At 65.1% G+C, this 40933-nt stretch carries 40 protein-coding genes; 22 read left to right on the top strand and 18 right to left on the bottom strand.

Translation table 11 applies throughout. From position 1 onward, the window contains the following. The 3 genes from WBA11_RS09595 to groES all read right to left on the bottom strand — a co-directional run. On the bottom strand, positions 1–466 hold a 466-nt coding region (locus WBA11_RS09595), incomplete at its 3' end, for a hypothetical protein (RefSeq protein ID WP_424520479.1). 212 nt (positions 467–678) lie between these two features. After that, the gene (gene groL, locus WBA11_RS09590) at positions 679–2322 is read right to left on the bottom strand and encodes a chaperonin GroEL (RefSeq protein WP_424520478.1); all 1644 of its coding nucleotides are present in this window, start codon (positions 2320–2322) and stop codon (positions 679–681) included. 72 nt (positions 2323–2394) lie between these two features. Continuing rightward, complete coding sequence (gene groES, locus WBA11_RS09585; RefSeq protein ID WP_424520477.1) at positions 2395–2688, bottom strand: co-chaperone GroES; 294 nt, start codon at positions 2686–2688, stop codon at positions 2395–2397. Between the two features lie 174 nt (positions 2689–2862). On the opposite strand from groES, the gene WBA11_RS09580 reads away from it, so the two are divergent. Together WBA11_RS09580 and WBA11_RS09575 are read left to right on the top strand one after the other, a co-directional pair. After that, on the top strand, positions 2863–3366 hold the full coding sequence (locus tag WBA11_RS09580) for a DUF2085 domain-containing protein (protein WP_424520476.1): 504 nt from the start codon (positions 2863–2865) through the stop codon (positions 3364–3366). Continuing rightward, positions 3356–3856, top strand: a complete 501-nt coding sequence (locus WBA11_RS09575) for a hypothetical protein (protein WP_424520475.1) — start codon at positions 3356–3358, stop codon at positions 3854–3856. The genes WBA11_RS09580 and WBA11_RS09575 overlap by 11 nt, the downstream gene beginning before the upstream one ends. Positions 3857–3985: 129 nt before the next feature. Here the strand turns inward: WBA11_RS09575 and WBA11_RS09570 are convergent, their stop codons facing one another. The 3 genes from WBA11_RS09570 to WBA11_RS09560 are packed head-to-tail and all read right to left on the bottom strand — an operon-like array spanning position 3986 to position 6114. Continuing rightward, entirely contained in the window at positions 3986–4567 is a 582-nt protein-coding gene (locus WBA11_RS09570; protein ID WP_424520474.1) for a hypothetical protein, read from the bottom strand. Between the two features lie 36 nt (positions 4568–4603). Then, complete coding sequence (gene mutY / locus WBA11_RS09565; protein WP_424520473.1) at positions 4604–5761, bottom strand: A/G-specific adenine glycosylase; 1158 nt, start codon at positions 5759–5761, stop codon at positions 4604–4606. Between the two features lie 2 nt (positions 5762–5763). Then, a complete protein-coding gene (locus tag WBA11_RS09560) occupies positions 5764–6114 on the bottom strand; it encodes a hypothetical protein (protein ID WP_424520472.1) in 351 nt (116 codons plus the stop codon). Positions 6115–6128: 14 nt separating this feature from the next. On the opposite strand from WBA11_RS09560, the gene WBA11_RS09555 reads away from it, so the two are divergent. The 5 genes from WBA11_RS09555 (at position 6129) to WBA11_RS09535 (ending at position 11803) form a co-directional block, all read left to right on the top strand. Beyond that, on the top strand, positions 6129–7769 hold the full coding sequence (locus WBA11_RS09555) for a BamA/TamA family outer membrane protein (RefSeq protein ID WP_424520471.1): 1641 nt from the start codon (positions 6129–6131) through the stop codon (positions 7767–7769). A gap of 152 nt (positions 7770–7921) precedes the next feature. Next, on the top strand, positions 7922–9229 hold the full coding sequence (gene rsmB / locus WBA11_RS09550) for a 16S rRNA (cytosine(967)-C(5))-methyltransferase RsmB (RefSeq protein ID WP_424520470.1): 1308 nt from the start codon (positions 7922–7924) through the stop codon (positions 9227–9229). Continuing rightward, a complete protein-coding gene (locus WBA11_RS09545; protein WP_424520469.1) occupies positions 9226–9786 on the top strand; it encodes a DinB family protein in 561 nt (186 codons plus the stop codon). The genes rsmB and WBA11_RS09545 overlap by 4 nt, the downstream gene beginning before the upstream one ends. A gap of 149 nt (positions 9787–9935) precedes the next feature. Continuing rightward, entirely contained in the window at positions 9936–11039 is a 1104-nt protein-coding gene (locus tag WBA11_RS09540) for a PorV/PorQ family protein (RefSeq protein WP_424520468.1), read from the top strand. After that, positions 11039–11803, top strand: a complete 765-nt coding sequence (locus WBA11_RS09535) for a hypothetical protein (protein WP_424520467.1) — start codon at positions 11039–11041, stop codon at positions 11801–11803. The genes WBA11_RS09540 and WBA11_RS09535 overlap by 1 nt, the downstream gene beginning before the upstream one ends. On the opposite strand, the gene WBA11_RS09530 is transcribed toward WBA11_RS09535, so the two are convergent. Both WBA11_RS09530 and WBA11_RS09525 read right to left on the bottom strand, forming a co-directional pair. Next, positions 11790–12749 (bottom strand): phosphatidylglycerol lysyltransferase domain-containing protein, encoded by a 960-nt coding sequence (locus WBA11_RS09530; protein ID WP_424520466.1) that lies wholly within the window; start codon positions 12747–12749, stop codon positions 11790–11792. The genes WBA11_RS09535 and WBA11_RS09530 overlap by 14 nt on opposite strands. Then, entirely contained in the window at positions 12750–14402 is a 1653-nt protein-coding gene (locus WBA11_RS09525) for a capsule assembly Wzi family protein (RefSeq protein WP_424520465.1), read from the bottom strand. Positions 14403–14523: 121 nt separating this feature from the next. On the opposite strand from WBA11_RS09525, the gene WBA11_RS09520 reads away from it, so the two are divergent. Beyond that, positions 14524–15987: a sugar transferase gene (locus WBA11_RS09520; RefSeq protein ID WP_424520464.1), complete on the top strand. Its 1464-nt coding sequence runs from the start codon at positions 14524–14526 to the stop codon at positions 15985–15987. A gap of 52 nt (positions 15988–16039) precedes the next feature. Then, the gene (locus WBA11_RS09515) at positions 16040–18052 is read left to right on the top strand and encodes an alpha-ketoacid dehydrogenase subunit alpha/beta (protein WP_424520463.1); all 2013 of its coding nucleotides are present in this window, start codon (positions 16040–16042) and stop codon (positions 18050–18052) included. A 64-nt stretch (positions 18053–18116) separates the two neighbouring features. On the opposite strand, the gene WBA11_RS09510 is transcribed toward WBA11_RS09515, so the two are convergent. Genes WBA11_RS09510 through pyrF form a run of 6 tightly spaced genes read right to left on the bottom strand, consistent with a single transcriptional unit; the run spans position 18117 to position 21929 of the window. After that, complete coding sequence (locus WBA11_RS09510) at positions 18117–18623, bottom strand: hypothetical protein (RefSeq protein WP_424520462.1); 507 nt, start codon at positions 18621–18623, stop codon at positions 18117–18119. 52 nt (positions 18624–18675) lie between these two features. Next, complete coding sequence (locus WBA11_RS09505; RefSeq protein WP_424520461.1) at positions 18676–19296, bottom strand: hypothetical protein; 621 nt, start codon at positions 19294–19296, stop codon at positions 18676–18678. Then, positions 19289–19834, bottom strand: a complete 546-nt coding sequence (locus tag WBA11_RS09500) for a DUF4252 domain-containing protein (protein WP_424520460.1) — start codon at positions 19832–19834, stop codon at positions 19289–19291. The genes WBA11_RS09505 and WBA11_RS09500 overlap by 8 nt, the downstream gene beginning before the upstream one ends. Positions 19835–19836: 2 nt before the next feature. Beyond that, a complete protein-coding gene (locus WBA11_RS09495; RefSeq protein WP_424520459.1) occupies positions 19837–20571 on the bottom strand; it encodes a zf-HC2 domain-containing protein in 735 nt (244 codons plus the stop codon). Beyond that, on the bottom strand, positions 20568–21074 hold the full coding sequence (locus WBA11_RS09490; RefSeq protein ID WP_424520458.1) for an RNA polymerase sigma factor: 507 nt from the start codon (positions 21072–21074) through the stop codon (positions 20568–20570). Before WBA11_RS09490 ends, WBA11_RS09495 begins: the two co-directional genes overlap by 4 nt. A gap of 45 nt (positions 21075–21119) precedes the next feature. Further along, on the bottom strand, positions 21120–21929 hold the full coding sequence (gene pyrF / locus WBA11_RS09485) for an orotidine-5'-phosphate decarboxylase (RefSeq protein ID WP_424520457.1): 810 nt from the start codon (positions 21927–21929) through the stop codon (positions 21120–21122). A 161-nt stretch (positions 21930–22090) separates the two neighbouring features. Here pyrF and WBA11_RS09480 point away from each other — a divergent pair, with 161 nt between their 5' ends. The 13 genes from WBA11_RS09480 (at position 22091) to WBA11_RS09420 (ending at position 36411) form a co-directional block, all read left to right on the top strand. Continuing rightward, positions 22091–24130 (top strand): acyl-CoA dehydrogenase family protein, encoded by a 2040-nt coding sequence (locus WBA11_RS09480; RefSeq protein ID WP_424520456.1) that lies wholly within the window; start codon positions 22091–22093, stop codon positions 24128–24130. Positions 24131–24242: 112 nt separating this feature from the next. After that, entirely contained in the window at positions 24243–25676 is a 1434-nt protein-coding gene (locus WBA11_RS09475) for a hypothetical protein (RefSeq protein WP_424520455.1), read from the top strand. Between the two features lie 55 nt (positions 25677–25731). After that, positions 25732–26979 carry a M16 family metallopeptidase gene (locus WBA11_RS09470; RefSeq protein ID WP_424520454.1) on the top strand — a complete coding sequence of 416 codons (1248 nt, stop codon included), beginning with the start codon at positions 25732–25734 and terminating at the stop codon, positions 26977–26979. An 8-nt stretch (positions 26980–26987) separates the two neighbouring features. Next, a complete protein-coding gene (locus tag WBA11_RS09465) occupies positions 26988–27947 on the top strand; it encodes an NAD-dependent epimerase/dehydratase family protein (protein WP_424520453.1) in 960 nt (319 codons plus the stop codon). 73 nt (positions 27948–28020) lie between these two features. Then, positions 28021–28758, top strand: a complete 738-nt coding sequence (locus tag WBA11_RS09460; RefSeq protein ID WP_424520452.1) for a segregation and condensation protein A — start codon at positions 28021–28023, stop codon at positions 28756–28758. Between the two features lie 3 nt (positions 28759–28761). Next, positions 28762–29412 carry an SMC-Scp complex subunit ScpB gene (gene scpB / locus WBA11_RS09455; RefSeq protein ID WP_424520451.1) on the top strand — a complete coding sequence of 217 codons (651 nt, stop codon included), beginning with the start codon at positions 28762–28764 and terminating at the stop codon, positions 29410–29412. After that, positions 29405–30241, top strand: coding sequence for a pseudouridine synthase (locus tag WBA11_RS09450; protein WP_424520450.1), 837 nt, complete (start codon positions 29405–29407; stop codon positions 30239–30241). Before scpB ends, WBA11_RS09450 begins: the two co-directional genes overlap by 8 nt. 27 nt (positions 30242–30268) lie before the next feature. Continuing rightward, on the top strand, positions 30269–31735 hold the full coding sequence (gene guaB, locus WBA11_RS09445; protein WP_424520449.1) for an IMP dehydrogenase: 1467 nt from the start codon (positions 30269–30271) through the stop codon (positions 31733–31735). Beyond that, on the top strand, positions 31732–32796 hold the full coding sequence (locus tag WBA11_RS09440; protein ID WP_424520448.1) for a M24 family metallopeptidase: 1065 nt from the start codon (positions 31732–31734) through the stop codon (positions 32794–32796). The genes guaB and WBA11_RS09440 overlap by 4 nt, the downstream gene beginning before the upstream one ends. 22 nt (positions 32797–32818) lie before the next feature. Continuing rightward, positions 32819–33862, top strand: a complete 1044-nt coding sequence (locus WBA11_RS09435) for a glycosyltransferase family 4 protein (protein ID WP_424520447.1) — start codon at positions 32819–32821, stop codon at positions 33860–33862. Continuing rightward, a complete protein-coding gene (locus WBA11_RS09430; RefSeq protein ID WP_424520446.1) occupies positions 33808–34755 on the top strand; it encodes a glycosyltransferase in 948 nt (315 codons plus the stop codon). The genes WBA11_RS09435 and WBA11_RS09430 overlap by 55 nt, the downstream gene beginning before the upstream one ends. Then, positions 34706–35086 (top strand): ATP-binding protein, encoded by a 381-nt coding sequence (locus tag WBA11_RS09425; RefSeq protein ID WP_424520445.1) that lies wholly within the window; start codon positions 34706–34708, stop codon positions 35084–35086. The genes WBA11_RS09430 and WBA11_RS09425 overlap by 50 nt, the downstream gene beginning before the upstream one ends. Beyond that, positions 35083–36411: a glycosyltransferase 87 family protein gene (locus WBA11_RS09420; RefSeq protein ID WP_424520444.1), complete on the top strand. Its 1329-nt coding sequence runs from the start codon at positions 35083–35085 to the stop codon at positions 36409–36411. Before WBA11_RS09425 ends, WBA11_RS09420 begins: the two co-directional genes overlap by 4 nt. Here WBA11_RS09420 and miaA read toward each other — a convergent pair. The 4 genes from miaA to WBA11_RS09400 are packed head-to-tail and all read right to left on the bottom strand — an operon-like array spanning position 36324 to position 40774. Beyond that, the gene (miaA, locus tag WBA11_RS09415; protein ID WP_424520443.1) at positions 36324–37262 is read right to left on the bottom strand and encodes a tRNA (adenosine(37)-N6)-dimethylallyltransferase MiaA; all 939 of its coding nucleotides are present in this window, start codon (positions 37260–37262) and stop codon (positions 36324–36326) included. The genes WBA11_RS09420 and miaA overlap by 88 nt on opposite strands. Continuing rightward, positions 37247–38302, bottom strand: a complete 1056-nt coding sequence (gene moeB, locus WBA11_RS09410) for a molybdopterin-synthase adenylyltransferase MoeB (protein ID WP_424520442.1) — start codon at positions 38300–38302, stop codon at positions 37247–37249. Before moeB ends, miaA begins: the two co-directional genes overlap by 16 nt. An 11-nt stretch (positions 38303–38313) precedes the next feature. Continuing rightward, positions 38314–39837: a phytoene desaturase family protein gene (locus tag WBA11_RS09405; RefSeq protein WP_424520441.1), complete on the bottom strand. Its 1524-nt coding sequence runs from the start codon at positions 39835–39837 to the stop codon at positions 38314–38316. A 1-nt stretch (position 39838) separates the two neighbouring features. After that, positions 39839–40774 carry a tyrosine-type recombinase/integrase gene (locus WBA11_RS09400; protein ID WP_424520440.1) on the bottom strand — a complete coding sequence of 312 codons (936 nt, stop codon included), beginning with the start codon at positions 40772–40774 and terminating at the stop codon, positions 39839–39841. Positions 40775–40933: the final 159 nt, after the last annotated feature.

The following is a 40933-nucleotide window of genomic DNA, read 5'->3' as shown; positions in this document are numbered from 1 at the left end:
GGCCGGCCGCAGTCCCCCTCGTCGTTGAACTCGCCGTCAACGTCTCGACGCCGTCCTCGAGGACGCCACACCCGTGCGCCTGGGCGAGAACGTCGGAGTACGGCTCGAGAGAGACGCGGTACGGGCCTAGATCTCCGACCTCGAGGCCGGACACGTAGATCCGCACATCGGGCGACATGGGCGCTTCCAAGGTGAGGCACGCGCCGGCGCCCGTCTCGTCGCTCGCCGAGACGCCCATCGGAGCCTCCGGCGACGTGACGATCACGAACGGAGCGAACGCCGTCGACGTCACCAGCACGACGACTGGCTCTCCGACCTCCAAGCGCGCCGGGATCTCGTCCGACGGCTGGCCCGGGTGGAACGCCGGGTCGTCGGTCGTCAACTCGCCCTCGAGCGTGCTGCCGACCTCGAGGGCAGACCCGCCACAGCCGGCGACGAGAGCGGATAGAAGGATCAAAGCGCGCATGGCGTTAGGGTACGACGGGCTCACGCTCCGAGCCGCTATCCGCGTCCTCGAGGACGTCCGACGTTTCCTGATTCTCGACCTCGAGGACGGTCGCGGTCACTCGACCTCAGGCCAGACGCGAGCTACGAAAAAAGGGCGGCCCTCCGAAGAGAGCCGCCCCGTGGCGTTCCGACCTCGAGGCTGAAGCATCGAGGACGAGGGAGCCGGCTGGATTAGAAGTCCATGCCGCCGCCCATGCCGCCCATGCCACCGCCGCCGCCCATCGGCATGGCGGGCTCCTGCTCCGGCTTGTCGACGATGACCGACTGCGTGGTCAGCAGCAGGCCGGCGACCGATCCGGCGTTCTCGAGAGCGGTACGTGTGACCTTGGTCGGGTCCACGACACCCATCGCGAGCAGGTTGCCGTACTCCTCCGTGCGGGCGTTGAAGCCGTAGTCGTCCTTGCCGTCCTTGACCTTCTGAACCACGACCGAGCCTTCGAGGCCGGCGTTGTTCACGATCATCCGAAGCGGCTCCTCTAGGGCGCGGCGCACGATGCGCACACCGGCGTCCTGGTCCTCGTTCTCGGTGTCGACGTTGTCGAGAGCCGACAAGGCGCGGACGAGAGCGACGCCGCCACCGGCGACGATGCCCTCCTCAACCGCAGCGCGCGTGGCGTGCAGCGCGTCCTCGACGCGGGCCTTCTTCTCCTTCATCTCGGGCTCCGTGGAGGCACCGATCTTCAAGACGGCGACGCCGCCGGACAGCTTGGCGAGGCGCTCCTGGAGCTTCTCACGGTCGTAGTCCGAGGTCGTGTTCTCGATCTGGCTGCGGATCTGGCCGATCCGTGCCTTGATGTCGTCCTCCGATCCCGCACCGTCGACCAAGGTCGTGTTGTCCTTGGTGATGACGACGCGCTGGACCGTGCCGAGCGAATCGAGGGTCGCGTTCTCGAGCTTGTAGCCCATCTCCTCGGAGAGGAGCGTGCCACCCGTCAAGGTCGCGATGTCGCCCAACATGGCCTTGCGGCGATCGCCAAAGCCCGGGGCCTTGACAGCAGCAACGCGAAGCGTGCCACGGAGCTTGTTGACGACCAGCGTGGCCAGAGCCTCGCCGTCGATGTCCTCGGCGACCAACAGAAGCGGCTGACCGCTCTGCGCCACCTTCTCGAGCACGGGAAGGAGATCCTTCATCGCGCTGATCTTCTTGTCGTGGATCAGCACGACCGCGTTCTCCAGGACGACCTCCATGTTGTCCGGGTCCGTCACGAAGTACGGGGAGAGGTATCCGCGGTCGAACTGCATGCCCTCGACGGTGTCGAGCGACGTGTCCGTGCCCTTGGCCTCCTCGACGGTGATCACGCCGTCCTTGCCGACCTTCTCCATCGCCTCAGCGATCAAGTTGCCGATCTCCGAGTCGCTGTTGGCCGAGATGGTGCCGACCTGAGCGATCTCCTCCTGGCCGCCGACGTCGCGGCTCTGCTCACGGAGGTTGGCGACGACGGCCGTGACGGCCTTGTCGATGCCCCGCTTGAGATCCATCGGGTTCGCACCCGAGGTCACGTTGCGAAGACCCTGCGTCATGATCGCCTGGGCGAGCACCGTGGCCGTGGTCGTGCCGTCACCGGCGACGTCCGACGTCTTGGAGGCGACCTCCTTGACCATCTGCGCGCCGACGTTGGCGATCCGGTCCTCGAGCTCGATCTCCTTGGCGACCGTGACACCATCCTTGGTGACGGTCGGAGCGCCGAACTTCTTCTCGATGATGACGTTGCGGCCCTTGGGGCCGAGGGTCACCTTGACCGCATCAGCGAGAGCGTCTACGCCCACCTTGAGCTGGTTGCGAGCTTCCGCGTCGAATGTGATTTGCTTAGCCATGTTTTCTGTTTTTGGTTCTTTAGAATGTTGTCTGCTTGAGAGCCCTCGAGGTCGTCCTCGAGGACGGGTCCGTTAGTCGTTGACGACGCCCAAGATGTCCGACTCGCGCATGATGAGGACATCCTCACCATCGAGCTGGATCTCGGTCCCGGCGTACTTGCCGTAGAGGACCGTGTCGTTCTCCGAGACGGTCATGTCGACCTTAGTTCCGTTCTCGACCTTGCCCGGCCCGACGGCCACGACGGTGCCGCGCTGCGGCTTCTCCTTGGCGGTGTCGGGGATGTAGAGGCCGCCGGCGGTCTGGGTCTCGGCTTCCTGGGGCTTGACGACGACGCGGTCGCCGATCGGCTTGATCGATGCTGCCATGAGTGGGTTGGGTTGGTGTGATGAGAGAGGCGCGAGGCCTTTAAGTCATTTTAGCACTCGCGCCTTGAGAGTGCTAATCCTTCTATCGTCCCGCGACGCGATAGGTCCATCGACACGGTTAAGAGACTGCTAAGCATCACGCATCCTCGTCCCGTCGACGCCGTAGGTTTCGACATGCAGACCTCGAAAACGTCCATCGGCTGGCTGATTGCGACGGGAGCCACGGCGCTCGTGATCGTCGCCGCGGCGCTCCCGCCCGTCCTCGATGACCCGGCCTCGGGATTGTTGCATCACGCGTTCTCGAGCATCTGCCACCAGCTCCCCGAGCGGTCTATCCACGTCGATGGGCGAGCCGTCGCGCTCTGCCACCGCTGCACGGGGATGCTCCTCGGTCTCTGGGCAGGGCTGTTCAGCGCGATCGGTCTCCGACCCATTGGCTCCGCCGGCCGTTCGGCTCTCGAGGACGTCCGCTCGAGCCGTCAAGGATTGTGGCTCGTGGTCTTCCTTGTCCCGACGGCCATCGACTGGGCGCTCGGCGCCGGTGGCGTTTGGGCCAACACGCCGATCAGCCGGATGCTCACCGGTGCCGTTTTCGGTGCCGCCGCCGGTCTAATTTTGGCCGCGAACCTGCTGGCTCCCCGTCCTCGCCCTGATCTCGTCCCGACCCATGCCGTCTAAGATTCCCTCGATCACTCTCGGCGCCGCCGTCTACACCGTCGCGGCGCTGTTCACGGGCTTTGTCACCATCCAGGGTGGGACGTCAGCCCAGTACGTGACGACGCTTCTCTGCTGCGTGTCCGCCTTGTTGGGACCGGCGGTCGCCGTCTGGCACTACACGACGACTCATAAGCTGACGCTCGCCGCTGGCCCAGGTGCCGGGCTCGGTGCCGCCGCCGTGGTCGCCGGCGGTCTCATCAGCTACGTCATCACACTCGGGCTACAAGCGCTCGGATTCTACCCGTCGAACGCCGAGATGATCGACCGCCAACGGGACCAGTTGCTGGCGCAGGGCCTCGAGCCCGATCAGGTCGAGGGCGCGCTCCAGATGGCCGAGATGTTCTCCGGCCCGCTCGGCGTCGTCGTGAACGTGATCGTCGCGGCGGTGATCGGTGCGATCGGAGGCGCAATCGCTGCTGCCATCTTCAAGCGTGGGCCGGTTGACGGCTAGAGCCAAACTCTCAGCCGTTTCGGGCCGTCGCGTCGAAGCGGCCGAAGCCGGAGCGCACGGAACCGAGCCGTAAGCCTCCGGCAGCGACCTCGAGGCCGCATTGCACCGAGACTCCGGGGCAGGGAACGTCTACTTGGACTTGTGCCGGCCCCCGCGCTCGCCGAACACCGTCTTGTACACGAACGCGTCCCGCGCCGCCATCGGGTCACGCATCCGCGAGTGCCAGGACTCGACGGGCTTCGATGAGCGCGTCGGCTTGAGGTCATGTGGGTCGTAGCTCCTCGAGCGCGATCGAGGACGCTGAGAGAACGGCGCGGACTGCTCGAAAACCTCCTCGGAGAGCGGGTTTTGGACGCCGAAGCCATGCGATTCGTGATCGACGGGCTTGAGCGCGTCGAACGAGCCCTGGTGTGCGGAGAACTCTTGGGGCCGAGTCGCGATCGGCCTCGAGGGCGCGGTGACGACCGGCTCCGGCTCGGGAGCAGGTTTGGGCTTTTCGTCCTCGAGATTATTGGCCTCGGCGAGCGACTGCTCGAGCTGTTCGAGGAACGACTGGAACGGCGACGGTGACGTGGCCTCGGGTCGCGCGCCGATCTCCGTCGGGTTCGCGGCTCGCTCACGCTGCTGCTTCTGCTTCGCCTTCCGCCTCCCCGCGAGGAGGTAGTAGGCCGCGATAAACAGTAGGGGGAGGAGTTCGACGAGTGCGTCCATGAGGGACCGTACGGATGAACAGGTGAGAAGGTGCCGCTAGAACAAACGCGGAGCTCGGACCCGGTCGCGAAGCGCGTCGATCACGTGCCGGTTGGCGCGCGGGAAGGCGTAGTCCTCGAGCTCGTCGAGCGTCACCCACCGCCACGGCTGGCCCGTCTCGGTCGTCGGCTCGCCCTCGAGGATGCGGCACCGGAACGCGTGCATGGTGATGCGGAAATGAGAGTACGCGTGCTCGACGCGAGCAACGGGCGGACCGACGGCGACCTCGATGGAGAGCTCTTCCCTGAGTTCGCGGGCGCAGGCGTCCTCGAGGGGTTCGCCGGCCTCCTGCTTGCCGCCCGGAAACTCCCAGAGCCCTCCCAGCATGGCATCTTCGGGCCGGCGCTGGATCAGGACGCGCCCATCATCGTCCTCGATGACGCCGACGGCGATCGTGTAGTGCGGGACGGGCGCGCGCTTGCTCTTGACCGGAAACGCCTCCGGCGTGCCGAGCGCTCGGGCCTGGCAGATCTCGGCGAGCGGGCAGTGTCCGCAGGCGGGCGACTTGGGCGTGCAGATCGTGGCGCCCAACTCCATGACGCTCTCGTTCCACCGTCCCGGTTGCTCGGTGTCGAGCAGGTCGTCGGCCAAACGCTGGAGCGCCTTTTTGGTCGGCCCCAGGCGGACGTCGTCCTCGAGGGCGAAGGCCCGAGACAGGACGCGGATCACGTTTCCATCCAGGACGGCGAGCGGCACGCCGTAGGCGAGGGACAAGACGGCGGCCTCGGTGTACGGCCCGACGCCCGGCAGGGCGCGGAACGCGTCTCGGTCGCTCGGCACGACGCCGTCGTGCTCCGACGTGACCGTCTGGGCGGCGCGGTGGAAGTTGCGCGCGCGGCTGTAGTACCCGAGCCCCTCCCACAGCTTGAGCACGTCGTCGAGCGGCGCCTGCGCGACGTCCTCGATGGTCGGGAACGCGTCGATAAAGCGGAGGAAGTACGGCGTCGCCGTCTCGACGCGCGTCTGCTGGAGCATGACCTCGGAGATCCACACGCGGTACGGGTCGCGCTTGCCCTCGAGGTCGGTTTCCCGCCACGGCATCGGCCGTCGGGCCGCGTCGAACCACTCCGGCAGGCGCGTCTGGAACGCGTCGAAAGCCGTCAGGCCGGCGGAGCCAACGAACGCGGAGACCTCGAGGTCGGCCACCGACGGCATCGCTACGGGGTGATCTCGACGAGGAGAACGACGGGCTCGGACGCCGAGCCTGGGATCAACCGGCGCAAACGGACCGGCAACGTGCCGCGCTCGCGCTCGAGCGTGCGCCACATAAAGGACCGGTCGACGAGCCATGACAGCGCCGGCGCGTTCACCACTTCGTATTGGACCTCAGAGCCGGCGACGCGAGCGGGGAGCGACACGATCAGCGTCTCGCCGGCGCGGACCGTGTAACGCAGGGTGTCCGCGCTAGCTTCAGCGCTCGGGTACGCCTGGACCACCTCGTGCCGTTGCTCATCCGTCTCGGGCGCTTGGGCGATGACGAGGGCGAGTCCCAACAGTGATGCGAACACAGATTCGACGTGAGGTGCGGAGAAAGCTACGATCTGTCGTGGCGGCGCTCGGCGTGGCGGCGTCGCTCGTGGCCCCCAACGCGCAGTCGGTCGTAGTTGTTGGGCCGGACTCGACCTGGACCGAGGCCGCGGCGTCGACCGGCAACGCCCTCGCGCGACTGGTCGACCGCGGTCACTTGTCGGCGCGGCTCGACTCCACCGTCCGCGACACGGCGTACGTCTTGGAGGGACCGGTCGCCCGCGTCCAGAGCATCGAGGTCGTCGGCGGACCCGACGTCGTCCTCGAGTGGGAGACCCTCGAGGGCGAGCCGTTCTCGGCCTCCGCGCTGCGCCGCGACCTCGAGACGTACGCGTCCGCCCTCGCCCGTCTCGGCTACGCGGACGCCGTCGTAACGCCCGTGCTCGAGGTCGACGCGTCGCAAGTCGCGGTCACCGTTCAGGTGGCGACCGGCGCCGCCCTCGAGGTCGTCGGGGCCGAGGTGGCAGGAGGAAGGAGTCCGGCCCGGTCGTACGTGTCGAGGCGGACGGGTTTGTCGGCGCCTCGCGCGGTCGCGGACGTCGACCTCGAGGGCGTGCGTCGATCCTTGGTCGCGACGGGTCTCTACCTCGAGGTCGGGAGCCCGGTCATCGCGCGGGACCGTGACGGGAGCTTGGTCGTGCAGGTGCCCGTCGTCGAGGCGCCACCGGGATTGTTCGACGTCGTGCTGGGGTACCTGCCGCCTGCTGGAACAGCAGGAGGGAGCGTGGTCGGGACCGGCCGCGTGGACCTGCGGAGCCCGTTCGGCGACGGGCGGACGGCGAGCGTCGAGATCGAGCGGACGCCAGGCTTGGCGTCTACGTTCGGCGCCCACGTCGCGGACCCGTTCGTCTTCGGCACCCCGCTCGGGCTGGGCGCGGCGTTCTCCGGCGAGTCCCGCGACTCGACGCTGTCGCGGCAGCGCTTGGCCCTCGAGGCGACGTACTCGATCGAGGTCGGGATTGACGTCGTCGCGACGCTGGCGCGCGAGTCGGTCCGGCCTGGCACGTTCGGCGCGCGCGAGGTGGAAGGTGTCCCCAAGATCCGGCGCTCGGACGACGTGCTGTTCGGAGCGGGTCTCGTCGTGTCGCGCGTCGACGGACTCGTGAGTCCGCGGAGGGGCTTGACGTTGTCGGTCCTGGCCGAGCAGGGGCGCCGAGCCTCTAGCGAGACCTTCGCGGCCTCGAGTGAGCGCCGGCGCCTGTCGTCCCGAGTTCGCACCTACGTGCCGCTCTCCTTGAGACAGACAGCGGTCGTCGGCCTCGATGCGACCGTCACGCAGGCGCCAGCGGGCGCCGATGGCCTGACCGATGAGGGCGACCTGCTCCGTCTCGGGGGCGCGTCGTCGTTCCGGGGCTACGACGAGGACCAGTGGCTTGCCCGGTCGTTCGGCCGCGCCGTCCTCGAGTACCGCTTCCGCTTCGACGAGGTCTCGTACGCGTTCGCGTTCGCCGATGTCGGCGGGTTTGACCGTCCCGCGACGCCCGGCCTCGAGGGCGAGCGCCGGACGCTGGCGGGGTACGGCTCGGGGCTGCAGCTTCGGACCGGCCTTGGGGTCGCGACGCTGACCTACGCGCTGAACCCGGATCTGGGGTTGTCAGAAGGGAAGATCCACGTCGGACTGCGGGTCGGGTTGTGAGGGTGGAGGAGGGCAAGTGGAAAGGGGTACGGGGCCACGTCCGATGAGCGTCCTCGAGGTTGGGCGGGAGACGTGGATGATCCGCCCTCGAGGTCGTTTCCTCCCCGCTCGCTACTTGCCTGATCCCCCTTGCCGCTCTGGTAGCTTGCGGCATGTCCAAACCGAACGCGCGCGTCTTGGCGGTCCACCGCCTGCTGAGAATCGAGACCGACGGCGCGTACGTCGCCCGGCTCACGGAGTCCGACGTGCCCGCCGACGTGTCCCGCCAAGCCGTCAGCCTGGTCGCCGGCGTCACACGACACCGGCGGTGGCTCGACTTCTTGTTGAACGGCCTCGTTCGAGGACGGTTGACCGACCTCGACCCGGAGCTCCACCAGGTTCTTCGGATCGGGGCCTACGACCTGGTGGTCCGGGACAAGGCGTCGCACGCGGCCGTCAACGAGGCCGTTATTGCAACAAAAATACTGCTCCACAAAGGCGCCGGCGGGTTCGCCAACGGCGTCCTCCGATCCCTCGACCGGCTCAAGGGCAAAGGGCTTCCCGAACCCGCCACCGGCGACGTCGCCACGGACCTCGCCACTCGGCACTCGCACCCGACGTGGATGGTCCGACGGTGGCTCGAGACGTGGGGAGCCGACGAGACGCGACAACTCCTCGCTTCCAACAACGCACCGGCCCGGTTCACGCTGCGCGCCGCCGCCCTCGAGGTCGACGCCTTGCTCGAGCGGCTCCAAGAGCTTCACGTCGAGGCCTCGCCCTCTGAGTGGTCCCCGGACTTCGTCGAGGTCGAGCGGTTGCAACCCGTCCTGCGGTCTGGGCTCCTCGAGGACGGCTCGTGCGCCGTGCAAGATGTGGCCGCCGGTTTGGTGGTCGACGTCCTCGACCCGCAGCCGGGCGACCGCGTCCTCGATGCCGCTGCGGCTCCGGGCGGAAAGGCGCTGTACGCGGCCAAGAAGATGAGAGGAGAGGGGACCGTCGTCGCCCTGGATGTGACCGAGGCCAAGACCGCTCTTATTCGACGAGCTGCCCGCGCCCAAGGCGTCGACCTCGAGGTCGTCACCGGCGACCTGACGACGTGGCGAGACGACACCGGGTTCGACCGCGTCCTGCTCGACGCGCCGTGCTCAGGCACCGGCGTTCTGTCCAAGCGGGCCGACCTCCGGTGGCGCCGGACGCCGTCCGACCTCGAGGACCTGGTCGCCTTGCAAGACACGCTCCTCGACGCCGCCGCGGTTCATGTCCGCCCCGGAGGGTTGCTCGTCTACTCGACGTGCTCCATCGAGGCCGAGGAGAACGAGGGCCGCGTCTCAGCATTTCTCGAACGAACTCCCGACTTCGCCCTCGAGCCCGTCGGTGATGCCGTGCCGTCCGACCTCGAGGACGACGGCTTCTACCGAGCCCTGCCGCATCGCCACCACACCGACGGCGCGTTCGCCGCTCGTCTTGGCAGATCCTCATGACCGACCAACTCGCGCAGATCGCCGAGACCTACCGCGACGCCCAGCGCCGTCTCCACGCCCTCGACGCTCGCATCGACGACGAGACGTTCAACGCGAAGCCGTCCGAGAAATCGTGGTCGGTCGGGGAGTGCATCGTCCACCTGAACACGATGGCAAAAGGGTATCTGCCCGTGTTTGACGCCGCCCTCGAGGACGTGGACGCGCCGAAAGCTGATGGTCCGTTCCGATGGGGGTGGTTCTCGAGAAAGTTTATCGACATGATCCGGCCCGGCACACGGCCGATCCCGACGGCGGGCGCCATGAAGCCTCCGTCGACGACCGGTCTGAGGTCCGAGATCGATCGGGAGCGAGCCGTCTCGCGCTTCGACTCCGACATCGCCCGCTATCTCGAGATCATCGAAACGTCCGACGGCCTCGATCTCGCGGCCATACGAGTGGCGTCCCCGTTCCTCAAGCTGATGCGCCTTCCCCTCGGTGCGTTTCTCGAGGCGATGGGCGTTCATGCTCAACGTCACATCGCCCAGGCCGAGCGGGCCGCTGACGCCGCTGCCGGGTAGCCGTCCCCAAGGTCGAGCCGTCGCCGCGGAATCCTCACACGGTGGAGCGGCACGTGCCTTGCAGGCTCCGCGGCAATGACCGAGCTTGTCCACCGTTCCACCACACCCCCGAGCGTCTGCAGACTGGTACGTCGTCAACTTCCGACTCTATGACCGTCCTGCAGCCCCGCGTGTGGTTCGCGCTCCTCCTCGCTTTCGCCACGACGGCGTCGGCCCAAACCGTCGACCTCGATGGGGACGACGGTGGCGGCAAGTATGGCGCCGAGTTCCTGGCGGGAGGCGTCGGTGCTCGGGCGCTTGGGATGGGCGGCGCCTACGTCTCGCACGCGAACGATGTCACGGCCGGGTACTGGAACGTGGCCGGGCTCAACGGGGTCGCTCAGCCCCAGGCGGCCTACATGCACGCCGAGCGGTTCGACGGGGCGGTCTCGTTCGACTACGCCGCGATTGCGTATCCGCTGAACAGCCGCTCGACCGTCGCGATCTCGTTCGTCCGCTCCGCCGTCGACGACATCGCGAACACGTTGCAGGCGTTCGATCCGGTCACGCAACAGCTCAACCCCGACGACGTCACGCTCTTCTCGGCTGCCGACAACGCGCTGTTCGTGTCCTACGCGCGCGGCGTGAGCGACAAGCTCTCGGTCGGAGCCACGGCCAAGGTGGTCCAGAGAGGTATCGGTGACTTTGCCGACGCATGGGGCTATTCCCTCGACATCGGTGCCCAGCTCGATCTCGGGCGCATCCAACTCGGCCTCAACATGCAGGACGCGTTTGGGATGGTCCAATCGTGGTCGGTCAACGACGAGCTGTTCGCGTCTGTCCCCGAGGAGAGCCGCCCGCAAGGACTCACCGAGGTCGTCCAGCCCGTCGCCCGGCTCGGCGCGTCGACGCTTATCCCGCTTTCCGAAGACATCGGCTTCACCGCCGCCGCCGACCTCGACCTCGGCTTCGACGGCCAGGCTGCCAACGTCCTCGACGTGGGCGACGGCGCCGTCTCGTTTCGTCCTCGATTTGGAGGCGAGCTCAACTATCGCGACGTGCTCGCCTTCCGAGCCGGCATCGCCGACGTGACGACGAGCGAGGCCTTCGGGACCCAGGTCACGCCATCGGTGGGAGCCGGCGTCCGACTGGGAGCCTTGCAGGTCGACTACGGATTCGGAGACTTTGGAGGGTTGGCGAGCGAACTCGGTTACGCGCACCGCGTCTCCCTCGCGTATCAGTTTGGAGGACGGGGGCTTACCACAGGGATGTAATGGGACGTGACGACCGCGACGGACTGCTTTTGAGCGTGACGATCCACGTCGTCGTCCTCTTCCTGCTCGCCGTCGCCGTTCGCCTCCCTCCGGACGCCCTCGACGAGGACTACCCGCCTCAGCTGATGGCCATCGAGTTCGGCCCGGCCCCGACGCGCCCGGTCATCACCGGTCCGCCCGAGCGCGCCGAAGCCGGCCAGGCTGCCGACTCGCGCCAACAACTCGAGACCGAGCGCCCGACTCCGCCGGCACCGACGACCGCCCGCATCCCGGACCGTCCTCAAACGCCGCCGCGCACTGCTGATCCGCTCCCTCGGCCCGTTCAGTCGAATGACGCACGGCCGTCCCGTGTCAATCCGCCCTCGAGGGCGACCACTCCCGAGCGCGACCCGACGCCGCCCCAGCAGACCGAGCCACGTGAGGGTGGAGGCTCCTCCCAGGGCGCCGGCAACCGCGACGGAGAAGGCGACGGCCCCGGCTCTGGCTCCGGGGGCGACGCTCCCGTCGAGGTCGGATTTCAGTTCGGAAACCGGACCTTCGACTGCCCGAGCGCTCCCTTCGCAGGCGTCGAGGGCCAGGTCGACCACCGCGTCACGTTCGACCCTCGAGGTCGCTACGTCGCCGACCGCCCCGTGACGCGTAACGGCGTGCTCAACGATGCCGTCCGTCGCGTCATATCCCGGTGCCGTGCCCAGCCGTTGCCGCCCCAGGCGCGACAGGTCAACCAGACGACGGTCGCCTCCTTCCGCTTTACCGCGAACTAGCTCCCAGGCGCCTCGCTTCCTCGAGGACGGCGTCGCCGAGTGCGCGGGCCACGAAGCGTGTCGGGCCCCTCGACGAGGAGAACGCCGCGGCGACGGCATGGAAGGTCAGGACGTTGATCGGCCGCCCGTCTGTCACCAGCCACAGCGGCCTCCAATAGTCGGGGACGAACTTGGCCTTGAAACGCTCCAGGCCTTCGAAGTTGTAAAACCGCGTGGCGTGAGCGCGGACCCAACTCAGCAGCGCCCGGACGAGCGGACCGGGACGTTCGGTCGACAGCGGTGCATAGCTCGACAGCGGAACCATGCCGAGCGTGAACGTCGAGTCGTGGGGCAACGACCGCACGGCAGCATCGAGGAGCATCGCCGCCGTCCCGTTCGGAGCGCGGCGGTGCTGGATGATCCACTCGATCAACGCCTCGTCACCCGGCACCATCGCGAGGTAGCCGACGGGCTCGCCCTCGAGGACGGCGACGTGGAACGTTCGCGGACCAGGCGCCTGGAGGACGTACGGGTTGGCCATGAACGAGAGCGGTGGAAGCCCTCGGCGGCTCAGCCAGTCCTCGAGGATGGTTCGTAGCTCAGCGGAGGCCGAGACTCGAGCAGAATCCCACTGCTCGACCTCGAGGCCCTTGTTGCGAGCCCGTGCGATCTGCGCACGTACCGACCGTTTCGACGACACGATCTCGTCCCACCTCGAGGACGACCAGACCGGCTCGGCCCCAATCACGATTGAGGGGCGACTCCCGTCGATGAACTCAGGAGACTCAACCGCGAACCACAGAACGCGAGCATTTTCCACCGCTGCCGCCCGCTCGAATGCCACCACGTCGTTCGTCCTCGAGGACGAGGGGAGACCCGCAGCGACCCACACCTTCCCGAACGATCGGACGGGCGTGTAGCGGACGACGGCTCCGTCGTCCCCACGCCACTCTTGGAGCGTCGGCACCTACGGACGCACGGCGAGCCCGAACCGGACGAACACGTCGTTGGGCCGGTCGTCCCAGAACTGGGCATCGGCAAACAGCCGGAGCGCCACACCGCGTGCGGGCTCGACCTCGAGGGTGCCCTGGAAGCCCGGTCCCGAGAACACGTCGCCGGCGAGAAAGCGCTTGGTTCCGTCCGCCGGCGCCCGGCCGTCGTTGACGTCGCCACCGATGTTGGTCGCCTCGCCCGTCACGGGGTCGACAGGGTTGCGCCCTTGACGTCGGTACCGCGCCGCCACGCGTCCTCGAGCGCGAAACGGCAGCCACGCCTGGACCCCCGCGAGCCACTGATCCGCGTTCGGTCCGATCGGGTGCCCGAGCCCGAAGTCGTTGTGGACGTACGAGTTGAAAAAGAACCCGTCCTCCTGAAATCGGTGCGTGTACGTGTAGGGCTCGATGCGGGTGTACTCGCCGAAGGCCGTGACGCCTGTCGAGGCGACAGAAAGTTGGACCCCTCCCTGAAGTCCCCACTTGTTACCGTAGTCGCCGTCGCCCAGTGTCGAAGTCGCCAGGTCGTCGACGAGCCAGGTGCCGTAGGCCTCGAGGCCGCGGAGAGGGCGGACCGTGCCCTCCAAGGTGAACAGGGCGTTGTCTCGGTCCCACAACGCGTGCTCGGCGGCCTCGACGGGGTAGAGAGGGTTGAGGTAGGCGATCTCCGGTCCTCGGCGTCCGTACACGACGGCCTCGGTGAACGCGGCGCTGAACCACCCGAACGGCTGGACCTCGAGGCGGTGCATCGCGAGGAACCGGTCCGGGCTCTCGAAAAACAGGTCTCCGTCGTCGGTGATGACCGTCCTCGAGGGCGAGCTGAGCGCCGCGTGGATGGCTTGGACGGTGACGCTGCGTGTCTTCAGGCCCAGCCGGACGAACGGCAGATAGTCGGCGTTGTCGGTGAGCAGCATCGGGGCGTCCGCGCTGGCCCCGAACCGGAGGCGCTGGTTGGCGATCTCGGCCGAGAACGGCCCCTCAACGACGCGCAGTGAAGCCGACGTCTGGTCGAACGGCCCCTGCACGTTGGTCGGGTCTCGGGCGACGAAGTACAGCGGCGCCAAGCGAGGGTCGGCCAGCAGGACCGACGCGTCGCCACTGACTTGGACGCCGTTGATCGTGCTCGTGTACAGCCCGACGGTGTTGCGCCAACTCGCTTCAAACGTCAGCCGTGCGCTGCGAGACAGGCCACCGGCGTCGACCGGGCCTTCGGACGACCGGTTCTCGACGGCGCCCTCGCCCCAGACCGACACTCTCCAGTCGTCGTTGCGTGTGTATAGAAAGGTCCGTTCGGCCTCGAAGTCGAGAATTCCCGCTTGGCCGTCACCGACGTAGCTGTGGACGCGGTCGAGCGGTTCGAAAAACTCGCGCCTGAACTGGTCTAGCCAATACCGGCTCGATGCGCCGAGGTCGCTGCTGCGGGTGGCGAGGCTGTCGAGGTGCTGACGGACGGTCAGCCGGTCGTACGGGAGGGTTTCGTGGCGGTACTCCGGAAGATGCCCGGCGACTCGCTGATCGGCCATCCACTCGTACACGCGATGCTCCGCCGGCACGATCTCGGGTTGACCCTGGAGCGGGGCCGACGCCGCGATCGTCCAGGTGAGAAGCAGGAACAGCGCGCGAGACATGCCGGAAGCTACCGAGCGACCTCGAGGTTGCTTGCGCCAACAGAATGGGGGGTCTAGATTGGCACGGTCACCAGCCCGCATTCGTTCGAGACTTCCGCTACGCGCCCCTTCGCTCGTCTGATTGTCTCGTCGAATTGAGATTTTCGCCCTCACGTGGGGCGACGCCCTCGCCAGCGCGCTCGCGCTCACTCTCGTCGCCCGTGGGGCGTCGGCGTGGAACTGGCTGCCCACTCCGTTCGGGCTCCAACTCGTAGGAGCTGCGGCCGTCGTCATTGGCTGGAGTGTCCTGTTCGCGTTTTCCGGTCTGTACGGAGAGCGGTACGCTCGAGGTCGGCTCGACGAGCTCGTCACGCTCCTGAAGGTGATCTCGTTCGGCGGTCTCGCGCTGTTCTTCGGCCTGATCGTCGACCGCGTCGACACGGCGGACCTGAGGACGGCCTTCGGCGCCTATGCAGCCGCTCAGTTTGTCGCTGTCGGCGGCGTGCGGTTGGTGATCCGTAGCGTTCAAAAGGCGCTCGTGGTGAGGGGGTACGGCCGACACCGCGCCGTGGTCGTCGGGTGGTCCGACCGTGTGGAGACGCTGTATCACGACCTAGCCGAGTACCCGGCCGCCAACATCGAGATCGTCGGGGCGGTCCGCCTGCGCGACCCCGTCCACGTTCCGGTCCTGGCGGGAGGGGAGTCGGAGACGATCTCCGAGCGGTTTCCTGGTGGGGATGCGCTACCTGTCGGTGCCGTCGAGGTGACGCCGTCAGGTGCTCCCGAGGCCGCGGTCGCCGAGCTTCCCGGACTGATCGACCGGCTCGGTGTTCAGGACGTGTTGATCGCGCTCGGCTCGGACGACCACGAGACGCTGGACCAGGTCTTGCGGGTGTGTGACGGCAAGCCCGTCACGCTCAAGCTCGTCCCCGATTTCTACGCGGCCGTAGGTGGGATGGCGCGGACGGAGCACACCTACGGCCTGCCGTTGATCGAGGTGCTCCCGGAGCCCATCCCGGTGTGGGAGCGGCGCACCAAGCGGCTCGCGGACATCGCCGTCAGTGCCCTGGTCCTCGTGGTGGGGATGCCGCTGTGGTTCATGATCGGCCTCGCCGTGCGGGCGTCGTCGCAAGGGCCTGCGATCTATCGGCAGACGCGGGTGGGCCGGGACGGCAAAACGTTCACGATGCTCAAGTACCGGACGATGGTCGACGATGCGGAGCGCGAAACGGGACCCGTGTGGGCGGAGAGGCGAGACTCGCGCGTCACCCGTCTCGGACGGTGGTTACGCAAGCTTCGGATCGACGAGATGCCGCAGTTGGTCAACGTCCTTCTCGGACACATGAGCCTGGTCGGACCTCGACCCGAGCGTCCCTACTTCGTGAAACAGCTCGTCACCGAGATTCCGCTCTACAGTCGTCGCCACAGGGTCCAACCGGGTCTGACCGGCCTGGCGCAGGTCCAGTGGCAGTACGACGACAGCCTCGAGAGCGTCCGCCAGAAGCTGAAGTTCGACCTGTTCTACATCGAGACGATGAGCCTCGGCCTCGATGCGAAGATCCTGTTCCAAACGATTAGGACGGCATTGGCAGGGCGCGGGCACTAGATCGGGAGAAGATCGGCGGAGGGGGTAGACCCATCGCCCTCGAGGACGGACCTTGCGCGGTCCCCTCCCCAGATTCATGGAGTCCCAATCGCTCGCTGCTCCCGTGTCCGACTCTGACGCGCTCGACTTGTACCGCGCACTGCGGTTGCCCCGTGCCGTCGAGGACAAGATGCTGCGGCTGATCCGGCAAAACCGGCTCTCGAAATGGTTCAGCGGGTACGGCCAGGAGGCAATCGCGGTCGGATGCGCGTGGGCTCTCGAGGAGAGAGACTGGCTGTTGCCGATGCACCGGAATCTCGGCGTGTGGACGACGCGCGGATTGCCGCTTCGGCCTTTGTTTTGCCAGTTGATGGGCAAAGAGGGCGGCTTCACAAAGGGTCGTGACCGGACGTTTCACTTTGGTCACCCCGACAAAAAGATCGTCGGGATGATCTCGCACCTCGCGGCCATGTTGCCCGTGGCCGACGGGCTCGGCCTGGCGTCGCAGCTTCGCGGAGAGGACGCCGTCGCACTCGCGTTCACAGGAGAGGGTGCGACTCGGGAAGGAGACTTCCACGAGGCGCTGAACCTGGCCTCGGTCTGGAAGCTGCCCGTCGTGTTCGTCGTCGAGAACAACGGGTACGGGCTGTCGACGCCGACGTCTGAGGCCCTACCGGTCGAGGACATCGCCTCCGCGGCAGCCGGGTACGGCATGCCGGGCGTCGTGGTGGACGGGAATGACATTTATTCCGTTATTGCAAGCGTCAATGCTGCAGCCGCGAGGGCACGGGCAGGGGATGGCCCCACGCTTCTCGAGATGAAGACCTTCCGGGTCCGCGGCCACGAAGAAGCGAGTGGGACCAAGTACGTCCCCGACGACTTGATCGCCCAGTGGCAGGAGCGCGACCCGGTCCAGCGCTACCGCGACCACCTCATCGAGGACGGCGTGGCCCCCGCCGACCTCGACGCGATCGACGCCGCCCTCGAGGCCGAGATCGAGGAGGTGGCCGAGTGGGCGCTGACCCAGCCCGAGGTCACGAGCACGGACGCCGACGAGCACCGAGACGTGTTTGCGCCCTCGACCTCTAGGCCGACGGCGCACCGGGGGCCGGAGACCCCGGACGTCCGCTTTATCGACGCGATCACGGACGGCTTGGGCCGCGCCCTCGAGGCCGACGACACGACCCTTCTGATGGGCCAGGACGTCGCCGAGTACGGGGGCGTGTTCAAGGTCACGGCCGGTTTCCTCGAGCGGTTCGGAGCCGACCGGATCCGCAACACGCCGATCATCGAGAGCGGAGCGCTCGGCTGCGCGCTCGGCCTCGCCCTCGATGGGTTCCGGCCCGTCGTCGAGATGCAGTACGCCGACTTTATCACCTGCGGCTTCAACCAGATCGTCAACAACTTGTCGACGACGCACTACCGGTGGGGGGCCAAGGTGCCGGTCACCGTCCGAGCCCCGTTCGGTGGCGGGATCGGTGCCGGTCCGTTTCACAGCCAGAGCCCGGAGGCCTGGTTCTGCCACGTCCCGGGTCTAAAGGTGGTCGTGCCTGGGACTCCGGCCGATGCGAAAGGGCTACTTGTTTCGGCCATCGAGGACGACAACCCAGTCCTGGTCTTCGAGCACAAAGCGCTCTATCGGTCGATGCGAGGCAGCGTCCCGGACGGCGATTACCGCGTCGAGATCGGCAAAGCTCGCGTCGCGCGCCAGGGAGCGGACTTGACCGTCGTGACGTGGGGTGTCGGCGTTCGGTGGGCACTCGATCTCGCGACGAACCTTCAAGACGCCGGCGACCTCGAGGTCGTGGACTTGCGCACGCTCGTGCCATGGGACCGCGAGGCCGTCCTCGAGTCGGTCAAGAAGACCGGGCGCTTGCTGGTCCTCCACGAAGCGGGAAGGACCGGCGGGTTTGGCGCCGAGGTCGCGGCCGAGGTCGCACAGGAGGCCTTCCACGACCTCGATTCGCCTCCGGTCCGTGTGGGCGGCGCGGACCTGCCGATTCCGTTCTCGAAGGCGATCGAAGCCGAGGTCTACTCCGCGCAGGCCCGCCTCGAGCAGGCCGCGCAATCACTTCTCGATTTCTGACCACACACTCGTCTGCATTCGTCCTGCAGACGAGCTCGACTGCGGGGCACGTCACGAGTCAGGATCATGTCTCGATCGTCGGATCCTCGTCTGGTACGACCTGGGTGCCTTCGGCAGCGTCCTCCGGCTCCTCATCGAGTGCGCCGTAGGCGAGCTCGTAGCTGCCAGATTCTCCGGGCTCGAAGCTTGTGACGATGACGGTCCACTCACCGCCCTCGCTTGCTTCCAGGATGGCCTTGGTCATGGACGTGTTCTCGAGCGCCGAGTCGTCGACGTCGGTCTGGACACCCGTCGGGCTGATGACCATGATGTGCGGGTCGAAGTCACCCGACACGACCTCCGCCTTGATCCATTGTCCCTCGCGGGCGAGGATGTTGTACGAGTCCATGAACTCGCCCGTCTCTAGCGTTACGTCTCCTGCTACCAGGGTCCCGGAGGTCTCATCGAGCTGAGGTACCGGCTCCTCGATCGGAGTGCTGATGTCACCGAGGTCGGCTTCAGTGTCAGCCGAGTCACCGCAAGCGGTCAATGTGAGAGGGAGTGCGAGTAGAAAGAGGGCGCGCAGCTGCATCCTGGATTGAGGTGGGCGTCCCAAAACATACGCGGCACGTCAACTCCCTGGATCACATCGGTGTCTCTCCGCTCGCGTTTCTCCCGGTCGAGCCCTCAGCGACGACCTCGTCGGGTTCGGGCTCTTTGAACAGGACCTCATCGATTAGCGATGACGGCGACCAGGTGTCGGCGGCCTCGAGGACGAGTTCGGTGAGGTCTCCGGACAGCTTGGTCACCACTAGGTCGTCGGTCGAGACCACGACGGCGAGCAGGTCTCGGAGCGCGTCGCCGTCCTCTCGGTACAGCACCCACGCCGTCCCGGACGTGTCTCGAATCGTCGCGAGCCGATACCAGCCGTCCTCCTCTCGGTAGTCGTCCAACGCGCTCGGTGGCGACAGATAGCTCAGGTCGGTGACCCCACGAATCGAGTACAGGGAGACCTGCGCGACGCGTACGTGCCTCGCCAACCGGCGCCCGTCTTCCGTCGACTTCGGCGCGAACATCCGGGCGAAGAATCGACCCGTACCGATCAGGCCACGACCTGCCGACACAGAGAGGCCTCTGACCACGTCGACCGAGGAGTCCCGCTCGAGGTCGCGGGCGATCTCGTGACCGACGCGGCCGGTCTCGAGGGAGACGCACCCGCCGAGAGCGACGAGCAACACCGAGACTGTCAGGAGCGCCCTACTCATCGTCGTCGCTGTCCAAGTCGTCCTCGAGGTCGATGCGGGCGAAGCGCCTGCTGAGGGCTCCGATCTGGGCAGGGTCGATGGTCCCGTCGATGTGGACCATGACGGCCGTGTCGTCGTCGGTGGAGAGGGCCAGAACCGCGAGCCCGTCTAGGACGTCGCCTTCGTCGCGGACGTAGACCCACACGTCGCCGTCGTTGTCGGGGTCGTCGGGGAGAGAGCGAACGCGGACGATGGTGGACCACCCGTCGTCCTCGAAGCGGTCGCCGACGAGGCTGAGGCGCTCGAGGTCGACGAGCCGCTGGTCGACCGGCGAGGAATAGATCCGAACGACGACCGATCGGATCCCATCGAGCATCAGGGCGGCTTCTGGCCCTTCGGCGCGCGTAGCCTCGGCGGCCAGGCGGATGAGCGAGCCACGAAGGTTGACTTCGACACGAGGCTCGGAGTTAAAGAGGTCGTCCAGCTCCTGCGTGGTGATGGGCTGGGCAAAGACGGGGGCCGACAGGCTCAAAGCGGTGGCGAGAAGTAAGGCGCGCATGGTTAAAAGGGGAGTGTTTGGTCGATGGTGGAGGCCACGGTCCCGGCTTCAGATCGAACGGCGTGGCGGGCTCGGTCTTGGACGTCTGCGACGAGGCGGAAAGCCAGGGCGAGGTCGCGCTGCGCCTCAGCGATTTCAGCGTCTGTCGGCATGTCGTCCTCTCGGAGGCTTTCGTCCTCGAGGGGAGCGTCGCGTTCCGTCGGGTCCTGAGATGCCTCCGCGACCTCGAGGGCGGGCGGCTCGGGGAGGGATGGGGCGGGTTGAGAGAGCGGTGCGGGAGCGGCCGGTTGTGGTGCCGGCGCCGGTGCCTCGCCGAGCGCGTCTGGAGACGCGGAGTCCTCGGTCGGGGCGCTCTCGGGAGCGACGGGCGTCTCGTCCTCGAGGACGGCGGGAGCAGCAGACACGACCGCGATGTCCGGCCTCGGTGCGTCCGGTCGAAGGAGCAGAGTGGCGGCGATCGCGCACAGAGCGAGGACAGCGATCCCAGACCCGACGACGCGCCGCGAGTGTCGTGTCGGCCGCGAGGCCGCTCGGTCGGGCGCCCGACGCGTTTGGCGTAGGGCATCCTCGACGACGACGGGGGGGCAGGGGACGTCGCGCAATGACGTGAGCTCTGGGAACGCCAGGGCGTCCTCGCACGACGTGCAGTCGACCGCGTGTGCCTCGAAGGCGTCGGCCTCGGCGGGGGAGAGTCTGTCCTCGAGGTAGGCCTCGAGCGGGGAGCAGTCGGTCGTCATGGGACCAGGTCGGGGGCGGCGGCGGTGAGTGCAGCTCGGGCGCGTCGTCGGGCGCGCATGAGGTACACCTTGAGGGTGTTGAGCGGGAGGCTGAGGGTGTCGGCGATGTCGGCGTAGCTGAACCCCTCGATCTCGCGCAAGACGAGGATGGAGCGGTACGGCTCGTCGAGGGAGTCGACCGCGCGCTCGAGATTGGCACGCAGTTCGGAGACCTCGGCGTGCCGGCTCGGCCCGAGGTCCGCGCTGGCAGGGTCTGAAATGGGCTCCTCCCATCCCGGCGTCGGCCGGACGGAGCGCCGGCGCCGCAGGTCGAGGGCCGCGTTTCTCGCTACCCGAGCCGCCCACGCCGAACGCCGTTCGGCGGGGACGTCCCCGATCTTCTGCCAGACTTTGACCAGCGCGTCTTGGGCGGCGTCGGCGGCGTCGTCGGTCGAGCCGGACACGCGTAACGCGACTCGGTAGACGAGGTCGGCGTGTTGGCGTACGAGGGCGTCTGGGCTCATGGGAAGAGATCGGTCCCCCTCGCCACGGATCGCGCGTGACAAAGGTTACACCGACGCCTTGGCGATGGCAGAAGAGAGCGTTTGGGCCGCGCGGGCGGCAGCTTCTGCAAAGTCGGCGCCCGTAGAGGCGTAGATGATCGATCGGCTCGAGTTGATCAGGATCGGTCCATTCGCATTTGCGACCATGACCTCATCGAGAGACCCCCCCTGGGCTCCAACTCCGGGCACGAGGAACGGCACCGCGGGGTGGCGGGCTCGGAGACTCGACAGCACGTCAGGGCGGGTCGCCCCGACGACAAAACCGATCTCGCCCTGGGCGTGCTCGCCAGATCGTGCCGCAAGGTTTGCCGTGCGGTGATAGAGCGGTTCGCTGTCGACCTCGAGCTGTTGGAGGTCGGCCCCGCCGGGGTTCGAAGTCGCGACCAGAGCGAACGCGCACCGTCCCCGATGCTCGAGGAACGGGAGGAGGCTGTCAGAACCCATGTACGGCGCGACGGTGGCGGCGTCGCCCTCGAGGACGTCGAACTGAGACGCGGCGTACTTGCGGCCCGTGTTGCCGATGTCCCCGCGCTTGCCATCGAGGACGAGGAGCCTCCCGGTGGAGCGGACCGCTGCGCACACGTCCTCGAGGACGTACCAACCGTCGCGGCCTAAGGCCTCGAAGAACGCGAGGTTGGGCTTGAAGGCGGCGGCCAGTGACGCACATGACTCCGTTATTGCAATACAAAACTCAACGACTCCCTTTGCCCCTTTTAAGTGCGAGGGGAGCCGGTCGAGGTCGGGGTCCAGCCCCACGCAAAGGGGGGAGCCGACCTCGAGGACGGCGGCGTCGAGGCGGGAGGCGAAGGAGGTCATGCGCGGCATCACGGGTCAGGAGATCTCTAATGAACCCTCCGGCGTAAGAGGTGTGCCCGCCGTTCGAACTCTCGACTCCTTCGCGTCTGGAGGTGCCGAGATCGACCGAGTGTCGGCTACATTCGACGTCTCTAGAAAAGCGCTTCCAGACCCCAACCTCTATGTCCGTTCTCTCATCCATGAAAGGTGTCTCCGCCCGCGATCAGCAGATGATCAAGGAAGCCGAGACGATGCTAGGACCCGAGCCGGACGAGATGGGCTTCATCAAGAACCTCTTCTGGGGGCGCGTCCGTGAGGAGCTGCTGTTCCCGTACCCCGAGGTCTCGGTTGACCAGAAGGCCAAGACCGACGCGCTCGTCGCTGAACTCGAGGCTTATCTCGACAACGAGCACCCGTCGATCATGATCGACCAGGAGCAGGTGATTCCCGAGTGGGTGATCCAACGCTTGTTCGACATGGGCGTGATGGGCATGACCGTGCCGGAAGAGTTTGGTGGTCTCGGCCTCGGAGTGGCCGCCTACAACCGCGTCCTCGAAGCGATCGGTCGCCGGTGCGGGTCGACCGCCGTTATGGTGTCGGCGCACCAGTCGATCGGGTGCAAGGCCCTGATGCTCTTCGGGACGGAAGAGCAGCAGCGCGAGTACCTCCCGCTCGTCGCCCGCGAGAAGCTGTCGGGGTTCTGCCTGTCGGAGCCCAACGTTGGTTCTGACGCGGCGGGGCAACGGACGTCGTGCGTGTGGGACGAGGACGAGCAGGTCTACATCTTGAACGGCGAGAAAAAGTGGATCACGTCCGGTGCGTTGTCGGGTTTGCTGACCGTGATGGCGAACCAGACCGTGACGGATCCGAAGACGGGGAAGGAGAAGAAGGGCGTGACGGCGCTCATCGTGACGCCTGACATGGACGGCGTCAGCTTCTTCCAGAAGAACCGTTCCAAGACCGGGATCCGCGGCACGTGGCAGGCGCGCATCCGCTTCGAGGACGTCAAGGTGCCTAAGGAGAACCTGTTGCACCGCGAGGGGCAGGGTCTGAAGGTGGCGCTGACGTGTCTGAACTACGGCCGTTGCACACTTTCGGCGGGCGTCTCCGGCGCGGCTAAGCAAGCGATGGAGCAGGCGACGAAGTGGGCCGCAACGCGCTACCAGTTCCAGCGCCCACTCGCCGACTTCGAGCTGGTCCAAAAGCGGATCGCGGAGATGCACGCGCTGACGTTTGCGATGGACGCGATGCTGTACTCCGTCTGCGGCATGCTCGACCGCCACGACCGCGATATCATGGTCGAGACGGCGGCCTGTAAGTACTTCTGCTCCGAGGAGGGGTGGAACGTGATCGACTCGGCCATGCAGATCATGGGCGGCGAGGGCTACGTCACAGAGAACGAGTTTGACCGCCTGTGGCGCGACAACCGGATCCACCGGATCGTCGAGGGCTCGAACGAGGTGATGCAGTCGTTCATCTTCGCCTACGGCGGCAAGCAGCTCGCCGAGTACATGCTGGGCCTGCTCAACACCGTCCAGTGGTCGGACGAGGAGACCGTCGGAGAAAATGCGACCCGCATTTTAAAGGGCGCCTTCCAACCACAGACCATCAAGGCCGGCACGCCGATCGCGACCGAGATCTTCCTGGGCAAGAAGGTCGCGAAGCCCGAGGTCAGCCGCGTCCACCCCTCGCTCCGTTCGTTTGCCGATCGGCTCGCGAGCCACGTCCAAACGCACACGCGTGAGTTCAAGCTCGCCTCGCGTCGTCTCGAAGAGAAGATCGTGACAGCCCAGGTGACCCAGGCCAGACTCGCTGACAACGCGGTCCTGATGTTCGCCTGGTCCGCCGTCCTCTCGAAGCTCGACCAGCAGCTCGCGGAGGGCGCGACCGGTGAGAAGTGGGAGCGCGACAAGCTCGCTGGCTTGCACTTTATGCACATCGCTCACGAGCGGATCGTCGCCAACGTCAAGGCCTTGACGGTCAACTCGGACGACTCGATGCGCCGGGCTGCCCAAGCCGCCCTCGATTGGGTGGAGACGCTTCCGAACGAGGACTTCTACATCCAGGAGGCCTCGCCGATCGCAGCCGACACGGGGCACCCGGTCCAGGAGGCGTACATCAAGCAGTTCCCCGAGCACGGTGAGCCGTACACGCCTCGTCCCGACGACTCGGCCTCGATGGGCGACGGGGCCGTCCTCGACGCGACGGCAGCGTCGGCGTAGTTCACGACGGTCCTCGAGGTCGCGACCTCGGGGCTGAATCCCTCTACGGCCTCGAGGACGAACCGGACCTGCTCCGCTCGCGTCCTCGAGGTCGGTTTCGTTTCTGACCACTATGATCCGCGTCCTCGCACTCGTTTTCCTGGTCACTGCGACCGTCTCTGCCCAGGACCTCGGCGAGACCTCGTTTGAGAATTCCGGCCTCGAGGTCGCGCAAGAGCCGTTTCTCCGCGGGCTTCTTCTGCTGCACTCGTTCGAATACGTGGACGCCCGCGACGCCTTTCAAGAAGCGCGGAGGTTGGATCCCGACTTCGCGATGGCCGCCTGGGGCGAGGCCATGACGCACAACCACCCCATCTGGCAGCGACAGGATCGCGACGCTGCGCGAGCCGCCCTCGAGGACGTGGACTGGAGCGGCGCGAGCGAGCGCGAACAGGCCTACGCAGCGACGCTCGACGTCCTGTTCGGGGAAGGCGACAAAGAGGCCCGCGACGACGCGTATGCCGAGGCGATGGAGGACCTGGCGATGAGGTACCCCGACGACCTCGATGCTCAGTCCTTTTATGCTCTTGCGCTGCTCGGCACAGCTCACGAAGGGCGCGATTTCACCGTCTACATGAAAGCCGCGGCCGTCGCCGAGGAGGTGTTCGATGTCAACCCGCGACATCCCGGAGCGGCGCACTACCTCATCCACGCCTACGACGATCCCGTCCACGCGCCACTCGGACTTCGGCCCGCACGCGTGTACGCGGACGTCGCCCTGGCCGCGAGCCACGCGCTCCACATGCCGAGCCACATCTATCTCGCACTCGGGATGTGGGAGGACGTCGCCGAGATGAACGAGCGCAGCTACAGAGCGGCCAAAGCGGGATCGGACCGACGCGGAGAGGCGCTGAACGGTCATGGGTGGCACGCGCTCTGGTGGTGGCACTACGCCACGACGCAGCTCGACCAGCAAGGGGAGTCGGCCAGGCTTCTCGAGATCGCGAAGCAGCACGTCCGCGACGATGAGGACGGGTCTACGGCCATCGCCCACGTCGCCCGGATGGCGTCCGCCCACGCGTCTGCCTATGGAGACGTGACCGCCCTCGATGATCCTGCTCTCGCACCAAGCGCCCTCGAGAGTGTTGGCCTGACGACGCGAGCGATCCGGTGGCTGCCAACGGTCGTCGACTGGATCGAGGCCGAGCGCCTCGAAGACGCGAGTGCATGGGTCGAGCAGTTCGCCCTCGAGGTCGACGCGTCGGAAGACCCGTCGTGGACGGTCCGCTCGGCGCTGGCCCAACTCCAGGGCCGTCTCCTGATCGCCCAGGGCGCCCTCGAGGACGGCCTCGCTCGTCTCCAGCACGCCGCCGCCCTCGAGGCCGAGGCGCCGCTCACGTTCGGTCCCCCGGCTCCCGTCGTCCCGTCGAACGAGGCGTACGGGCACGCGCTCCTCGAGGCCGGTCGCGACCTCGAGGCCGAGAGCGCGTTCCGCGCCGTCCTCGACCGGGCGCCGAATCGCCGACAGGCGGTGGCAGGAGTCGACGCAGCGCGCAGCGGCCGATAGCGCGAAGTCGCCGTGGGTGTGGAACACCCGCTCGCGTTCGGGATAGGCCGCGCCTATGGCTACTCAACTCATTCCTGAGACCGGCCGGACGGTGCTGCCGAGCGGGGTCCGCGTCCTGACGGAGACCATCCCGTCGGTTCGGTCTGTCGCTGTCGGGGCCTTTGTGGACGCCGGGAGCCGCGACGAGCGCGAGGACCAGGCCGGGATCACGCACTTTATCGAGCACATGGTGTTCAAGGGGACGCGTCGACGGCGCGGGTACTTGATCAACCAGCGGATGGAGTCCGTCGGTGGGTACCTGAACGCGTTCACATCGAAGGAGCAGACGTGCTTTTACGCCCGCGGATTGACGGAGCATCTCGGACGCGCGCTCGAAACCGTCCTCGACCTCGTGACTCAGCCCACGTTGCCCGCGCGAGAGCTCGAGAAGGAGAAAGACGTCGTGATCGAAGAGATCAAGATGTACGAGGACGCGCCCGAGGACCACGTGTTCGACTTCTACGAGCAGGCGCTCTACCCCGAGCACCCGCTCGGCAAGCCTGTGATCGGGACGCAAGACAGCGTCAGGTCGTTTACGCGTGAGGCGCTCGTCGAGTACATCGGACGACATTACGTGCCGGACCGGCTGGTCGTGTCCGTTGCCGGCAACGTCCGCCACGAGGACGTCGTCCGTCACGTCGAGCGGCTGTTGGAAGGGTTCGACAGAGGTCCGAACCCGTCCGTCCGTGACGCGCCGTCTGGATACGATCAGGCCGAGGTCCGTGTCGAGCGGCCTATCCAGCAGGCGCACTTGGTGGTCGGCACAAGGGCGTTCGGGGCTCATGACCCGCGTCGAACGTCTCTGTCGGTCCTCAACACGATCCTGGGGGGAGGCATGTCGAGCCGACTCAACCAGAACATTCGTGAGAAGTACGGCTGGTGCTACTCCGTGTACTCGTTCGTCAACGTCCAGGCCGACTCGGGGGACCTCGGCGTTTACATCGGGACCGACGCCTCGAGGCTGGACCGGTCCAAAGTTCTGATCGAACGCGAGCTCGCGAAGCTCGCCGAGACGGCCGTCAGCCCTCGGATGCTGACCCGTGCCAAGCACCAACTAAAAGGCTCTCTCATGCTCGGCCTCGAGAGCACCTCCAACCGAATGCAAAGGGTGGGACGAGTCGAGTTGGTCCACGACCGCGTCGTGTCGATCGAGGAGATCGTCGCTGAGGTCGACGCGGTATCGGCCGATGACGTCAGACAGGTCGCGTCCGATTTATTTGCGCCCGAGCGGCTCAGCACCGTAGCTCTCATCCCCTCCGACTAACCATCCAGATGGCATTCCCATTCGAAGGTCGCCCCGTCCTTGTTACCGGCGGGGCCGGCTTTATCGGCTCGCACGTCGCCGACCGTCTCGTCCGAGAAGGCTGTGATGTCCACGTCCTCGATGACTTGTCCGGCGGCGTCCCCAGCAACGTCCCCGATGGCGCCACCTTCCACGAGCTCGACATCCGGTCCCAAGAAGCTGCCGACCTGTTCGCGACCCACAAGTTCGCGGCTCTGTGCCACCTGGCTGCCCAGATGGACGTCCGCAGGTCCGTCGCCGACCCTCCGTTCGATGCGGACGTGAACGTGCTCGGCTTCCTCAACCTCTTGGAGGCCGGGCGAGAGAACGGCCTCGAGAAAGTGGCGTTCGCGTCGACCGGTGGAGCGATCTACGGGGAGCCGGACCCCGACGTGAATGGCGGAGGGCCACAGCCTGAGAGCCATCCCACGCTGCCGATGTCGCCCTACGGCATCACCAAGCTGGTGAGCGAGCATTACCTGCGGTTCTACCATCAGACGCACGGCCTCGAGTACGCGGCGCTCCGGTTCGGCAACGTGTACGGACCGCGCCAGAACCCGCATGGTGAGGCGGGCGTGGTGGCCATCTTCGCCCAACGGCTGCTTCGGGGCGAACCGATCACGATCAACGGACCGGGAGAACAGACACGCGACTACGTGTTCGTGGGCGACGTCGTCAAGGCGTTCGTCGCCGGGCTCGCCCGCGACACGTCCGGGATCTACAATGTCGGCACCGGCATTGAGACGAGCGTCAACCAACTTTTCCGCCACATCAACGAGTTCACCGAGGCGGGTGCCGACGAGAACCACGGGCCGGCAAAGCCCGGCGAGCAGCAACGCAGCGTCCTCGATGTACGCCACACCAAGGACGTGCTCGGGTGGACTCCCGAGATCGACGTGGCCACGGGGCTGCGCACGACCGTCGATTGGTTTCGGGAGCAGGAAGCCTAGGCGCCGAGGTCGCACCCTCGAGGACGACTCCCGGACTCGAGGACGGGCGTAGCTTCTGCAAAGCCGTCCGCCCATGCACCGCGTCCACCTAGAGCAGTTTGAGGGTCCACTCGACCTCCTGCTCTTCTTTATCCGGCGCGACGAACTCGACGTCCACGACATCCCGATCGCGCAGATCGCGGACGAGTACCTCGAGGTCGTCCGGTCCATCGAGGCCGTCGACCTCGATGCGGCAGCGGACTTCGTTTACACCGCGGCCCTGCTGATTCAGATCAAGGCCCGGATGCTGATGCCGAGGCCCGACCTCGACGAAGACGGACAACCGATCGACCCCCGCAAAGAACTCGTCGATCGGCTTCTCGAATACGTGCGGTTCAAAGAGGCGGCCGGCGAGCTCTCCGTCCGGTTCGACGCCCGGAGCCGGCTCTTCGTTCGTGGTGCCGCCAGCGATGACCGAGAGCGCTTGTCCGTAGTCACCGAGACGACCTACCGAGCAACCCTTTTCGATCTGGTCCACGCGCTGGGCTCCATCGTCGAGCGTGCAGAGGCGGTGGCTGAGCCTTTGCGCCACGAGATTACGCGCGAGACGTTCGCGATCGACGTCCAGCGAGCGTGGGTGATGGGCCGCATCGAGGACGGGGGGACCTCGTTCCGTGCCCTCGTGACCAGACGCAGCAAGCCGTTCGTGATCGTGACGTTTTTGGCGATCCTCGACTTGGCTCAGCGCCAAGCCATCCGCGTCATCTTCGGTATCGACCCCGAAGATTTCGCGATCGAGTCAACGTCGTCTGCCGTCCTCGAGGTCGCGTAAGTGATGACTGAGCGCTCCCCGGAAGACTTCGTATCGGACACGTTCGATCAGGCCGTCGAGTCGTTGGTGTTCGCCAGTGACGTCCCGCTTCGCGAGGAGGACGTTGCTCGGTGCTACTCCGAGGTGACAGGGGTGGAGGTGTCGAGCGAGCAGGTCGGTCACAGTGTCGACCGTCTCAACGTGTCCTACCAAGAGGGTGGGCGCGCCTTCCGGATTCGGCGCTGGGCGGGCGGTCTCCGTATGGCGACCATCGACGAGGTCTCAGCGTTTCCGGCGGCGCTCTTCGAGGACGATGCCACCCGGCGACTCTCGAAGTCGCTTTTGGAAACGTTGTCCGTTATTGCATACAAACAACCCGTCACCAGGGCTGAGATCGACCACGTGCGGGGCGTAGGGTCCGACTACGCTGTGCGGCAGCTCCTGGAACGTGACTTTATCACGATCAGCGGTCGGGGAGAGGGTGTCGGCCGGCCACTCCTCTACGCGACGACCGAGCGATTCCTCGACCAGTTTGGCCTGGAGGCTACGTCGGATCTCCCGGCTCCTCGCGAGATCGAGGAGCTCTTGGCGGACCCCGCGTTCAACCGCGAGCGTGCACGGTTGCTCGCAGACTTGGCATCGCCCTCACCCAACACCGAAGCGACAAATGAGTAAAGGACGCGCAGGTGGCGACGCGTCGATCCGCCGTCGGCACCAGGCCGAGCGGAAACAGCGAGCGTCTCACAACGAGCCGCCTGGTGAGGACACCGGCCCGATTCGCTTGAACAAGTTCCTGGCGAGGGCGGGCGTCGGTTCGCGCCGCGAGGCCGACACCATCATCGCGTCGGGGCGCGTCACGGTCAACGGCGAGGTGTCGGCCGAGATGGGCGTCCGCGTGTCGGACGCCGACCGCGTCGAGGTCGACGGAAAACCGGTCCAGCCGACGGACCTCGCCTACATCTTGCTCAACAAGCCGACGGACGCCATTACGACGGTGACCGACGATCGAGGACGAAAAACGGTCATGGACCTGGTCTCGATTCCTGGCAGGATCAAATCGGCGCTATTTCCTGTGGGCCGCCTCGACCGGAACACGACGGGCGCGCTGCTGCTCACGACGGATGGCGACTTGGCCCACCGTCTCATGCACCCGAGCTACGGCGCCGTCAAGACGTACATCGTCACCGCTGACGCGCCCTTCGACCCTTCGGACCTCGACAAGCTCTTGAACGGCGTCGACCTCGAGGACGGCCCGGCGCGGGCAGACCACGCATTCTTCCCGGACAGCGACCGACGCTCTATCGCGTTGCAGCTGCACGAGGGAAGAAATCGCCAGGTGCGTCGGATGACACGAGCCCTCGGCCGGCGCGTCGTCAGCTTGGAGCGAGTAGCCTATGCCGGGCTCACTCTCGACGGGCTGAAGCGCGGACGATGGCGGCGGCTCGAGGAACACGAGGTCAACACGCTGCGCCGGTCTGTCAAGCTCAAACACATCCTGTACTAGACTCGCGAACTCGACTTCTGCAGACCCATGACGAAGATTGCCTACGAGGGCCTCACCTACGATGACGTCCTGCTCGTTCCAGCACGGAGCGACGTGATGCCGCGGGAGGTCCAAACCCGAACCAAGCTCACGCGAAACATCACGCTCGCGGTGCCTCTGATCTCTGCGGCCATGGACACGGTGACCGAGGCCGATTTTGCGATCGCGATCGCTCGTGAGGGTGGAGTCGGAGTCCTCCACAAGAACATGCCCGCTGAGCTCCAGGCTCGCGAGGTGAGGCGCGTCAAGCGGAGTGAGAGTGGGATGATCCTCGATCCCATCGTGCTGCGGCCGGGAGACACTGTCGGAGACGCTCGACAGCGCATGGCTCGATACTCTATCGGTGGCATACCGGTCGTGGACGAAAACCGGCGTCTCGTGGGGATCGTAACCAACCGTGACCTTCGTTTTCAGCCCGATAACGGGACCCTCCTCGAGGACGTGATGACCACCGAGGGCCTGATTACGGCTCCAGTCGGTACCACGCTCGAGGAGGCTGAGGCGACGCTGCAGGAGTACAAGATCGAGAAGCTCCCGGTCGTCGACGACGACATGTATCTGCGAGGCTTGATCACGTTCAAGGACATTCAGAAAAAGAAGAAACACCCGAACGCGGCCAAGGACGGCTTCGGCCGCCTTCTCGTCGGGGCCGCCGTTGGTGTGACGCCAGATACCCCTGAACGTGTGGCCGCACTCGTCGATTCCCAAGTCGATTTCGTCGTCGTCGACACGGCTCACGGCCACTCGACCCACGTGCTCGGGATGGTCTCGAAGATCAAGGCGGAGTTCGACCAGATCGACGTGATCGCTGGCAACGTGGCCACGCCGGAAGCGACGGAGGATCTGATCCTTGCCGGTGCCGATGCCGTCAAGGTCGGGATTGGGCCGGGAAGCATCTGCACGACGAGAGTAGTAGCTGGGGTTGGTGTGCCCCAACTCACTGCCATCATGCGGTGTGCAGAGGCCGCGAAGCGGTTCGACGTGCCGATTATCGCAGACGGAGGCGTCAAGCAGACCGGCGACATCCCTAAGGCGATTGTCGCAGGAGCTTCGACGGTGATGATTGGAGGGCTGTTCGCGGGCGTCGAGGAGAGTCCCGGCGAGACGGTGCTCTACGAAGGCCGCCGGTACAAGAACTACCGCGGCATGGGATCCCTCGGTGCGATGCAAGCGGGATCGAAAGACCGGTACTTCCAGGACGCTGAGGACGACCTCAAAAAGCTTGTCCCGGAAGGCATCGAGGGCCGCGTGCCCTACAAAGGCACTCTCGCTGAGGTGACCTATCAGATGGTGGGGGGACTCCGGGCCGCGATGGGATACTGCGGGTGCGCCACCATCGAGGACTTGCACGACCGGGCACAGTTCGTCCGCATTACCGGTGCCGGTTTGAGAGAGAGCCATCCTCACGACGTGACAATCACGCAGGAGTCCCCGAACTACTCGACCCGGTCGTGACGCCACTAGGCCAGATCCGACGGCTCATTCGCGAGTCGAATTGCGACTTCGCACTCTTGAGCGACCCGGCTGAACTGCGTTGGGCCGTCGGGTTTACGGGGTCCAATGGCCTGTTGCTGGTGGGCCGGGATCAGTCGCATTTCTTTACGGACAGCCGATACACAGTCCAGGCGGCGAGCGAGGTCACGACGGCCCGCGTCCATCTCGCGGAGTCATCGCTGGTGTCGTCGCTGTCGGACTTGGCCGTCCTCGAGGAGAGATGCTCGGTCGTTTTCTCCTCGGACAAGCTGACGGTTGCGCAGTATCGCTCCTACCAAAAAAAGCTTACCCAAGCCGAGTTCGTCCCAATAGATAGCTTTTTGTCGGAAGCCATCGCTCAGAAGACCGACGCCCAAGTCGAAGCGGTCCGACGCGCTCAAGCGCTTACGTGTGAGGTCTTCGAAGGGCTGGTTTCCCAGATCAAGCCCGGCGTGACCGAACGAGACATCGGCGCGGAGATCGTCTACCAGCACCTGTCCCGAGGTGCGTCCGCCATGTCGTTCGAGCCGATCGTCGCCGGAGGGGCACGGGGTGCGAAGCCACACGCCCGGCCGTCGAGTCACGCTCTCGAAAAGGGCGATATGGTCGTGATCGACATGGGATGCGTCCTAGACGGCTACTGCTCCGATATGACTCGCACCGTCTCGTTGGGTGAGCCGAGTGGAGAGGCACGGAGAGCCTACGATGCCGTACGTGCTGCCCAAATTGCAGCCATCGAGGTCGCGGCAGCCGGCTTGACGGGGAGCGACCTGGACAGCGTCGCTCGGTCCGTCCTCGAGGACGCGGGCTTTGGAGACGCGTTTTCTCACAGCTTGGGGCACGGTGTCGGCCTCGAGGTCCACGAATGGCCGAGGCTGTCGTCGAAGGTGGATCACGTGTTGCCACCAAACGCCACGGTTACGATTGAGCCTGGGGTTTACATCGAGGGCGAGTTTGGTATTAGGATCGAGGATCTCATCGTCTTGAGAGAGGGGGGGAACGACAACCTGACACCGCTCTCCACCGAGCTGATCGTTCTGTAGGACGTCCTTCTCGGAAGCTCATATGGACATCGCGTTTGTGCTGCCTGGTCCGGTACGAGTTCCGATGGGTGGTGCCGCGGTCGTCTTCGGCCATGCTCGCCGTCTCGCAGAGCGAGGGCATCGAGTGACGGTCATCGCTCCCAAATCGTGGGGAGGAGCGCTCTCGTTTGCAAAGCGTGGCCTGGTCGCCATTCGAGACCGAGCGCACGGCGTCGCTTCCAACACGCCTTACGATTCGCGTGGTGTAGTAGTCTGGGAGCCGTCCTCTACCAAAGCGGTAGAGCTAAGTGGATATAATGCCGTTATTGCAACTGGTCATCAAACGGCTAGCTGGGTATCAAAGAACACAGGTAGGGGGGTTTACCTTATACAAGGAGACGAGCGCGCTCTGTCCGCTACTGCGCACCAGACCTGGAGCCTTCCGCTCGTACGGATCACCGTGTCAGGCTGGCTACGGCGACTGCTCGAAGACGCTGGACACCACGTCTCAGGCGTCGTCCCCAATGCTGTCGACAAGCAAACATTCGGATGCAAGCGCACGATAGAAAGTCGCCCTCACCACGTCGTCGCCCTTTATCATCGGCACGTCGTGAAAGGGCCGGCAACACTGATTTCGACTCTGGAGCAGGTCAGGTCGCGCGCACCATCTGCGACTGCGACCGTCATCGCAGCCCGGCGGCCTAGTCATTCGCTGCCGTCGTGGGTAGATGTTCATGTCCGGCCGACGGCCGTCGAATTGAGTGACATCCTCAATGGGTCGCGCGTATGCCTCCACACGAGCACGATCGAAGGGTGGGGCCTTTTGCCTATGGAGGCAGCAGCGTGCGGGTGTGCGATCGTGGCGACGTCGAGTAGGGGACCTCGGGAGTACCTCACTCCTGGATCGTCCATGATCGAGGTACCTGTTGGAGATGCCGATGCCCTGGCCGACGGGGCTGTGAGACTGCTCGAAGACGAGGAGCTCAACACCCGTTATGCTAACCAGGCCCTCGAGGACGTCGCTCGCTTCTCATGGGAGTCCTCTACGGCAGAGTTCGAGAGGCTCCTCTTAAAGAGTCTCTCGTGACGTCCGTTGTAATCGCAGTTTTCAATGGTGCTGAGATCCTCCGGCTCAGCGTACCTGCCGTGCTGGCGGCCCACGGTGTGGATGAGGTCGTGTGGGTCGATGACGGATCCACGGACGCGACGAGGGCCGTCCTCGATGAGCTTGTGGGCCACGACCCCCGCGCGAAAGTGTTGGGCCTCGGCACGAACCGGGGACGCTCGGCAGCTAGAAACAGGGGTGTCGCCGCAACGATAGGTCAGACGGTCGTCTTCTTTGACGCTGACGTTGCACCCTCTATAGGATCCGTTATTGGTTTAGCTAATCAAATTGACAGTCGAGCGACAGCGAGCGTAGCGCGCCTGAAGCCTGTTGCGGACCACCCTGATGAGCCGTACCAGGACTACGCATCTCGATACTCCAGGGGGCCGGACGGCGACCTCGAGGCCGGCGCCGCTCTCGACTGGCGGTATTTCGTCACCGGAGCCTGCGCGATCTCGCGCGAGACACTCAAGGCCGTCGGAGGTTTTGATGAGGCGGTCCCGTATGGAGAAGATCAGGCACTCGCGCAGCGACTCGCTGCCGTCGATCCGACCGGTTTAAGGCTCGCCCAACCTTACGTCACCCTTCACGACATCGGAGACTTGGGTCGCGCCCTCGAGAACGCGGGTGACTATGGGCGCTCGCTGGTCTTGCAACCCGAGGGTGTCTCGCCGGGCCCGATCAAGCGATTCAGACCGCTTGCCCCGTTCGTGCGCCATACGATACCCCTCGCCCGCAGCGCCGTCTCGCGGCTTCCGCCTGGCACGCTCCGCCGCCGCCTAGTACGGTACCTTCTTGGCGCAACCGCCCTAACTGCCTTCGCCCATGCCCGAGACGACGCTCCCTCGGGACATCCAGTCCATCGCGGTCGCTAGCGACGCGTTGGGGGACTATCTCCACCAACGGGGCTGGAGCGATCAGGACGTCGATCGCGCCGTGCTGAGCGTGAGCGAAGCGGTCTCGAACTCGATCGAGCACGGGTCAGGAGAGGTCGTTCTGCGGTACGCCCTCGAGGCCGAAGGATTGATCATCCGCGTGACCGACAACGGCATGGGGCCATCGCGACAACGACTCGAGGACGCGGCACTCCCTCAGGATCCGTTCGCAGAGGACGGCCGCGGTCTCTTTATTTTGACGGCTCTCGCTGACGTCGTGACCGTCCTCGAGGACGGGAGTTTAACCGTGACGATCAGATCGACGAGGTGAAGGGCACACTGCGGTGGGTCGGTCCAGGCATCGTGCTTGCAACCGGGTTGGCGTGGACCGCGCGCGCCCCGAGCGACGGTGCGACGTGGCGAGTCGTCCTCGTCGTCCTGCACCTCGTGGCTAGCGGAGCTCTCGTCGCCGCGCTTCTCAGGTGGGAGCCCACTACACGACATGTCATTCTCACAGCAGTAGCTCTGAGGATCCTGGTGTTCCCGATGCTGCCGGTCCTTTCAGACGACGGCTTCAGGTACATCTGGGACGGAGTCGTGCGAGTCGAAGCAGATGTCTCACCCTATCTGGTCCTACCGTCAGATCCCTCTCTCGAGAACTGGCAGAGTGACCCCGTCTATGGTCGCCTCAACTCTCCAGACTACTACTCGGTCTATCCGCCAATTAGCCAGTTGGTCTTTGCTGCGTCGGCCTTCGTCTACGCCGATTGGGGGTGGCAGGGGAGTTGGTACGTCCTGAAGGCGATTCTGCTGGCATTAGAGCTAACGGCGATCGCAATCTTGAGCCGCCTTGTCGGCCCGAAATTGTTAGCTCTGTACGCGCTGAACCCACTCGTCGTCCTCGAGGTCGCGGGACAGGGACACACGGAGGGCATCGTTGTGTTTGGCATCGCGCTCGTGCTCTGGGGGCTGACACACTCCCCAGCGGCGACGGGAATCGGCGCAGTTGTGGCGACGCTCACCAAGCTCGCACCCGCCCCCGTAAGCGTCATCTCCCTTAGACGTGGTGGTTGGAGGTCTGCCGTTTGGATGATGGTCACAGCCTTCGTCGCCACGGCTTTGTTTTGGTCACCATCGGCCCTAGGGAACGCCGGGCAATCCCTCGGTCTGTTCCTGGGGACGCTCGACCAGTATGCGCTGCCCTATCGCTCCTTGAAAGCGCTGACGTATCCGCTGTTTGGAGACCTCGCTGGGCGCATCTCTAGCCTAGTCCTCACCGCCTTGTGGGCACTTACCGTGGGTATCGCGTTGCTCAGCGACGATGGGTCGCGACGCTCCGCGATCCACGCGATAGCAGTCACGCTCGTTGGAGCTGCGGCCGTGACGTCGACCCTTCATCCTTGGTACTTCGTCCCGGTCCTGTTCGTGGCCACTCTCATCGAGGACCGAGCCCTGCGATGGGCACTCGTGTGGATCGCAACGATCTCGAGCGTGACCTACCTCGGGTACGTCCTCGAGGGGACCGACTGGCCGGTCATGATCGTCGGATGGGGAGGAGCAGCCTTGATCTACTTCTGGGTGGGCCGTGAGGCCGCGATCTCGAGGACGCGCTCTGGCGTGGTGGTACGCGCGTCCATCCATGTGGCTGACGGGTAGCGCCGGAACCAGGTCAGCTGGCGCTTTGCGTAGCGCCTCGTGTTGCGCTTGACGAGTCGGATTCCGTCCTCGAGGGAGCGGGTCCCATCGAGGACGGGAAGAAGCTCCTGGTACCCGATCGTCGACGCGAGCGTGTCTGCAGCGCCTCGGCCAAGGAGCGCTTGAACTTCTTCGAGCAGGCCGCTCTCGATCATGCTGTCAACGCGGCGTTCGATTCTCTGGTACAGCTCCTTTCGAGGCCGAAACAGAACGATGACGTGAGTCTTCAATTTAAGCTTCCGAGCGTCAGCCTGTAGTAGCGACGGCAGCGATCCTGTCTCTCGAAGTACCCCGACGTAGCGAATCAGACGCTGCCTCTTTGTCGAATCGAGGGTTCTCGCGATGGCTGGGTCGCTTTTAGTCAACTCGTCAAAGAGCGCCTCAGGGCCTCGAGGCTGTGCATACTCGTCCTCAAGGACGGCACGTGTCGATGAGGCGAGCGGAGGAATAGGGGACGGGCCGTTGAGTAGAGTGTCGACGTAAAGCGTCGACCCACCCGTCACGATCAACGGGATCGACCTCGAGCGAGCGTCAGCGGCCACGGCCTCGAAGCGCCTGTACCACGACCCGGCGCTGATCGCATCTCCTGGACCGACACAGTCGACGAGATGATGCCGGACCCTGCCTTGTTCGATGGCTGTGGGTTTGGCCGTGCCGATGTCAAACCCTCTGTACACCTGACGACTATCTGCGATGACGATCTCGGCCCCCGTCCTCGACGCGAGCTCCAGCGTCAGCCGCGTCTTCCCGACGGCGGTAGGACCTGCAATCACGAAGACGGTGCTGGGCAGCCCCTCTAGCCTAAGTTCCATGATTTGAGCCCGCCTCGTAGTGAACGCACGCGATGACCGTGGGACTGCAAGATCTTGGCAGCACGCTCGGACCGGACGCCCGAGGCGCAGTACACGACGATCTCCCGTCCTCGATGGGGGGCTAACTCATCGATGCGCGCGTCGAGCTGGCTGATTGGAATGTGGGTTCCGCCGATGCTCCGCTTGGCGCGCTCGTCATGCGTTCGGACATCGACCAGTTCGACCGAGGCTCTAGAGCCGACGAGTCCTCTAAGCTCTGCAGCGGATATCTCGGCGATCGAGGCGTCATCTGCGATCGGCTCGCCGTCTCCGCAGGTGCGACAATGTGGGTCCCTATCGATCGAGATCTCCCGGCTCGACAGGTCGAGAGCGTCGTACATGAACAGCCGTCCCACAAGCGACGTCCCGACCCCCAGGATCAGCTTCAGGGCCTCGGTCGCTTGTACAGTTCCCAGCATCGCCGGAACGACGCCCAGGACGCCACCTTCGTCACAGTTCGGGATAAGGCCTTGAGGCGGCGGTTCCGGAAACAGACACCGGTAGCAAGGTCCGTTTTCTGTGCCAAATACCGACGCCTGTCCTGAAAACTGGTTCACCGACGCGAACACGTTCGGAGTCCGCGTCCTTACCGACGCCTCGTTCACGACGTACCGAGTTGAGAACGTGTCAGACCCATCGAGGACGAGGTCGTATTGATCCAGGAGCTCACGAGCATTCGAGGCGTCAAGCTTGAGCCGATGCTCTCGAATCACTACATCAGAATTAATGTCATTCAGTCGCCTCCGTGCTGAATCCGTCTTGTGCGTACCTACATCTGACGAAGAGTATAGTGTCTGCCTATGCAGATTCGAGAGATCGACTTTGTCGAAGTCAACGACTCCAAGAGTACCGACGCCCGAGCCGGCGAGGTGGTGCAGGGCAGGTGAGCCAAGCCCTCCGGCTCCGATCACGATTACGGACGCGCTCCTCAAGCGGTCCTGGCCAGCTTCACCGACCTCGGCGAGTCTGATCTGGCGAGAGTATCTCGTAGACCCGTCCATGGCTCTTTTGACTAATCGAGGTACTTGAGAACGACTCGGGCGGCGTTCCTCCCCGATGCGCCCATGATTCCTCCTCCCGGATGCATACTGGCCCCTGTCAGAAACAGACCTTCTACAGGCCCCTTGTAGTCGCTGAGTCCGCTCGACGGCCTGAGAGCAAACATCTGGTCGATCGACATCTCCAGGTGCATTACGTTTCCCCGGAACAGACCCAGCTCGCGCTCGAGCCACAATGGGTGCTGAAACAACTGTCCTACGACAGATGCCTTGGTTCCAGGCGCGTAGGGCTCAAAAGCGTCGAGGATCGACTCTGCCACCTCGTCCTCGATGTCGTCCCAAGACTGTCCCGCAGAGAGATCGTACGGGAAGTACTGTGCCCAAAGCCAAAGCACTTCGCACCCTGGAGGTGCTAGCGTATCGTCGACAGCGGAGAAGCTCATCCCCACAATCGGAGGGTCCGAAGCCGGTTGCCCCTTCAGGTAGTCAGCGTAGGCGCTGTTGATCTGCTGGCGATCTCGGCAGATCAGCTGTAGCGCCGTCCTCGACTCGAGTCCAGGTTTAGTGGCGTATGTCACCGGCTTGTCCAGTGCCAGCCTCAAAATCGCCCCAAACCCGTTTCCGACTCGCATCGTGTCGGCTTCCTTCGGTCGGTGTTCTGAAGGCAGGAGGTGATTCAGTGTCTCCAGGATGTGAGTCCCGGACAGCACGGCTCTGGCCGTGAAGGTCTCGCCAGCAGCCACGATGCCTTGGGCGCGTCCGTTTTTCACCAGGAGCTTCTCAGCTGGCATCGACGTGAACACGTCTCCCCCGTAGGCTTCGATTAGGGAAGCGAGCGCCTTAGTGAGACCGCCCGAACCCCCTCGAGGACGAGCGATCCCGCTCTCATGATACAGCGGGTGCCAGAGGAGAAACGGAGCACTCATCGTCTCAGTAGGAGGGGGGCCACTCTGCGCCGCCATCCAGACCAGAGGCGTCTTGACCTTCTCCTCCTCGAAGTACTGGTCCACGACCTCCCCGTAGGGCCGCATGATCGCTGAAAGCGCATTCTGCCAGTCTATATCTGCAGATCCACCCAGAGCGAACGTCTTGCCGAGCTCAAGTGGGCTCGGAGTAGACAAGAAGACGTCTTTGACCGTGTTTGAAAACGGTGCCCAGGTATCCGAGAACGCTTTGTATCGAGCGCCTTCTCCGGGGAACTGGAGGTCAATCCCATGACACGTTTGGTCTAAGTCACGGTAGATCGTAACGGACGATCCGTCTTCGTAGGGAGAGAAGAACAACGGGTCGACCTCGAGGTACTCAAGTCCATACTCTTCTAGACCCAACTCCTCGACGATAGGTGTCAGTCGGATTAAAATGTGAGCGGATCCCCCTAGATCAAATTGATAGCCCGGGACATGCTCAACCGTCGAGACGGCTCCGCCGACGACGTCCCTGCGCTCAAAGACACCAACACGGTATCCAGCTTTGGCTGCGTAGGCAGCTGAGATGAGAGCGTTGTGACCAGCGCCAACAACGATAAGGTCGTAATTCATTCTATAGATCTATGAAATCGGCTGCGCTATTGGCCAGCTTGTCACGCTGATGTACGTATCGCATCGTGGTTTCTATGTTCTTATGTCTGGCATGGGACTGAACTTGTTGCAGGGACGCGCCGCCCTCGATTGCCAGGGTGCACCCTGTATGACGTAATGTATGAGCACCTACACGCGCTGAGATTCCTGATCTTTCTCCGTGCTTTCTGACGATCTTGTAGATCGATGAACCCGATAGGCGGCGCCCGCGGGATTGGTTCGTAGAAAACGATCTCCAGAGCGGACCCGTGGAATATTCGTGGTGCTGTATGTACGTGTCGATGAGGACAGACAATCGGTCAGGGACTTTAACGACCTGATTAGATCCACCCTTGGCTTTCCGAATGGTTAAGACAGTATGGCCTGAGGACGTGCCGAGGTCCTCAACGTTCATGGCTGCAGCCTCAGATCGCCGCAAGACGCAGTTGAGCAGCGTGCTGATTAGTACGTAGTCGCGATACCCTGAGTCCGTAGATTGGTCTATTGAGTCCAGCATGCCGGATGCTTGGTCCTTCGTTAAGACCGTGATGAGTTGGTCGCTAGCTCCTTTGGGGATCCGCCGGACGAGATGGCGGTCTGCCGGATTCAGGTCTATAAACCCGAGTGCGGTGAGCCACGAGAAGAACCCGCGCCATGACGCCAAATGTCTGCGCAGCGTCGCCGGACTTTTCCCGAGGGACTCCAAACAAACGACCGCTTCGTTGATCGCGGTGAACGTCACAGCAGAAGCCATCTCTAGGGTCACGACGTCGGACCCGAACAGCGTGATGAGATCACGCCGGTAGGCGCGCCTTGTGTTTTCGCGATCGTAGCGGAGCAGAAAGAGCGGGATCAAGTCGGACTGGGCACTGAACGCTCGACCGAGACGGGCAGTGCCGGCTTCCGCAAGGTCAGTCATGGACGGTGTGATCGGACGGTTCGATAATAAACGTTATCGGGAGTGCAGTGTGTTCCGCGCCATGCCTCGGCTGCCGCACTAGGCCAGCGCCGCGCCGGACCCGCGGTCGAACAGGTGCACCTTGTCGACATCGAGGACGAGCGATACGGTCTCGTCCAA

Source organism: Rubrivirga sp., from assembly GCF_049648075.1.
Classification (GTDB): Bacteria; Bacteroidota; Rhodothermia; order Rhodothermales; family Rubricoccaceae; genus Rubrivirga.
Note: the sequence above shows the minus strand (reverse complement) of the source record. Positions and strands in the feature narration are given on the sequence as shown.

Coding starts and splice junctions, on each gene's coding strand:
- groL (WP_424520478.1), bottom strand. CDS start 2,322: ATGGCTAAGCAAATCACATTCGACGCGGAAGCTCGCAACCAGCTCAAG.
- groES (WP_424520477.1), bottom strand. CDS start 2,688: ATGGCAGCATCGATCAAGCCGATCGGCGACCGCGTCGTCGTCAAGCCC.
- WBA11_RS09580 (WP_424520476.1), top strand. CDS start 2,863: ATGCAGACCTCGAAAACGTCCATCGGCTGGCTGATTGCGACGGGAGCC.
- WBA11_RS09575 (WP_424520475.1), top strand. CDS start 3,356: ATGCCGTCTAAGATTCCCTCGATCACTCTCGGCGCCGCCGTCTACACC.
- WBA11_RS09570 (WP_424520474.1), bottom strand. CDS start 4,567: ATGGACGCACTCGTCGAACTCCTCCCCCTACTGTTTATCGCGGCCTAC.
- mutY (WP_424520473.1), bottom strand. CDS start 5,761: ATGCCGTCGGTGGCCGACCTCGAGGTCTCCGCGTTCGTTGGCTCCGCC.
- rsmB (WP_424520470.1), top strand. CDS start 7,922: ATGTCCAAACCGAACGCGCGCGTCTTGGCGGTCCACCGCCTGCTGAGA.
- WBA11_RS09545 (WP_424520469.1), top strand. CDS start 9,226: ATGACCGACCAACTCGCGCAGATCGCCGAGACCTACCGCGACGCCCAG.
- WBA11_RS09540 (WP_424520468.1), top strand. CDS start 9,936: ATGACCGTCCTGCAGCCCCGCGTGTGGTTCGCGCTCCTCCTCGCTTTC.
- WBA11_RS09535 (WP_424520467.1), top strand. CDS start 11,039: ATGGGACGTGACGACCGCGACGGACTGCTTTTGAGCGTGACGATCCAC.
- WBA11_RS09525 (WP_424520465.1), bottom strand. CDS start 14,402: ATGTCTCGCGCGCTGTTCCTGCTTCTCACCTGGACGATCGCGGCGTCG.
- WBA11_RS09510 (WP_424520462.1), bottom strand. CDS start 18,623: ATGCAGCTGCGCGCCCTCTTTCTACTCGCACTCCCTCTCACATTGACC.
- WBA11_RS09505 (WP_424520461.1), bottom strand. CDS start 19,296: ATGAGTAGGGCGCTCCTGACAGTCTCGGTGTTGCTCGTCGCTCTCGGC.
- WBA11_RS09500 (WP_424520460.1), bottom strand. CDS start 19,834: ATGCGCGCCTTACTTCTCGCCACCGCTTTGAGCCTGTCGGCCCCCGTC.
- WBA11_RS09495 (WP_424520459.1), bottom strand. CDS start 20,571: ATGACGACCGACTGCTCCCCGCTCGAGGCCTACCTCGAGGACAGACTC.
- WBA11_RS09490 (WP_424520458.1), bottom strand. CDS start 21,074: ATGAGCCCAGACGCCCTCGTACGCCAACACGCCGACCTCGTCTACCGA.
- pyrF (WP_424520457.1), bottom strand. CDS start 21,929: ATGACCTCCTTCGCCTCCCGCCTCGACGCCGCCGTCCTCGAGGTCGGC.
- WBA11_RS09480 (WP_424520456.1), top strand. CDS start 22,091: ATGTCCGTTCTCTCATCCATGAAAGGTGTCTCCGCCCGCGATCAGCAG.
- WBA11_RS09475 (WP_424520455.1), top strand. CDS start 24,243: ATGATCCGCGTCCTCGCACTCGTTTTCCTGGTCACTGCGACCGTCTCT.
- WBA11_RS09470 (WP_424520454.1), top strand. CDS start 25,732: ATGGCTACTCAACTCATTCCTGAGACCGGCCGGACGGTGCTGCCGAGC.
- WBA11_RS09465 (WP_424520453.1), top strand. CDS start 26,988: ATGGCATTCCCATTCGAAGGTCGCCCCGTCCTTGTTACCGGCGGGGCC.
- WBA11_RS09460 (WP_424520452.1), top strand. CDS start 28,021: ATGCACCGCGTCCACCTAGAGCAGTTTGAGGGTCCACTCGACCTCCTG.
- scpB (WP_424520451.1), top strand. CDS start 28,762: ATGACTGAGCGCTCCCCGGAAGACTTCGTATCGGACACGTTCGATCAG.
- WBA11_RS09450 (WP_424520450.1), top strand. CDS start 29,405: ATGAGTAAAGGACGCGCAGGTGGCGACGCGTCGATCCGCCGTCGGCAC.
- guaB (WP_424520449.1), top strand. CDS start 30,269: ATGACGAAGATTGCCTACGAGGGCCTCACCTACGATGACGTCCTGCTC.
- WBA11_RS09435 (WP_424520447.1), top strand. CDS start 32,819: ATGGACATCGCGTTTGTGCTGCCTGGTCCGGTACGAGTTCCGATGGGT.
- WBA11_RS09430 (WP_424520446.1), top strand. CDS start 33,808: ATGGGAGTCCTCTACGGCAGAGTTCGAGAGGCTCCTCTTAAAGAGTCT.
- WBA11_RS09425 (WP_424520445.1), top strand. CDS start 34,706: ATGCCCGAGACGACGCTCCCTCGGGACATCCAGTCCATCGCGGTCGCT.
- miaA (WP_424520443.1), bottom strand. CDS start 37,262: ATGGAACTTAGGCTAGAGGGGCTGCCCAGCACCGTCTTCGTGATTGCA.
- moeB (WP_424520442.1), bottom strand. CDS start 38,302: ATGGACGGGTCTACGAGATACTCTCGCCAGATCAGACTCGCCGAGGTC.
- WBA11_RS09405 (WP_424520441.1), bottom strand. CDS start 39,837: ATGAATTACGACCTTATCGTTGTTGGCGCTGGTCACAACGCTCTCATC.
- WBA11_RS09400 (WP_424520440.1), bottom strand. CDS start 40,774: ATGACTGACCTTGCGGAAGCCGGCACTGCCCGTCTCGGTCGAGCGTTC.